The sequence below is a fragment of the Streptomyces fulvoviolaceus genome, from assembly GCF_000718165.1.
In the GTDB taxonomy this organism is placed as follows: domain Bacteria; phylum Actinomycetota; class Actinomycetes; order Streptomycetales; family Streptomycetaceae; genus Streptomyces; species Streptomyces fulvoviolaceus.
Genome location: NZ_JOEY01000043.1, coordinates 57443 through 113197 on the forward strand (window position 1 = coordinate 57443; position 55755 = coordinate 113197).

General features: G+C 71.0%; 54 protein-coding genes and 1 pseudogene (2 of these 55 only partly in view). 30 read left to right on the forward strand and 25 right to left on the reverse strand.

All coding sequences use genetic code 11. From position 1 onward, the window contains the following. Both IG08_RS0137590 and IG08_RS0137595 read left to right on the forward strand, forming a co-directional pair. Positions 1 to 306, forward strand: partial view of a threonine/serine dehydratase family protein gene (locus tag IG08_RS0137590; protein WP_030613606.1) — the end only. 654 nt of this gene lie to the left of the window's left edge; only the last 306 of its 960 coding nucleotides appear in the window; the start codon falls outside the window, past its left edge; it ends in the stop codon at positions 304 to 306. Positions 307 to 480: 174 nt separating this feature from the next. Next, positions 481 to 2103, forward strand: coding sequence for a serine/threonine protein kinase (locus tag IG08_RS0137595; protein ID WP_030613609.1), 1623 nt, complete (start codon positions 481 to 483; stop codon positions 2101 to 2103). Here the strand turns inward: IG08_RS0137595 and IG08_RS0137600 are convergent. Then, the gene (locus IG08_RS0137600) at positions 2095 to 3537 is read right to left on the reverse strand and encodes a serine hydrolase domain-containing protein (protein ID WP_030613612.1); all 1443 of its coding nucleotides are present in this window, start codon (positions 3535 to 3537) and stop codon (positions 2095 to 2097) included. The two genes, IG08_RS0137595 and IG08_RS0137600, sit on opposite strands and share 9 nt — an antisense overlap. Positions 3538 to 3727: 190 nt before the next feature. On the opposite strand from IG08_RS0137600, the gene IG08_RS0137605 reads away from it, so the two are divergent. The 3 genes from IG08_RS0137605 (at position 3728) to IG08_RS57720 (ending at position 6102) form a co-directional block, all read left to right on the forward strand. Continuing rightward, on the forward strand, positions 3728 to 4786 hold the full coding sequence (locus IG08_RS0137605; RefSeq protein ID WP_043456224.1) for a hypothetical protein: 1059 nt from the start codon (positions 3728 to 3730) through the stop codon (positions 4784 to 4786). A 61-nt stretch (positions 4787 to 4847) separates the two neighbouring features. Continuing rightward, a complete protein-coding gene (locus IG08_RS0137610) occupies positions 4848 to 5285 on the forward strand; it encodes an SsgA family sporulation/cell division regulator (RefSeq protein WP_030613618.1) in 438 nt (145 codons plus the stop codon). Positions 5286 to 5370: 85 nt separating this feature from the next. Next, positions 5371 to 6102, forward strand: a complete 732-nt coding sequence (locus IG08_RS57720; protein WP_199820975.1) for a DUF2238 domain-containing protein — start codon at positions 5371 to 5373, stop codon at positions 6100 to 6102. Here IG08_RS57720 and IG08_RS0137620 read toward each other — a convergent pair. Both IG08_RS0137620 and IG08_RS0137625 read right to left on the reverse strand, forming a co-directional pair. Next, on the reverse strand, positions 5984 to 6469 hold the full coding sequence (locus IG08_RS0137620; protein WP_030613624.1) for a DUF6328 family protein: 486 nt from the start codon (positions 6467 to 6469) through the stop codon (positions 5984 to 5986). The two genes, IG08_RS57720 and IG08_RS0137620, sit on opposite strands and share 119 nt — an antisense overlap. An 82-nt stretch (positions 6470 to 6551) precedes the next feature. Next, a complete protein-coding gene (locus IG08_RS0137625) occupies positions 6552 to 7535 on the reverse strand; it encodes an aldo/keto reductase (RefSeq protein ID WP_030613627.1) in 984 nt (327 codons plus the stop codon). Positions 7536 to 7671: 136 nt separating this feature from the next. Here IG08_RS0137625 and IG08_RS0137630 point away from each other — a divergent pair, with 136 nt between their 5' ends. Then, positions 7672 to 9396 carry a cholesterol oxidase substrate-binding domain-containing protein gene (locus IG08_RS0137630; protein ID WP_030613630.1) on the forward strand — a complete coding sequence of 575 codons (1725 nt, stop codon included), beginning with the start codon at positions 7672 to 7674 and terminating at the stop codon, positions 9394 to 9396. Here IG08_RS0137630 and IG08_RS0137635 read toward each other — a convergent pair. Further along, positions 9393 to 9989, reverse strand: coding sequence for a TetR/AcrR family transcriptional regulator (locus tag IG08_RS0137635; RefSeq protein WP_030613633.1), 597 nt, complete (start codon positions 9987 to 9989; stop codon positions 9393 to 9395). The genes IG08_RS0137630 and IG08_RS0137635 overlap by 4 nt on opposite strands. Further along, entirely contained in the window at positions 9986 to 11464 is a 1479-nt protein-coding gene (locus IG08_RS0137640; RefSeq protein ID WP_030613636.1) for an MFS transporter, read from the reverse strand. The genes IG08_RS0137635 and IG08_RS0137640 overlap by 4 nt, the downstream gene beginning before the upstream one ends. Before the next feature lie 194 nt (positions 11465 to 11658). On the opposite strand from IG08_RS0137640, the gene IG08_RS0137645 reads away from it, so the two are divergent. Continuing rightward, on the forward strand, positions 11659 to 12831 hold the full coding sequence (locus IG08_RS0137645; RefSeq protein ID WP_030613639.1) for an MFS transporter: 1173 nt from the start codon (positions 11659 to 11661) through the stop codon (positions 12829 to 12831). Positions 12832 to 12846: 15 nt separating this feature from the next. Here IG08_RS0137645 and IG08_RS0137650 read toward each other — a convergent pair whose 3' ends face one another. Further along, entirely contained in the window at positions 12847 to 14055 is a 1209-nt protein-coding gene (locus tag IG08_RS0137650; RefSeq protein ID WP_043456228.1) for an FAD-dependent monooxygenase, read from the reverse strand. 341 nt (positions 14056 to 14396) lie between these two features. Between IG08_RS0137650 and melC1 the strand changes: the two genes are divergently transcribed. The 3 genes from melC1 (at position 14397) to IG08_RS0137665 (ending at position 16146) form a co-directional block, all read left to right on the forward strand. Then, entirely contained in the window at positions 14397 to 14753 is a 357-nt protein-coding gene (gene melC1 / locus IG08_RS0137655) for an apotyrosinase chaperone MelC1 (RefSeq protein WP_030613646.1), read from the forward strand. A gap of 32 nt (positions 14754 to 14785) precedes the next feature. Further along, positions 14786 to 15610: a tyrosinase MelC2 gene (gene melC2 / locus IG08_RS0137660; protein ID WP_030613648.1), complete on the forward strand. Its 825-nt coding sequence runs from the start codon at positions 14786 to 14788 to the stop codon at positions 15608 to 15610. Between the two features lie 83 nt (positions 15611 to 15693). Next, positions 15694 to 16146, forward strand: a complete 453-nt coding sequence (locus tag IG08_RS0137665; RefSeq protein ID WP_030613651.1) for an SRPBCC family protein — start codon at positions 15694 to 15696, stop codon at positions 16144 to 16146. A gap of 24 nt (positions 16147 to 16170) precedes the next feature. Here the strand turns inward: IG08_RS0137665 and IG08_RS0137670 are convergent, their stop codons facing one another. After that, positions 16171 to 16875, reverse strand: coding sequence for a ribonuclease H family protein (locus tag IG08_RS0137670; protein WP_030613654.1), 705 nt, complete (start codon positions 16873 to 16875; stop codon positions 16171 to 16173). A gap of 31 nt (positions 16876 to 16906) precedes the next feature. Further along, complete coding sequence (locus tag IG08_RS0137675) at positions 16907 to 17707, reverse strand: VOC family protein (protein WP_078655888.1); 801 nt, start codon at positions 17705 to 17707, stop codon at positions 16907 to 16909. Positions 17708 to 17858: 151 nt separating this feature from the next. Between IG08_RS0137675 and IG08_RS0137680 the strand changes: the two genes are divergently transcribed. From IG08_RS0137680 to IG08_RS0137695, 4 genes are all read left to right on the forward strand, one after another. Beyond that, positions 17859 to 18866, forward strand: a complete 1008-nt coding sequence (locus tag IG08_RS0137680; protein WP_199820979.1) for a zinc-binding alcohol dehydrogenase family protein — start codon at positions 17859 to 17861, stop codon at positions 18864 to 18866. A 180-nt stretch (positions 18867 to 19046) separates the two neighbouring features. Further along, positions 19047 to 20489, forward strand: coding sequence for a family 2B encapsulin nanocompartment shell protein (locus tag IG08_RS0137685; RefSeq protein ID WP_030613663.1), 1443 nt, complete (start codon positions 19047 to 19049; stop codon positions 20487 to 20489). Between the two features lie 5 nt (positions 20490 to 20494). Beyond that, positions 20495 to 21532, forward strand: coding sequence for a family 2 encapsulin nanocompartment cargo protein terpene cyclase (locus IG08_RS0137690; protein ID WP_030613665.1), 1038 nt, complete (start codon positions 20495 to 20497; stop codon positions 21530 to 21532). 47 nt (positions 21533 to 21579) lie between these two features. After that, entirely contained in the window at positions 21580 to 22449 is an 870-nt protein-coding gene (locus tag IG08_RS0137695; RefSeq protein WP_030613669.1) for a geranyl diphosphate 2-C-methyltransferase, read from the forward strand. 7 nt (positions 22450 to 22456) lie between these two features. Here IG08_RS0137695 and IG08_RS0137700 read toward each other — a convergent pair whose 3' ends face one another. After that, positions 22457 to 22849 (reverse strand): STAS domain-containing protein, encoded by a 393-nt coding sequence (locus IG08_RS0137700; protein ID WP_043456231.1) that lies wholly within the window; start codon positions 22847 to 22849, stop codon positions 22457 to 22459. Positions 22850 to 23091: 242 nt separating this feature from the next. Here IG08_RS0137700 and IG08_RS0137705 point away from each other — a divergent pair, with 242 nt between their 5' ends. The 3 genes from IG08_RS0137705 to IG08_RS0137715 all read left to right on the forward strand — a co-directional run bounded on the left by IG08_RS0137705 (position 23092) and on the right by IG08_RS0137715 (position 26444). Further along, a complete protein-coding gene (locus IG08_RS0137705) occupies positions 23092 to 23766 on the forward strand; it encodes a response regulator transcription factor (protein WP_030613675.1) in 675 nt (224 codons plus the stop codon). Between the two features lie 21 nt (positions 23767 to 23787). Continuing rightward, positions 23788 to 25443: a hybrid sensor histidine kinase/response regulator gene (locus IG08_RS0137710; protein ID WP_030613680.1), complete on the forward strand. Its 1656-nt coding sequence runs from the start codon at positions 23788 to 23790 to the stop codon at positions 25441 to 25443. Positions 25444 to 25526: 83 nt separating this feature from the next. Beyond that, positions 25527 to 26444 (forward strand): hypothetical protein, encoded by a 918-nt coding sequence (locus IG08_RS0137715; RefSeq protein WP_030613682.1) that lies wholly within the window; start codon positions 25527 to 25529, stop codon positions 26442 to 26444. On the opposite strand, the gene IG08_RS0137720 is transcribed toward IG08_RS0137715, so the two are convergent. From IG08_RS0137720 to IG08_RS57725, 7 genes and pseudogenes are all read right to left on the reverse strand, one after another. Then, entirely contained in the window at positions 26407 to 27102 is a 696-nt protein-coding gene (locus IG08_RS0137720) for a TetR/AcrR family transcriptional regulator (RefSeq protein WP_030613684.1), read from the reverse strand. The genes IG08_RS0137715 and IG08_RS0137720 overlap by 38 nt on opposite strands. Then, entirely contained in the window at positions 27069 to 29093 is a 2025-nt protein-coding gene (locus tag IG08_RS0137725) for a CocE/NonD family hydrolase (RefSeq protein ID WP_030613686.1), read from the reverse strand. The genes IG08_RS0137720 and IG08_RS0137725 overlap by 34 nt, the downstream gene beginning before the upstream one ends. Next, the gene (locus IG08_RS0137730; protein WP_030613688.1) at positions 29090 to 30817 is read right to left on the reverse strand and encodes a dipeptide ABC transporter ATP-binding protein; all 1728 of its coding nucleotides are present in this window, start codon (positions 30815 to 30817) and stop codon (positions 29090 to 29092) included. The genes IG08_RS0137725 and IG08_RS0137730 overlap by 4 nt, the downstream gene beginning before the upstream one ends. Then, positions 30817 to 31704, reverse strand: coding sequence for an ABC transporter permease (locus tag IG08_RS0137735; RefSeq protein ID WP_030613690.1), 888 nt, complete (start codon positions 31702 to 31704; stop codon positions 30817 to 30819). The genes IG08_RS0137730 and IG08_RS0137735 overlap by 1 nt, the downstream gene beginning before the upstream one ends. Then, the gene (locus IG08_RS0137740) at positions 31701 to 32657 is read right to left on the reverse strand and encodes an ABC transporter permease (RefSeq protein ID WP_030613692.1); all 957 of its coding nucleotides are present in this window, start codon (positions 32655 to 32657) and stop codon (positions 31701 to 31703) included. The genes IG08_RS0137735 and IG08_RS0137740 overlap by 4 nt, the downstream gene beginning before the upstream one ends. Before the next feature lie 2 nt (positions 32658 to 32659). Continuing rightward, a complete protein-coding gene (locus tag IG08_RS0137745; protein ID WP_030613694.1) occupies positions 32660 to 34228 on the reverse strand; it encodes an ABC transporter substrate-binding protein in 1569 nt (522 codons plus the stop codon). A 227-nt stretch (positions 34229 to 34455) separates the two neighbouring features. After that, positions 34456 to 34815, reverse strand: a pseudogene (locus IG08_RS57725) (VOC family protein); the annotation flags it as partial. A 124-nt stretch (positions 34816 to 34939) separates the two neighbouring features. Between IG08_RS57725 and IG08_RS0137750 the strand changes: the two are divergent. From IG08_RS0137750 to IG08_RS0137760, 3 genes are all read left to right on the forward strand, one after another. After that, positions 34940 to 36151 (forward strand): epoxide hydrolase family protein, encoded by a 1212-nt coding sequence (locus IG08_RS0137750; protein WP_030613696.1) that lies wholly within the window; start codon positions 34940 to 34942, stop codon positions 36149 to 36151. 118 nt (positions 36152 to 36269) lie between these two features. Further along, the gene (locus IG08_RS0137755; RefSeq protein WP_030613699.1) at positions 36270 to 36908 is read left to right on the forward strand and encodes an ATP-dependent Clp protease proteolytic subunit; all 639 of its coding nucleotides are present in this window, start codon (positions 36270 to 36272) and stop codon (positions 36906 to 36908) included. Between the two features lies 1 nt (position 36909). Then, positions 36910 to 37512, forward strand: a complete 603-nt coding sequence (locus IG08_RS0137760) for a ClpP family protease (protein WP_030613702.1) — start codon at positions 36910 to 36912, stop codon at positions 37510 to 37512. A gap of 15 nt (positions 37513 to 37527) precedes the next feature. On the opposite strand, the gene IG08_RS62745 is transcribed toward IG08_RS0137760, so the two are convergent. Then, positions 37528 to 38007 carry a helix-turn-helix domain-containing protein gene (locus tag IG08_RS62745; protein WP_030613707.1) on the reverse strand — a complete coding sequence of 160 codons (480 nt, stop codon included), beginning with the start codon at positions 38005 to 38007 and terminating at the stop codon, positions 37528 to 37530. An 87-nt stretch (positions 38008 to 38094) separates the two neighbouring features. Here IG08_RS62745 and IG08_RS0137770 point away from each other — a divergent pair, with 87 nt between their 5' ends. Continuing rightward, positions 38095 to 38880: a class I SAM-dependent methyltransferase gene (locus IG08_RS0137770; protein ID WP_030613710.1), complete on the forward strand. Its 786-nt coding sequence runs from the start codon at positions 38095 to 38097 to the stop codon at positions 38878 to 38880. A gap of 213 nt (positions 38881 to 39093) precedes the next feature. Further along, the gene (locus tag IG08_RS0137775; protein WP_030613713.1) at positions 39094 to 39990 is read left to right on the forward strand and encodes an RNA polymerase sigma factor SigF; all 897 of its coding nucleotides are present in this window, start codon (positions 39094 to 39096) and stop codon (positions 39988 to 39990) included. 90 nt (positions 39991 to 40080) lie between these two features. Here IG08_RS0137775 and IG08_RS0137780 read toward each other — a convergent pair whose 3' ends face one another. Together IG08_RS0137780 and IG08_RS0137785 are read right to left on the reverse strand one after the other, a co-directional pair. Continuing rightward, positions 40081 to 40536 carry an ATP-binding protein gene (locus tag IG08_RS0137780; protein ID WP_030613716.1) on the reverse strand — a complete coding sequence of 152 codons (456 nt, stop codon included), beginning with the start codon at positions 40534 to 40536 and terminating at the stop codon, positions 40081 to 40083. A gap of 88 nt (positions 40537 to 40624) precedes the next feature. Further along, the gene (locus IG08_RS0137785) at positions 40625 to 41845 is read right to left on the reverse strand and encodes a DUF6777 domain-containing protein (protein ID WP_030613719.1); all 1221 of its coding nucleotides are present in this window, start codon (positions 41843 to 41845) and stop codon (positions 40625 to 40627) included. A gap of 184 nt (positions 41846 to 42029) precedes the next feature. On the opposite strand from IG08_RS0137785, the gene IG08_RS0137790 reads away from it, so the two are divergent. Both IG08_RS0137790 and IG08_RS0137795 read left to right on the forward strand, forming a co-directional pair. Then, the gene (locus IG08_RS0137790; RefSeq protein ID WP_030613722.1) at positions 42030 to 43301 is read left to right on the forward strand and encodes a streptophobe family protein; all 1272 of its coding nucleotides are present in this window, start codon (positions 42030 to 42032) and stop codon (positions 43299 to 43301) included. 51 nt (positions 43302 to 43352) lie between these two features. Next, positions 43353 to 43766, forward strand: coding sequence for a nuclear transport factor 2 family protein (locus tag IG08_RS0137795; RefSeq protein ID WP_030613725.1), 414 nt, complete (start codon positions 43353 to 43355; stop codon positions 43764 to 43766). Between the two features lie 137 nt (positions 43767 to 43903). Here the strand turns inward: IG08_RS0137795 and IG08_RS0137800 are convergent, their stop codons facing one another. The 4 genes from IG08_RS0137800 to IG08_RS0137815 are packed head-to-tail and all read right to left on the reverse strand — an operon-like array spanning position 43904 to position 48220. Next, positions 43904 to 44881: a serine/threonine-protein kinase gene (locus IG08_RS0137800; RefSeq protein WP_030613726.1), complete on the reverse strand. Its 978-nt coding sequence runs from the start codon at positions 44879 to 44881 to the stop codon at positions 43904 to 43906. Then, entirely contained in the window at positions 44871 to 45416 is a 546-nt protein-coding gene (locus IG08_RS0137805; protein WP_030613729.1) for a hypothetical protein, read from the reverse strand. Before IG08_RS0137805 ends, IG08_RS0137800 begins: the two co-directional genes overlap by 11 nt. 7 nt (positions 45417 to 45423) lie before the next feature. Next, positions 45424 to 47763 carry an ABC transporter ATP-binding protein/permease gene (locus IG08_RS0137810; RefSeq protein WP_030613732.1) on the reverse strand — a complete coding sequence of 780 codons (2340 nt, stop codon included), beginning with the start codon at positions 47761 to 47763 and terminating at the stop codon, positions 45424 to 45426. Positions 47764 to 47809: 46 nt separating this feature from the next. Beyond that, positions 47810 to 48220 carry a hypothetical protein gene (locus IG08_RS0137815; RefSeq protein WP_030613735.1) on the reverse strand — a complete coding sequence of 137 codons (411 nt, stop codon included), beginning with the start codon at positions 48218 to 48220 and terminating at the stop codon, positions 47810 to 47812. A gap of 354 nt (positions 48221 to 48574) precedes the next feature. Between IG08_RS0137815 and IG08_RS0137820 the strand changes: the two genes are divergently transcribed. Both IG08_RS0137820 and IG08_RS0137825 read left to right on the forward strand, forming a co-directional pair. After that, positions 48575 to 48976: a nuclear transport factor 2 family protein gene (locus IG08_RS0137820; RefSeq protein ID WP_030613738.1), complete on the forward strand. Its 402-nt coding sequence runs from the start codon at positions 48575 to 48577 to the stop codon at positions 48974 to 48976. Between the two features lie 76 nt (positions 48977 to 49052). Next, positions 49053 to 49337: a DUF1905 domain-containing protein gene (locus IG08_RS0137825; protein WP_030613742.1), complete on the forward strand. Its 285-nt coding sequence runs from the start codon at positions 49053 to 49055 to the stop codon at positions 49335 to 49337. Here IG08_RS0137825 and IG08_RS0137830 read toward each other — a convergent pair. Next, positions 49319 to 50311 carry a D-2-hydroxyacid dehydrogenase gene (locus tag IG08_RS0137830; RefSeq protein ID WP_030613747.1) on the reverse strand — a complete coding sequence of 331 codons (993 nt, stop codon included), beginning with the start codon at positions 50309 to 50311 and terminating at the stop codon, positions 49319 to 49321. The two genes, IG08_RS0137825 and IG08_RS0137830, sit on opposite strands and share 19 nt — an antisense overlap. After that, entirely contained in the window at positions 50304 to 51773 is a 1470-nt protein-coding gene (locus IG08_RS0137835) for an NAD-dependent succinate-semialdehyde dehydrogenase (RefSeq protein ID WP_030613750.1), read from the reverse strand. Before IG08_RS0137835 ends, IG08_RS0137830 begins: the two co-directional genes overlap by 8 nt. Positions 51774 to 52069: 296 nt before the next feature. Between IG08_RS0137835 and IG08_RS0137840 the strand changes: the two genes are divergently transcribed. The 4 genes from IG08_RS0137840 to IG08_RS0137855 all read left to right on the forward strand — a co-directional run. Next, the gene (locus IG08_RS0137840) at positions 52070 to 53428 is read left to right on the forward strand and encodes an MFS transporter (RefSeq protein ID WP_052425019.1); all 1359 of its coding nucleotides are present in this window, start codon (positions 52070 to 52072) and stop codon (positions 53426 to 53428) included. A 30-nt stretch (positions 53429 to 53458) separates the two neighbouring features. After that, positions 53459 to 54124, forward strand: a complete 666-nt coding sequence (locus IG08_RS0137845; RefSeq protein WP_030613757.1) for an HAD-IA family hydrolase — start codon at positions 53459 to 53461, stop codon at positions 54122 to 54124. A gap of 32 nt (positions 54125 to 54156) precedes the next feature. Then, on the forward strand, positions 54157 to 55551 hold the full coding sequence (locus IG08_RS0137850; protein ID WP_030613760.1) for an NAD(P)/FAD-dependent oxidoreductase: 1395 nt from the start codon (positions 54157 to 54159) through the stop codon (positions 55549 to 55551). Positions 55552 to 55714: 163 nt separating this feature from the next. Continuing rightward, on the forward strand, positions 55715 to 55755 hold the 5' portion of the coding sequence (locus IG08_RS0137855) for a PucR family transcriptional regulator (protein ID WP_030613763.1). Its footprint extends 1528 nt past the window's final position; 41 of the gene's 1569 nt are visible here — the first part of the coding sequence; its start codon is at positions 55715 to 55717; its stop codon lies off the right edge, out of view.

A 55755-nucleotide genomic window follows, 5' to 3' on the forward strand; every position in this document is an offset into this window, starting at 1 on the left:
GTCACGCTGTCCTCGATCGTGTCCACCCTCAGCGCCCCGTCCGTGTCCCGGCTGACGTACGACCATGTGACGGCACTGGTCACCGAGGTCCTGGTGGTGCCGGACCGGGAGGCGGTGCGGGGCTGTCTCGATCTCGCCGAGCACGCCAAGGTGTGGGCCGAGCCGGCCGCCGGCTGTCTTCTGCCCGCGGCCCGGCAGGTGCTCCAGCGGGTCGGCGACGGCGCCCGGCTGGGGCTCGTCCTGTGCGGGGGCAACGCGACCACCGCCGACGTCATGGCGTGGTCGGAGCGGTTCGGGCTGCGCTGAGGCTCCGAGGCAGGCGGCGCCCAACTCCGGTCAACGGCCGGACAGTTCTGCTGACCCGCCGTAAAGCAGCCGAACAAAAGGAAAGCGATGGCCATCGGTTGGGAATTCGTTGAACACACACCGCGGTACTCCCCGTACCTGTGTGAAAGGTGAGAGCCAGGGGTTCAGCGAGGGATGACCATGGTCAAGGCGCACGTCTCCACGCAGCAGTTGGTCGCCGGAAGGTATCGGCTCCTGGATGTCCTGCACCGCGAGACCAACCGTATCTGCTGGTACGGCGAAGACGCCACGACCGGATATCCCTGCCTTCTCACACAGATCGGGCTCCCGGCCGACCCGGACGGAGAGACCTCGCTGCGGGCCACCGCGCGGGTCATCCGCATGTCCGAGACCCTTGGCATGCTGTGCCCCGGCCGGGTCGCCACGGTCATCGACGCCGGGGAGGACGACGGCACCCTGTGGACCGTCACCGAGTGCATCGACGGGATCCCGCTCGGCGAACTCGTCGCCCGGCAGGGCACGTTCAACTACGCACGGGCGGCGCGCATCGGCCTGGAGCTGCTCGACATCCTGGAGGCGGCACACGGCGAGGGCATCACCCACGGCGAACTCAGCCCGGGACAGATCTTCGTCCGCAACCAGGGCTCCCTCGTGGTCACCGGCTTCGGGCTGGCCGGCGCGACCCTCGCCCCCCGGCTCACCGCACCGTCGTACGCCTCGCCGGAGCAGGCCCGCGACGAGCGCATCGGGCCGGCCGCCGACCTGTGGGCGCTCGGCGCGATCCTCTACACGTTGGTCGAGGGACGCCCGCCCTTCCGCGACCGTGACCAGCCGGAGGCCACCCTGAGGGGGGTGGACCGCCTGCCGCTGCGTTCGCCGGTGCGTGCCGGGCCGCTCACGCCGACCGTCCAGGGGCTGCTCCGCAAGAACTCCAGGGAACGGCTGACCCGTCCGGTGGTGCGCGAGGCGCTCACCCGGGTGCTGAACGAGGACCCCGACGGGACCCTGCAGGCGGTGTCCAGGCCCCGGCTGCGCGGGATGTACGCCGCGGCCCCGGGCTGGAGCAGGCGCACCCTGGTCGCCGGCACCGCACTCGCCGTCGTCACGGTCGCCGTATCCGTCCTCGTGGTGACCCGCCAGCTGACGGACGACGACTCCTCCGGGACGGGCGCGGCGACCCGCCCGTCCCCTTCCACCCCGACATCCGCCTCTGCCTCCGCTTCCGTGCCCGGAAGCAACACCGGCGGACAGAGCCCCAGTCCGTCCGGGACGCCGACACCCACACCGACGCCGACGCCGACCGCATCCCCGTCCCCATCGGGTACGGCACTGCCCGCCGGATACAGCCGGTACCACTCCCCCGAGGGCTTCACCGTCGCCCTCCCCAAGGGCTGGAAAGCGCTGCGCACCACACGCCAGTCCGATCTGGCGTACCGCGTCACCTTCGGTGCCACCGGCGACCCGCGCACGCTCGCCGTCACTTACAGCGAACGTGTGGGCGCCGATCCCGTCGCCGTCTGGCGCGACGACGTCGAGCCGGGGCTGAAGGAAGAGGGCGCGTACGAGCGCATCGGAGAGATCCGGGCGACGACGTATCAGGGCCGCGAGGCCGCCGACATGCAGTGGCTCTCCGAGGTCGATGGGACGCAGGTGCGCACCTTCGGCCGCGGCTTCCTCATCGGCGAGGGACGCGGCTACTCGCTGCGGTGGACCACCCCGGCCGCGGACTGGAACGACTCCGCGAACCGGGAGGCCCTGGACACCTTCCTGACAACCTTCCGGCTGCCCTCAGACTGAGCGGGGCGCCCGCAGCCGGCGCAGCGGACCGCCGTGCAGCGGCGTGGTGCGCCAGCGCGCGGTGAACGTCCGGTCCACGAGAGAGCACGTCACCACCAGGTGGTGCGGTGTCTCCAGGAACGCCACGTCGAGGGCGAGGGTGTCCGCGTCGGTCCAGCCCCCGCTCACCGCGGTGGGCACCGGCGTGTCTTCGACCCTCCACCCGCTCTCCCCGAGCCGCAGATCCAGCCGGTGACCGTCCTCGATGAGTGTCAGAGTCCAGCCGGCCGCGTCCGCCCCGACCCCGACGCCGGTCAGGGTCGGCTGGTCGGCGCAGGCACCGCCGTACGGCGTGAATTCGGCGGCGGACCAGGCCTCCGTACGGTCCGGGGGCGTCGGCTTGCCCGCGGCAGGCGGCAGGGCGAGCCGCGTGAGGCGGTCCGCCAGGGCGGCGTCCGCCGCCTCCCGGCCGGGCAGCGGGCCGGGCGCGAAGGCGGGCAGCAGGTGTTTCCACGCCAGGTTCAACAGCTCCGGCATGTCCTCGGTCGCCGCCGTGATCGCGATCACGGCGTCCTGCTCGGGCAGTACGACACAGAACTGTCCGTAGGCCCCGTCCCCGCGGTAGCCGTGCCGGGACATCCAGAACTGGAAGCCGTAGCCCTGCTGCCAGTCCGACAGCGCGCCCTGAGGGGTGCCGTCCGCGTTCGCGACATGCACGCGCGTGGCCTCGGCCACCCACTCCTCGGGCAGCAGCCGCTTGCCCTCCCACACACCGCCCTGCAGATACAGCAGGCCGAGCCGGGCGATCGCGTCGGTGGTGGCGTGCAGCCCGCTGAAGCCCAGCTCGCGGCCCGTCCGGTCGCTGATCCACGCCAACTCGCCGATGCCGAGCGGGTCCAGGAGCCGGGGCCGCAGGTATTCGGTGAGCGGCTGGCCCGTGACGCGCTGGAGGATCGCGGCAAGCGTGTACGTGGCCGGCTGGTTGTACGCGAAGACAGTGCCGGGATCGCGGTCCGGGGGCAGCAGGAGGAATCCGCGGACCAGTTCCTCGGGGTCCAGGGCGCGCGCCCGGTCGAAGGTCTCCTCCAGGTGCCCGCTGGACATCGACGCCACGTGCCGGACGAGTATCGCGCGGCTGCGCGGGTCGGTGATGTCGGCCTCGAACTCCGGGAAGTACGAGATCACCGGGTCGTCCAGCCGGATCAGCCCCTCGGCGACGGCGAATCCGGCGGCCGTCGCGGTGAAGCTCTTGCTGAGTGAGTAGAGAAGATGCAGGCGGTCGGGGGTGTACGGCGCCCACCAGCCGGACGCCACGACGTGACCGTGCCGCAGCACCATCAGACTGTGCGGCTCGATGTCCGGCGCGGCTTCGAGGGCGTCGAGGAAGTCCTGGACGCCAGAAGCGTCGACGCCCTGGGCGGCGGGGGTACTTGTGGGCAGGGAACGGACACTCATACGGGCATCCTCTCCCGATCGTCCGCCGTGATCGAGAGGGTTTTCGAAGAGCGACGCGCATCTCACGGACCTCAAGGACGGCAAGGATTCTCCGGTGGGCCCATTAGGCTTCCGAGCTGCACCTCGTGCAGTCGAAGTGCAGTCGAAGTGCACGAACAGACCAGCCCAGCCCAGCCCAGGAGAGTCACCCGTGACCCTTGCGATCGACCCGTCCGAGACGTCGTCCGAAACGTCGGTTGAGACGTCCCCCGCGCCCCTGTCCGACCTCGTCGCCCGGGACGCACGCGAGTTCGGGGTCTACGCGCGGACCGGAGGATGGGCCTTCGGCCTGATGGTGGCGCGCAGCGTACGGCCCGGCGGCCAGAGCGCGGACGAGACGCCGAAGGTGTCCGCGAAGGAGTTCGCCGAGCTGGCCGGGTGCTCGCCGGAGCGTGTCATGCGCTACTACAAGGCCTGGGACCGGGCCGCCGACGACGGCTTCGTCCCGCACTTCGAGGCCCTCGCGCCCGGCCAGGAGGTGGAGCTGCCGGACGCCGACGTCTGGCTCAGCTACTACGTCTCCCGCAACAGCGCCACCTCGGAGCGCGGCACGGCCATCGCCGAGGCCGCCGAGGCCGAGGGCATCCGCCCGACCAAGGCGCTGGAGGTGGCCGAGAACCCGACCGCCCTGCGCGCCGCGATCCTCGCTGACCCCTCCACCGCCCGGGCGGCCCGCAGCGCGCTGCTCGACCGGATCAAGGAGGACCCGGAGCTGCAGGCCGAGCTGGCCCGCGACGTCGTGCGCACCGACGACCTGAAGAAGGCGGTCGCCACCGAGAGCAGGACGTCCGACCGGATCGGCTACGTCCGCCAGATCGCGGAGTCGGGCCAGGTCAAGACGCCCGCCGGACAGACCATCGACGCGCCCGTCGACCTCCGCGAGGAGGCGGAGCGGCACCTGTCGCTCCTCGACGAGCTGGACGAGGGCGAGGACTCCGGCGAGTGGGCCACCGAGGCGTTCGACACCATGAAGTCCCTCGTCGCGGAGGCCGTGGAGGCCGACCCCGAACTCCGCGTCCAGGAAAAGCGGACGAAGTTCTACAGCAGCCTGCAGAAGGCGACCAAGGCGTTCGAGGAGCTCACCTTCGACGACGCCCAGGACTTCTACGAGGACGACATGGTGCAGCGCCTCGAGGAACTCCAGCAGGCCATCGCCACCTGCCTCACGGCGCTGCGCGGTGGTGGGCAGGAGAATCCGCCGCAGGACTGAGCATTGTGCGCGCGGGAGGGGTACTAGAGGGCTCTACGTCCTTCACCCCGGAGGCCCTCAGGTGAACTCCTTCGCGCACAAGACCGCGCTCAAGACCCTGGTCGTCCAGCTCCAGGCGAGCGACACGGACCGTTTCCCCGTGCTCGCCCACCTGAGCTACGACGCGGCGGACCCGTTCGCCGTCACCGCGGTGTTCAGTCATGACGGCCGGGTGCTGGCGCGGTGGCGGCTGGACCGGGAGATGCTCGCCGACGGCCTGCTGCGTCCGGTCGGGGTCGGGGACGTACGGCTGTGCCCCGTGTCGACCGGCATGTGGGAGGAGCTGCGCATGGACTTCTTCGGCGACGCCCGCCCCGATGGGGGCCGTCAGCACGCCGTCGTGTTCGCGTGGGCCCCGGCGCTCGCGGCCTTCCTGCGGGAGACCGAGGAGGCCGTGCCGCCGGGTCGGGAGGACGTCGGCGTCGAGGACTTCCTGGCGTCGGTCATCGCCGGGGGCTGATGCGGACGCCGGCTGAGTAGCCGTACTCATGCCGTCCTCGGCCCCCACCCCCGACGATGAGGACTCCACCGAGAAGGAGCCCCTCATGACCGCTGCACGACGGCCCCTGCCTCCTGCGCTCGCCGTGTTCGTGGTCGCCGCGCTGGCCCTGTCCGCCTGGGGTCCGCGCGATCGCACGACCTGGTTCCTGGAAACCGTGTGGGTGCTGGTCGGCCTGCCGCTGATCGTGCTGACCTGGCGGCGCTTTCCCCTGACCGACCTGTTGTGCTGCCTGCTGGCGGCGCACGCGCTCGTCCTGGTGGTGGGCGGTCACTACACCTATGCGGAGGTGCCGCTCGGCGACTGGGTGCGCGACACGTTCGGGCTGGAGCGCAATCCGTACGACCGCTTCGGCCACCTCATGCAGGGCTTCGTACCGGCCGTCCTGGTACGGGAGTTGCTCAGCCGCACCTCGCCGTTGCGCGGCAGCCGCTGGCTGGCGCCGCTGACCGTGTGCGCCTGTCTCGCCTTCAGCGCCGTCTTCGAGATGCTCGAGTGGGCGGCCGCGGTGATCGGCGGCCAGGCGGCGGACGCCTTCCTGGCCACCCAGGGCGATGTGTGGGACACCCAGTGGGACATGTTCTGCGCCCTGATCGGCGCCACCGTCTCGGTGCTGCTGCTCGGCCGCCTGCACGACCGGCAGCTGGCCGGCCTCCCTGTCAGCGCGTCGTATAGCGGTACCGGGTCCACGCCGGAAGCACGAACCAGCACAGCAGGTACCACCCGACGACTCCCGCGACCAGCCAGGGCACATAGTCGTCGTGGGTGGCGACCCTGAGGATCAGCAGGAGCGAGGCGGTCGTCGTGGCGAGCAGCAACAGGAGGCCGACGAAGGTCAGCCGGGAGGCCCAGTGCACGGCCTGGGGTTTGACCTTCCGCCCGGAGACCAGGCGGTGCAGGGACACCGGCCCGATCAGCGCGCCGGTCGCGCAGGCGCCCAGGACGACCGTGACGATGTAGATCGTCTGGTCCGTGTCCTCCAGGGTGGCGTACTTCGGGGTGAACACGACGGTGAGCAGGAAGCCGAACAGGATCTGCACGCCCATCTGGGCCACGCGGACCTCCTGGATGAGCTCGGCCCACCTGCGGTCGGCCCGCTCTTCCTCGGACTCGTCGCGCCCCGTCCGCGTGTCTTCCTCCACCATGCGGTCCGTGTAACCAGCCGCCGATCGGCCAAACAAGCGGCCCCGGGAGCAGCGGGGCGGCTGCTCCCGGGGCCGTGCGGGTTCACCAGCGGTTCTCGACCTGGTCCTTGATCCGCTTCTCGTACAGGTCCCGGATCGCGACGAGCGTCTCGTCGGACAGCTCCGGCAGCTTGGCGGCGGCCGCGTTGGCGCGGGCCTGCTCGGGCGAGCGGGCGCCGGGGATCACGCTGGTCACACCCGGCTGCTGGACGATCCAGCGCAGGGCGAGCTGGGCCGGGGTGTACCTCTCCGGGGCGAGGGCGGAGAACGCGGCGGCCGCCTCGACGCCCGTGGCGTAGTCCACGCCCGAGAAGGTCTCGCCCTGGTCGAAGGACTCGCCGTGCCGGTTGTAGGTGCGGTGGTCGTTCTCGGGGAAGACGGTGTCCTTGGTGTACTTCCCCGACAGCAGGCCGGAGGCCAGCGGGACGCGGGCGATGATGCCGACACCGGCCTCCTGGGCCGCCGGAAGGACCTCGATCAGGGGCTTCATACGGAAGGGGTTGAGGATGATCTGCACGCTCGCCACACCCGGCCGGGCGATCGCGGTCAGCGCCTCCTCGCAGGTCTCCACGCTGACGCCGTAGTGGGCGATGCGCTCCTCCTCGACCAGGGTGTCCAGAGCGTCGAACACCTCGTCCGACGAGTACACGGGCGTCGGAGGGCAGTGCAGCTGCACCAGGTCGATGCGGTCGACGCCGAGGTTGCGCCGCGAACGGTCGTTCCAGGCACGGAAGTTGTCGAGTACGTAGTTCTCCGGGATCTGGTCGACGCGGCGCCCCATCTTCGTCGCGACCAGCACGTGCAGGTCGGGGCGGCTGCCGAGGAACGTGGCGATGGTCTGCTCGCTGCGTCCGTCGCCGTACACGTCGGCCGTGTCGAAGAAGGTGACCCCCGACTCGGCCGCCGCCTCCAGCACGGTGAGTGCTTCCTTGTCGTCGACGTCTCCCCAGTCGGCACCCAGCTGCCAGGTGCCGAGACCTACGACGGATGCGTGCTGCTGCGACCTACCGAATGTGCGCTCGTCCATGACGCCAGTCTGTCATCCGTCACCGACCTGCACGGAACCAGATCCTCCGGCCGGTCACCTGTGAATCGTTCACTCACACGAGTGACACGACTCGACAGGAGGCATGAACGTGTCAACTGGGCCCTACCGTGTGCCCGTGACTGATCGTTCAGCGAACAACCACCGCCAGGAAGACCCGTCCTGGAGCCGCCGCGGCTTTCTCCTCAGCGCCGCCGCCCTGGCCGCCGTACCGGTCCTCATAGCAGCGGATCCAGCGGTCGCGGCCGAGCAGTTGCCGGACTTCCCGGCGGACGTGGCCCTCTATCGTTCGGCATACCGGAACTGGGTCGGCGAGATCACCGCCGACGGACTGTGGGCCTGTGCTCCGACCGACCCCGCCCAGGCGGTCGCCGTCGTCAACTGGGCCTGGCGGCACGGCTGGCGGGTGCGTGCCCGCGGCTCGTCACACGGCTGGTCGCCCCTGACGATCACGGAGGGTACGGCGTCGGACGCGCCGGTTCTCCTCGTCGACACCGCCTCCCACCTCACCGGCCTGTCCCTGGACTCCGACTCCGCCGTGCGGGCCGGCACCGGCGTCACGCTGGAGGCCTTGCTCACCTATCTGGAGGAGCACGGGCTCGGTGTCACCGCCGCCCCCGCTCCCGGCGACCTCACGCTGGGCGGCGCCCTGGCCATCGACGCGCACGGTTCCGCCGTACCGGCCGAGGGCGAGCAGCGGCTGCCCGGTCAGACGTACGGCTCACTCAGCAATCGCATCCTGTCGCTCACCGCCGTGGTGTGGGACGAGGACAGCGGCGCCTACGTGCTGCGCACCTACGACCGCGACGAGGCCGACGCCGCCGCGCTCCTGACCCACCTCGGACGGGCGCTGATCACCGAGGTCGTGCTGCGCGTGGGCGCGAACAGCAACCTGCGGTGCGTGAGCCGTACGGACATCCCGGCCGGCGAGCTCTTCGCGGCGCCCGGCAGCGACGGACGGACCCTCGCGAGCTACCTGGAACAGGCCGGACGGGTCGAGGCGATCTGGTTCGCCTTCACCGAGTTCCCGTGGCTGAAGGTGTGGAGCGTCGAACCCACCAAGCCGCTCACGTCGCGGCGCGTGACATCGCCGTACAACTATCCGTTCTCCGACAACGTCCCGACCCTGGTGGCGGACCTGGCCGGGCGGATGGTCTCGGACGCGGCCTGGTATCTGGCCCCGGTGCTGGGCAACGCCCAGCTCGACGCGGCCGCGCTGGGGCTCGTGGCGACGCTGTCCGCGGACATCTGGGGGCCGTCGAAGAACACGCTGCTGTACATCAAGCCGACCACACTCAGGGTGACCGCGAACGGGTACGCCGTGCTCACCACCCGGGATCAAGTGCAGCGGGTCGTCTCGGAGTTCACCGACCACTACCGGGAGCGGCTCACGGCGTACGCGGCGCTCGGCCGCTTCCCGGTCAACGGCACCGTCGAGATCCGGGTGACCGGCCTCGACGACCCGGCCGAGGCCGAACTGGACGGCGCCCGGGCCCCGTTGCTGTCGGCACTGCGGGCGAGCGACGCACACCCGGAGTGGGACACCGCCGTGTGGCTCGACATCCTGACGCTGCCCGGGACACCGTACGCCGAGGCGTTCCTGCGCGAGATCGAGCTGTTCCTGCTGGATTCCCACGACGGCACGGACGCCCTCACCCGCGTCGAGTGGTCCAAGGGCTGGGCCTACACGGACGCTGCCGTGTGGAGCGACGAGGAGGTGCTCGGTACGGCGGTGCCCGCGTCGTTCGGCGAGGCTGCCTGGGGGCAGGCGGCCGGTGTCCTGGACCGGCTAGATCCCCACGGCGTGTTCGGGAACGCCTTCCTGGACCGGCTGTTCGACTAGGGCGTGAGGTGCGCCTGGACCGTGGGTGCGTAGCGGTCCACGATGTCGTCGATCGCCGCGGCGCGCAGATGCGCGCCGCGGGCGATGCCGTACATCACGCCGAGGCCGAGCAGCGTGCCCACGGCGAGTTCCGCGCGCAGTCCTGCGTCGGGGCCGGGGAGGCGTTCGGCGAGGCGTTCGACCACCTGGGTGCGGAAGTTGACGCGCAGGACGTCACCCCCCTCGCCCTGCAGGGGAGCGAAGGCGATCCGCAGCAGCGGGTCGGCGCCGCGCTCGCTCTGGCTCACCAGGACGTGCCGGACCATGTGGCGGCCGAGCCCGTCCAGGGGTGCGTCCAGCAGGACGGCCGCGTCGGACTCGAAGGACATGACGCGAGTGAAGAGGGTGTCCTTGTTGCCGAAGTACTTCACGATCAACGGCGGGCTGACACCGGCGCGTTCGGCGACCGCCTTGAGCGTGATGTCGGCGTGGGCGGTCCGGGCCATGAGGTGCCGGGCCGCCCTCAGGATGGCCGCCTTCGTCGCCTCGGCGTCCCGGCGCACGGGTGCGGACTCGGTCGGGGACACGGTGGGTGGAGTGCTCACGACACTCATGCTCCCTCCATCGCCTCGTCCCGGGCGCCCCGGGTCCGCCCCCGGGCCCGGCGTGTCCCGTCCGGCACGGGGTCGCCCGGGATGGTCAGCGCCGCGGCACACGCCGCCAGGGCCACCGCGCCCGCCATGGCGAAGGCCAGCAGGTAGCCGTGCAGGGTGGGCAGCGGGGTCCCCTCGACCGGGCTGGTGTGGTGCACGAGTACGGCGGCCACGGCGGCGCTGGAGAGGGCCTGGCCGATGGTCCGCATCAGGACGTTGACGCCGTTGGCGGACGCGGTCTGTGTGACCGGGACGGCCCGCAGGATCAGCGTGGGCAGCGCCGAGTAGGCGAGGGTGGTGCCGGTGCCCACGACCGCGGCCCCCAGCATGATCATCCACAGGTCGCGACTGTCGACGATGCGCACCGCGTACCCCAGGGCGATGACCGCGGCCCCGATGGCGAGCGTGACGCGCGGGCCGCGGGCCGCCGAGATGCGGGCGGACACAGGTGAGAACAGCAGCATGATGAAGCCGCCGGGCAGCAGCACCAGACCGGTGTCGACGATGGACAGCCCGAGCCCGTATCCGGTGGCCTCGGGCGCCTGCACCAGCTGTGCGGTCACCAGGGAGTTGGCGTAGAAGGCGAACCCCGTGAGCAGCGCGGCCACATGGGACAGGCCGATCCTGGGCCGGGCCACCAACTTCAGGTCGACCAAGGGCCGTTCGGCCCGCAGCTGCTGCCACCACCACAGGCCCAGTACGACGACGGCGCCCACGAACAGCGCCACGATCGCAGGGCTGCCCCACCCCCACTGCCCGCCCTGCGACACACCCAGCAACAGGCACACCAGCCCGACGGCCAGTCCCAGCGCTCCGGTGACGTCGAAGCGGCCCAGTTCGCGGACCGGTGACTCGCGCACCGCCCACCACACGGACGTCACGCCGATGGCTCCGAGGGCCGACGTCACCCAGAACATGGTGTGCCAGTCGGCGTACTGCACGATCAGCGCCGCGAGGGGCACGCCCAGCGCGGCACCGATACCGAGGGTCGAGCTCATCAGCGCCACCGCACCGCCCGTGCGCTCCGGCGGCAGTTCGTCCCGCAGGATGCTGATGGACAGCGGTACGACGGCGGAGGCGGCGCCCGAGAGGGCGCGGGCCGCGATGAGCACGCCGATGTCGTCGGACAGCGCGCAGACGACCGAGCCGAGGGTCATCAGGCCGAGGGCCGTCATCAGGACCCGCCGCTTGCCGTACATGTCGCCGGCCCGGCCCAGCACGGGGGTGAGGACGGCTCCCGACAGCAGGGACGCCGTGACCATCCAGGAGACGGTGGCCGCGGAGGCTCCCGTCAGCCGGGGCAGGTCCGGCAGCAGGGGTACGACCACGGTCTGCATGACCGCCATGAGGGTGCCGCCGAACGCCAGCACCGGAACGGTGAGCCGGGCCCGCAGGCTCCCGCCGTGCGGGTGGGGTATCGGGCCGGTCTGATCCATCGGCACTCCGGCTTCGGGCGGAAAAGTAGACGTGAATGGCAATTCACCATAGCGATGAATTCCCATTCACCCAATACCGCGGCCCAGTTGGGCGTGCGGCCGCAGGGCGACGGACACCCGTACGAACGCCGCACCCGTGGTGGCATAGTGGTGCCCCGGTGCGACTCGTCGGGCGCGTGATCGGAGAGCGACGGATGCCGAGTGGACTCATCGCGCTGGCCCTCGGCGGCTTCGGCATCGGTCTGACCGAGTTCCTGATCGCCGGGCTGCTGCCGCAGGTCGCGTCGAGTTTCGCGGTGTCCGAGGCGGCCGCCGGCTGGCTGATCTCCGGGTACGCGTTGAGCGTCGCCATCGGTGCGATCGCGCTGACCGCGGCGACGGCACGACTGCCCCGCAAGGAGGTCCTGGTCGGCCTGGTGGCGTTGTTCGTCATCGGCAACCTGCTGTCCGCGATCGCGCCGAGTTATCCGGTGATGCTGCTCGGGCGGATCGTCGCGGCGCTGTGCCACGGTTCGTTCTTCGGCATCGGCTCGCTGGTCGCTCGTAGTCTCGTCGCGCCGGAGAGGAAGTCCCGCGCGGTGGCGGTCATGTTCGCCGGGCTGACGCTCGCGAACGTGCTGGGCGTGCCGTTCGGTGCGCTCGTCGGTGAACGCTGGGGCTGGCGAGCGGCCTTCTGGGCGGTCACCGCGATCGGTGTGCTCGCGCTGGCGGGGATCGTCGCCCTCGTCCCCCGCGACGCGGCAGAGACGGGCCCGCGCTCGGACCTACGGGACCAGTTCCGTGCGTTCCGGTCCTGGCAGGTCTGGCTGACCCTGACGGCCACCGCGCTCGGCTACGGCGGGATGTTCGGCGCGTTCAGCTACATCGCCTACACGTTCACCGAGGTCGGCGGCTTCTCCTCCGCGGATGTCGCCTGGTTGCTGATGGTGTACGGCGTCGGCCTGGTCGTCGGGAACCTGATCGGCGGGCGAGCGGCCGACCATGACCGTGACCGTGCCCTGGTTCTCGCCCTGCTCGGACTCACCGTCACCCTGACTGTGTTCGGCCTGGTGGCCGCCAGCGCCACCGCGTCGGTGATCCTGGTGTTCCTGATGGGACTGACCGGGTTCGCCAGTGTGCCCGGCATGATCACCCGCGTCACCGACTTCGCCCACGGGGCGGCACTGGCCGCCAGCGCCAACGTGTCCGCGTCCAACATCGGCAACGCGCTGGGCGCCTGGCTCGGCGGCCTGGCCATCACCGCGGGTCTCGGCTACACGGCGCCGCTCTACGTCGGCGCCGGTATCACCCTGGTCTCCGTCATCGTCATGGCCGTTGCCGCACACCTGGCCAGGTCACCCGCTCAGCAGACCGACCACTTCGTCTGAGGACGCCGATCGAGTTCAGTGCTTGCGGGAGGCCAGCGCCCGCGCGTGCACGGTCCGGGCGACCTTCGGCCCCAGCCAGCGCTTCAACCTGCGCAGCGCCTCCAACTGCCCGGCTGCCTGGTCGATCCGGTAGTACAGCTGGGGCGGGACGTAGGGCAGCAGGGGCGAGTGCCGCTGGCCCAGCAGGGCGAACATCTGCTCCGGGGGGAGGCCGATGTAGCGCGGCAGGTTCTCGTACCACTGGGCGCTGTAGCGGGCCGCGCTCTGGATGGAGAGCAGTTCCGCCTTGCGCTGCTGCTCGTAACGGGCAAGGGCCTGCGGGAGATCGGCGGTCTCGCCGAGGGCTCCGGCCAGCGCGATGACGTCCTCCAGGGCGAGGGTGGTGCCGGCTCCGATGGAGTAGTGCGTGGTGTGCGCGGCGTCGCCGACGAGGACGAGGTTGTCGCGGTGCCAGGTGCGGTTGGTGAGCGTGCGGAAGCCGAGCCACTGCGCGCCGTCCTGGCCGATCAGCGGGTGGCCGTCCAGAACATCGGCGAACAGCTTCTCCAGGAGGACCAGTCCCTCGGCCTCGTCGGCGCGGTCGAGGCCGAGGCCGACCCGGGTCTCCGGTGCGCACTCGACGACGACGGTGCTGCGCTCCGGGCCGAAGGGATAGCCGTAGCACCAGATCCAGCCGTGGTCGGTCTCGACGAACGCGAAGGTGAAGGAGTCGAAGACCTTGCTGGTGCCGAGCCAGATGTACTGGTTGCGGCCTTCCTTGAGCTCCGCGCCGAAGTGGCCGGCGTGGCGCGAGCGCAGGGTGCTGCGGACGCCGTCGCCCGCGACGACGAGGTCGGCCGCGGGCAGGTTCCCGTCGGTGATCTCGTGCTCGAACTCCAGCCGTACGCCCAGCGACCGGGCCCGTGCGGCGAGGATCTCCAGCAGACGGTGGCGGCCGATGCCGAAGCCCTCGTCGCTGCCGCGTCGTGTGGCGAGGTCCCGTACTCGGGCGACGCCCTCGTTCCAGCGGACCGAGTGCTCTTCGATCGCGCGGGCCGACTCGGGGTCGTGCGTGTGGAGCCTGTCGAGCAGTCCGCGCCAGTAGGTGACGCCCCAGCCGTAGGTGGAGCCCTCCGGGTTGCGCTCGTGGACAGTGATGTCGTGGGACGGGTCCTGCCGTTTCAGCAGGATCGAGAGATACAGGCCGGCGGGCCCGCCGCCGATGCAGGCGACCTTCACACGCACCCCCAGGAATTACCCAAAGCGGTCATTTGGCAACGCAGAGTAGCAGCCGAGGTGCCGAGCTCCCGCCTTCGCGATCACGTCACTTTCTCCGGGTGAGACAGGCCACCGCCAGCCGGTTCCCTCGCGAAGGATCACCGGAATCACCGCGCCCGCGAGAAGGAATTCCCTCTTCCGGGGGCCGGCGGACCCTCTCCACAGCAAGATCATCTTTGTTCAACTCTGTACGACATCTGAGTAATTGTCCGGATCCGGGCCAACCATGCTCGGGCGATTTCTCCCGCTCTCGGCCGGGCCGATAGGCATGCGGAGTCGTCAACCCGAACATCTTCAGGAGGTCCCGCATGCCCGAGCTCAGCCGTCGCCGCGCGCTCACCACCACAGTCGCCCTGGCCGCTACGGCCGGTGTCCGGACAGTCGTCCCCGCGCAGGCGTCCGCCGACCCTCACCACTCCCCCGGAACCTTCGACGAGGTCTACAAGGGTCGCCGGATACAAGGCCGTCCGGTCGGCGGTCACCACCACGGCACGGGATACACCGTCCTCGTCGACGGCGTGGAACTGCACGTGATGCGCAACGCCGACGGCACCTGGATCAGCGTGGTCAGCCACTACGCGCCGGTGCCGACACCGCGCGCCGCCGCACGCACCGCGGTCGACGAACTGCAGGGCGCCGAGCTTCTTCCCTTCTCCGCCAACTGACCAGCCCCGCACACCCGTTGGGAGACCCACACGTGACCGTCCGCAAGAACCAGGCGAGCCTGACCACCGACGAGAAGCGGCGCTTCGTGGCCGCCGTCCTGGAACTCAAGCGCAGCGGCCGCTACGACGAGTTCGTCACCACGCACAACGCCTTCATCGTCGGCGACACCGACAACGGCGAGCGCACCGGCCACCGTTCGCCGTCCTTCCTGCCCTGGCACCGCAGATTCCTGCTCGACTTCGAGCGCGCCCTGCGGTCGGTGGACGCCTCGGTAGCGCTGCCCTACTGGGACTGGAGCACCGACCGCTCGGCGGGGGCCTCGCTGTGGGCCCCCGACTTCCTCGGCGGCACCGGGCGCAGCCGCGACGGCCGGGTGATGGACGGCCCGTTCGCCGCGTCCACCGGCGACTGGCCGATCACCGTGCGCGTCGACGGGCGTACGTATCTGCGGCGCGCCCTCGGCGGCGGTGTACGGGAGTTGCCGACCCGGGGCGAGGTCGAGTCGGTCCTGACGATACCGACGTACGACATGGCTCCGTGGAACAGCGCCTCAGACGGCTTCCGCAACCACCTGGAGGGCTGGCGCGGCGCCAATCTGCACAACCGGGTCCATGTCTGGGTCGGCGGGCAGATGGCCACCGGTGTCTCGCCCAACGACCCGGTGTTCTGGCTGCATCACGCCTACGTCGACAAGCTGTGGGCCGAGTGGCAGCGGCGGCACCCGGACTCCGGCTATGTGCCGGCCGCCGGGACACCGGACGTGGTCGACCTCGGCGAGACGATGAAGCCGTGGAACGACACGCGCCCCGCCGACCTGCTGGACCACACCGTCCACTACACGTTCGACACCGACTGACGGGTGCCGGTCGGCGGTTTGCTCCACAGGTCACGCGGTACCCGCGCCGGACACACCCGACAGGACAAAGGAGTGATTCACCCGTGTCGCAGGTCGAGGAATCCATCGAGGTCGGCGTCCCGGTGCACACCGCCTACAACCAGTGGACGCAGTTCGAGACGTTCCCCGCGTTCATGGACGGGGTGGACCGCATCGAACAGCGCACCGACACGCTCACGCACTGGGTGACCAACGTCCACGGAGTACACCGGGAGTTCGACGCGGAGATCACCGAGCAGATCCCGGACGAGCGGGTCGCCTGGACCACGGTCGCCGGTGCGGCCCGGCAGGCGGGTGCGGTGACCTTCCACCGGCTCGACGACGGGCACACCAAGGTGATGCTGCAGCTGGACTTCCATCCGGACAGCATCACCGAGAAGGTCGGCGACAAGCTCGGGTTCGTGAAGCGGCAGACCAAGGGCGACCTGGAGCGCTTCAAGAGGTTCATCGAGGAGCGCGGTCAGGAGACCGGAGGCTGGCGCGGCGTCGTGAGCTGAGCACCGTCCGACGACAACCGCGCGCTACCCGGCCGCCTCTGCAAGGCACTCCGGGTGGCCCCAGCCCTGGGCGAGTTTCGTGATCGGCTCGCCGGCCGCGTACGAGCGGCCGCACGCGCAGCGACCGGGGAACTTCGCCTTGATCGTGCGCGCGGAACCGCCGTTCTGCCGGGCCGACTTGGCCCCGGCGGGCCGGCGGCGCGGGGCGCTCTTCGTCGGCGTGTCCGGCGAGGGCGGCGGCTGCGGCGAGCCGAGGGCGCTGCCCGCGGGCTCCTGGACCACCGCCGCCTGACTGGCCGCGCGGTCCGCGAAGTCGTTGAGCGGGTCGCCGTCGACCTGGTGGGCGGGGACGTAGCGGAACTCGACGGCGCGCCCGTCCAGGAGTTCGTCGATGCGGACGACCAGGTCCTGGTTGGCGACCGGCTTGCCGGCGGACGTCTTCCAGCCGTTGCGCTTCCAGCCGGGCAGCCAGGTGGTGACGGCCTTCATGGCGTACTGCGAGTCCATCCGGACCTCGAGCGGTACGTCCGGATCGGTCGCCGCCAACAGCTGCTCCAGGGCAGTGAGTTCGGCAACGTTGTTGGTGGCCTTGCCGAGCGGCCCCGCCTCCCAGCGGGTCGGGGTCTGGGTCTCGTCGGCGACGACCCAGGCCCAGCCCGCCGGTCCGGGGTTCCCCTTCGACGCTCCGTCGCACGCGGCCACAACACGTTCACGCATGGGCCCGATCATGCCACGGACGGGCGAGGCGCTCGGACAGGGTTCAGGAGACGTCCGTGGACTGCGGCATCTCTCCCGCGGTCGTCGTGACGTCGATCACCGAGAAGCTCGCGCCTTGCGGGTCGCTGAGCGCCGCGAACCGGCCGAACGGGCTGTCCATCGGCCCGAACCTGAGGATGCCGCCGAGCTTGGTGGCCTTGGCGACGGCGTCGTCGCAGTTGTCGACGGTGAAGTAGACGTTGATGTACGGCGGCACCTCGGGCGGGAACTCGTCCGTCATCTTCATGCGGCCGAGGACCGTGTTGTCGCCGAGGTTGAACATACGGAAGTCGATCGCGTCGTCCTGCATCTGCTTGGCGGTGTAGCCGAAGACGGCGGGGAAGAACGCGTCCGACTTCTCGGGCTCGCGGGTGAAGACCTCGGCCCAGCAGAACGCGCCGGGCTGCTCGGGCGGCGCCTCGAAGCCCTCGTGGACACCCGCCTGCCACACGCCGAAGACGACACCGCTGGGGTCGCGGCCCAGGCACATCGTGCCGAAGTCGCCGACCTGCATCGGCTCCATCAGCAGCTCACCGCCGTTGTCACGGATCTTGGCGCCGGTGGCGGCTGCGTCCGGGGACGCGAAGTACAGGCACCACTGTGACTGCCCCTCCTGGCCCGGCATCGGCGGGACGACGGCGGCGACGGCCTTGCCGTCCGAGTAGGCCTGCGTGTAGTTGCCGTACTCCGACGACGCCTCGCCGAAGGTCCAGCCGAGGACGTCGCCGTAGAAGCTCTTGGCTCCCTCGACGTCGCTGAACATCGCATCGGCCCAACAGGGGGTTCCCTCAGGTTGTACGGCCATGACTGCGGCCCTCTCCGAATCGGTGGATGGTCCGTTTCCTCACGCTAGTCACGGGGACGCCGGACCGCGCGTCGAACGGGCGAGTCCGCTTCAGACTGGGAGGGACGGGACGGTCTTCGGTGGGACGGGGAACGGTATGACGGGCGAAACAATGCGTGCGTGGTCCGTGGTGACTCCGGGGCCGGTCGAGGAAGGAGCCCTCCGGTTCGTGGCGAAACCGGTCCCGGTGCCGGGCGCGGACGAGCTCCTCGTGCACGTGCGGGCGTGCGGGGTCTGCCGTACCGACCTGCACGTCACCGAGGGCGACCTGCCGGTGCGCCGGGCGGGGGTGACGCCCGGGCACGAGGTCGTCGGCGTGGTGGCGGGCCTCGGGGCGGCGGTGAGCGGCTTCGCGGTCGGCGACCGGGTGGGGGTGGCCTGGCTGCGCCGTACGGACGGCACCTGCGCCTACTGCGTGCGCGGGGCCGAGAACCTGTGCCCGGACTCGCGGTACACGGGCTGGGACGCCGACGGCGGTTACGCGCAGTACACGACCGTACCCGCGGACTTCGCGTATCGGCTGCCGGACGGTGTCGACGACGTGGCCCTGGCACCGCTCCTGTGCGCGGGGATCATCGGCTACCGCGCGCTGCGCCGGGCGACCCTGCCACCGGGCGGACGGCTCGGGCTGTACGGGTTCGGGGGCAGCGCCCACCTGTGTGCGCAGGTCGCGCTGGCCGAGGGGGCCACCGTGCACGTCCTGACCCGGGGGAAGGCCGCGCGGCGGCTGGCGCTCGACTTGGGCGCGGCTTCCGCGCAGGACGCGTACGCGATGCCGCCGGAGCCGCTGGACAGCGCGATCCTGTTCGCCCCGGTCGGCGACCTGGTCCCGGTCGCACTGCGGGCCCTGGACCGGGGCGGGATCCTGGCGGTCGCCGGCATCCACCTCAGCGACACCCCGCCGCTGCACTACGAGAGCGAGCTGTTCTACGAGAAGGAGCTGCGCAGCGTCACCTCCAACACCCGCGAGGACGGCCGCGAGTTCCTGGCGCTGGTCGCCCGGTACGGCGTGCGCGCCACCACGCACGCGTACCCGCTGTCGGAAGCCGACCGGGCGCTCGCGGACTTGAAGGCCGGGCGCTTCGACGGGGCGGCGGTGCTGGTCAACGACCTGGTCTGAACGGCGTGTTGGGGCACCCGAGAGGTGCGGCGGCCCACGGGATGCGCCGTCTGCCCCAAGGACGAGGTTTGGGATCTCCGGTACGTGAAGCCGCCCCCTTCACGCCCTGACCCGCCCGCCCCGGTGGCTGTTTGGCTTGTACACGCGCATGGCCAGCCCGCTCGCTTCCCAGGAGGGAATGTGTCCACTCCGGACAGCGCCACCGGTCCCGCCGTCGACGAATCCGCCCCCGAACCGAACTCCGACGCCCAGCTCACCAGTCTCAGCACCCAGGCGGCCCGGCAGCTCGCCACCACCACCAAGTCCGAACCCCAGATGCAGGCCATCAGCTCGCGCTGGCTGCTGCGGATGCTGCCCTGGGTGGACGTCAAGGGCGGCACCTACCGGGTCAACCGGCGCCTCCAGCTCCGCGTCGGCCGGGGACGGGTGCAGTTCGAGCAGAACGGCGCCGACGACATCAAGGTCATCCCCGGGACGCTCACCGAACTGCCGGTCCTGCGCGGGTACTCCGACCTCGACGTGCTCAAGGAGGTCGCGACCCGCTTCCGGGTCCGCGAGGTCCGCGCCGGGCAGGTGCTCCACGAGGCCGGGCAGCCGGTCACGGAGACGTACCTCGTGGTGCACGGCCGGTTCACCCGCTTCACCGAGGGCAAGTACGGCGAGGAGGAGATCGTCGGGGTCGTCACCGACGGCGACCAGATGGGCGACGAGGCCATCGGCCAGCCCGACCCGCTGTGGCTGAGCTCGGTGCGGGCCGAGACCGCGGGCGTGCTGCTGGTGCTCCCGTGGAGCGTGGTCACGGAGTTCACCGACCGGGTGCCGTCCCTCGCGGCACATCTCCAGGCCTACGCCGAGCAGCAGAAGCTGCCCATGAACCGCAAGGGCGAGGCCGACGTCCCGGTGCAGGCGGGCCACGTCGGCGAGCCGACCCTCACCGGTGGCTACGTCGACTACGACCTCGCCCCGCGCGAGTACGAACTGTCCCTCACCCAGACCGTGCTGCGGGTCCACACCAGGGTCGCCGACCTCTACAACAACCCGATGGACCAGACCGAGCAGCAACTCCGCCTGACCGTCGAGGAGATCCGCGAACGCCAGGAGTGGGAGCTGGTCAACAACCGGGAGTTCGGACTGCTGCACAACGCCGACTACGGGCAGCGCGTCAGCACCTTCACCGGGCCGCCCACTCCGGACGACCTGGACGAGCTGCTGGCGATGCGCCGCAAGACCAAGCTGTTCCTCGCCCACCCGAAGGCGATCGCGGCGTTCTTCCGACAGTGCAACCGGCGCGGTCTGGTGCCCGGCACGGCGAGCGTCGAGGGACACGAGATCCCCGCCTGGCGCGGGGTCCCGATCTTCCCCTGCAACAAGATCCCGGTCAGCCCGCAGCACACCAGCAGCATCATCGCGCTGCGCACCGGGGAGGGCGACCAGGGTGCCATCGGGCTGTACCAGACCGGCATCCCGGAGGAGTTCCAGCCGGGTCTGAACGTGCGGTTCATGGGCATCGACGGCAACTCGATCATCCGCTACCTCGTGACCGCCTACTACTCCCTGGCCATCCTCGTGCCCGACGCCGTCGGGATCCTGGAGAACGCCCAGGTCGGCCGGACCGCCGAGTGACCGCGATGAGCACACAGTCCCTTCCGGGGCCACCGGACATCGCCAGAACCCTGCGGACCCGGCGCGGTGGGGCGATCCCCGGGCTCCGGTACCGGCAGGTCGCACCCGCCGACCCCGTGAAGGCCCAGGAGGTCGACCGCGGGCTGGAGGCCTGGGCCCATCGCCTCGACCTGTTCCCCAAGGCGTGGAGCGGGGACTTCTCGGGGTTCCAGTTCGGGCGGGCGGTAGTGCTCCAGCATCCCCGGGCGGCCGATCTGGAGCGCCTCACCGTCGCCGGCAAGCTGCTGCTCGCGGAGAACCTCGTCGACAACGTCTACTGCGAGGAGGACGAGGACAGGGGCGGTTCCCGCAGCGGCCTCGGTGGGCGGCTGATCCTGGCCCAGTCCGCGCTCGACCCGTTCCACGGCCCGCCCGGGCTGCAGGAGCAGTGGCTGAGCGGTATGCAGAGCGACGGACCACTGCGCTCGTACCACTGGGCCCTCAAGGACTACGCCGTCGTCGCCACACCCAGCCAGACCGACCGGTTCCTGCACGACATCGCCCGGCTGCACCTGGGGTACCTGGGAGAGGCCGCCTGGGGCGAGAGCCGGTACATGCCCCAGGTGTGGGAGTACCTGGTGATGCGGCAGTTCAACAACTTCCGCCCCTGTCTGTCGGTCGTCGACGCGGTGGACGGCTACGAACTGCCCGAGGCGGTGTACGCCCGCCCCGAGATCCAGCGCATCACCGCGCTCGCCGGCAACGCCACCACGCTCGTCAACGACCTCTACTCCTTCACCAAGGAACTGGCGAGCGACCCGACCCACCTCAACCTGCCGATGGTCATCGCCGCGAACGAGCGCCGCGGGCTCAAGGCCGCCTATCTGAAGGCCGTCGAGATCCACAACCGGATCATGGAGACGTTCGAGGAGGAATCCGCCCTGCTGTCCGCCACATCACCCCTGGTCGAGCGCTACGTCCAGGGCCTCTCCGACTGGGTGGCCGGGAACCACGAGTGGCACGCCACCAACAGTCACCGCTATCACCTGCCCAACTACTGGTAGGGGCAGGCACTTTGACTCACCGTCACACCCAGCACGAGGAGCCATCGTTGACGACCGCCGAAGCCGCAACCGCACCGGTGCCCATCCAGTCCACGTACCAGACCCACGTCGCGGACTACTGGAACGCCGAGGAGAACCCGGTCAACCTCGAACTCGGAAAGCTCGACGACCTCTACCACCACCACTACGGCGTCGGGGCCGTCGATCTGTCGGTGCTCGACGAGCCCGACCCCGTCCGGCGGCGCGAGCGGATCACCGCCGAACTGCACCGTCTGGAACACGGCCAGGCCGAACTCCTGGCCGCCCATCTGGGTCCACTCTCCCCCGAGGACCGTGTCTTCGACGCCGGCTGCGGACGCGGCGGCGGCAGCGTCGTGGCGCATCTGCGGTACGGCTGCCACTCCGACGGGGTCACGATCTCCGCCAAGCAGGCCGAGTTCGCGAACGCGCAGGCCCGCAAGCGGGGCATCGCGGATCGGGTGCGCTACCACCACCGCAACATGCTGGACACCGGTCTACGGTCCGGGGCGTACGCGGCGTCCTGGAACAACGAGTCCTCCATGTACGTCGAGTTGGACCTGCTGTTCGCCGAGCACGCCCGGCTGCTGCGCCGCGGGGGACGCTATGTGGTGGTCACCGGCTGCTACAACGACACCTACGGGCGGGCCTCCCGCGAGGTCTCCCTCATCAACGCCCACTACATCTGCGACATCCATCCCCGGTCCGCGTACTTCCGGGCCCTGGCCCGCCACCGGCTCGTGCCGGTGCACGTGGAGGACCTGACCGAGGCGACCATGCCGTACTGGGAACTGCGCCGGCAGGCCGACCATCTGGTCACCGGCATCGAGGACACCTTCCTCACGGCATACCGGAACGGCAGCTTCCAGTACCTGCTGATCGCGGCCGACCGCGTGTGAGGCGCGGTCAGTCCGCGGACAACCGAGCGGCCGCCTGGGCCGGTGTGGTCGCCGGATCCAGGACGGCCAGGGTGCCGTGCGCGCCCATCAGCCGCCGGGTGTTCGCCGTGCACAGCACGGCGAACGCTCCGTCCTCCTTCAGAACCCTGCGGCGCAGGCGGAGCAGCAGGTTCAGTCCGGCGGAGTCGATGAAGTCGACCGCACGCAGGTCGACGAGGTAAGCCGGTGCCCTCAGGGACACGACGGAGTCCAGCCAGCAGCGCAGTTGAGTGACGGTCGCGAGATCGATCTCGCCGCGCAGTTCGGCGACCAGCAGGCCGTCGGCGGCACGCCGGAGTGCGTGGTCACCGGGCGGTGGCCAGGACGCGGTGGTGACGGGCTCCAGGTAGTTCTCGTACACGCTGTTCCGTCTCCCGCTCCCACTCTCGTGCCCCGCGCTCGCGCCGGGGCGCGCGCTCCGGCGCGGGCTCGTGCGGCGGTGTGAACCTCCCCGCGCCGCACGGGCCCGCGCCGGAACTCCCCCTGCGCGGCTCCCCTTGAACCGTGGCATTCACTGTTCTACCTTCACGACATGGTCGGGGCATCAACGCCCGCTCATCAGCGACACAACGAGCGGACGCCAGTCGGGCCAGGTGATGCGGCATGCGCCCACACCTCGCTCTGATCGAGGACGACCGCGACTTCGCACTGATGTGCAGTTCCTATCTCGAGCGCGCGGGTTTCACCGTCACCTGGGCCATGGACGCTCGCGCCGGTAAGTCCGCGCTCTACGAGGGTCGCGTCGATCTGGCCGTCCTGGACCTCGGTCTGCCGGACGGCAGCGGGCTGGAGCTGCTGCGGGCGCTGCGTTCCACCAGCCGCCTTCCGGTCATCGTGGTCACGGGGCGCGGGGCGGAGACCGACCGGGTCGCGGGCCTGGAGATCGGCGCGGACGACTACCTGGTCAAGCCGTTCTCGCAGCGGGAGTTGGTGGCCCGGATCCACGCCGTGCTGCGCCGCTCGCAGCCGCCGGAGATGCCGACCGTGCTCCAGGCCGGTTCCCTGCGCATCGACACCGCGGCGCGCCAGGCCTCCGTGGACGGCGTCCTGCTGACCCTGCGCCCCAAGGAGTACGCCCTGCTGGAGATGCTGGCCGCCGCGCCCGGCCGGGTCTTCTCTGCGGAGCAGTTGCTCGACCGGATCTGGGGTTCGTCCTGGCAGCAGCCCGCGACCGTGGTCGAGCACGTGTACCGGTTGCGCGGCAAGCTCGCGGAGCTGCCCGCTCCCGCCCCGAGGATCACCACCGTCCGCGGTTACGGCTACCGCCTCGACCCCTGAGCCCGACCGAGAGGTCCGCCCATGCCCGACGCCCCGGATTTCCGGCGCCTGTTCGACGCAGTGCTGTCCCCCCTGCTGATCCTCACCCCCGACTTCACCATCGTCGAGGTCAACCGCGCCTACCTCACGGCCACCCGCACCGAGCGGAGCATCGTCGGACGCCTCATCTTCGACGTGTTCCCCGACAATCCGGAGGACCCGTCGGCGGACGGTGTCGCCAATCTGCGCCGCTCGCTGGAGACGGTGGCGACGAGCGGCCGTACGGACACGATGGCACTGCAGCGCTACGACATCCCGGCGAGCGAGGAGGGCGCCTTCGACGAGCGGTACTGGAGCCCGGTCAACTCGCCGGTCCTGGATGCCCACGGGCGGGTGATGTACATCATCCACCGGGTCGAGGACGTCACGGAGTTCGTGCATCTGCGCCGGGTGGAGCGCGAGCAGCACCGGGCCGCCGCCGAGGCGCAGATGCGCGCGGAGGGCATGGAGATCGACCTGTTCGTGCGGGCGCGGGAGATCCGCGAGGTCAACGAGCAGCTGAGCCGGGCCAACGCCGACCTGGACGCGGCGGGCCGCAGGCTCAGGGAGGAGCAGCGGGCCAAGGACCGGTTCATCGCCACGCTCTCGCACGAGCTGCGCAACCCGCTGGCCGCCGCCACCGCGGCCACCGAACTGCTGGCCCTCGACATGCCGGACGGTCATCCGGCGCTGTCCGTCCTGGAGCGGCAGCTGGGCACGCTGGCCCGGATGAGCAACGACCTGCTGGACGGCACCCGGGCGGTGACCGGTCGGCTGGAGCTGGTGTGCGAGCCGGTCGACGTACGGTCCGTCGTCGACGGGGCGTGTGCCGACATCCATGGCCTGTTCCGGCACTCGGGCCGCAGCCTCGACGTGCGGCTGCCGGCCGAGCCGTTGGTCGTGGACGGCGACCGGCTGCGGCTGGCCCAGGTGCTGACCAACCTGCTGTCGAACGCGCTCAAGTACACCCGGCCCGGCGGGCACACCGAGGTGGATCTCGTGGCCGAGGACGGCCGGGCCCGGCTGACGGTGCGGGACGACGGCATCGGCTTCGACCCCGGCCAAACCGAGGAGCTGTTCGGCGTGTTCATGCGCGCGGCGCCGGCGGGGCCCGACACGCCCGAAGGTCTGGGGCTGGGGCTCTCGGTGGTACGGACGGTGGTGGAACTGCACGACGGCACGATCACGGCGTACAGCGACGGGCCGGGCAAGGGCGCGTCGTTCACGGTGGCACTGCCGACGACCGATTCCGAGATCCCGCCTCCGCCCCGGCCCGTGGCCGCCCGGCCCGCCCCTCACCACATGTCCGTGCTGATCGTGGAGGACAACGCGGACCTGGCCGCGACCTACCGCACCCTTCTGGAGCGGCAGGGCCATCACGTCACGGCGGTGCACACCGGCGGGGACGCCCTCGCCGCCGCCCACCCCTTCGACGTCGTCCTGTGCGATCTGGGTCTGCCGGACATCGACGGCTACGCGGTCGCCCGCGCCCTGCGCGCCCGGCCGGACGGCGAGCGGCTCCGGCTGATCGCGGTCTCCGGCTTCAGCCAGGGCACCGACCGTGCCCTGTCCCGGGCGGCCGGGTTCGACGCCCATCTGACCAAGCCGCTGCCGCTGACCGACCTGCTGGATCTCCTGGAGCGGCCGGACGGCGCCTGAACTCCGCCGTACGTCTTCCCCCTTCTGCCGGGCTGTGCTTGCCTGGGGAACCGTTTTTCGGTGTCCGGGGCGGGAGTTGCTGCATGCGGAAACCGTGGATCGTGGGGGTGCTGCTGACCGGAGTGCTGCTGCTCGGCGCTTGCACGGACCCCTCGTCCGGGCCGGAAACGGCGCCACCCTCCCCCGACGTGCCCGGCACCTCGGCCGCCGCGACACACCAGCGGGCCCCCGCCTCCGCGAGCGCCCCCGCCGCCACCGCGCCCCGGGTGCTGTATCTCGGCGACTCGCTCGCGATGGAGGCGCAGAAGGTGGTCGGGCAGGAACTGCGCCGGGACCTGCGGGCGACGTACACGAGCGCGCCGTACTCGGGAACCACGCTGTGCGACTACCTGGAGGGCACCGGGGAGCGCTCGCTGGTGCCGGACCGCGACAAGGCGGCCGCGCTGGTCCGCTCGCTGCACCCGGACTTCGTGGTGCTGCAGTTCTGGGGCAACGCCTGGGGTTACACGTGGTGCATGGACGGGATCAGCCACGCTGCTTCCCCGGCTAAGTACTTCAGCAGGTACAAGGCCGACCTGAGGAGGCTCACCGAGCAGATCGCCGCGGCGGGCGGTGAGCGCCGCCCGCGGATCGTGTGGGTGCTGCAGGGGCCGGATCCGATCACCCCGGACCGAGTCCGGCGCGTGAACGAGCTCTACGAGGAGCAGGCCGCCGCTTCCGGCGACCTGGCCGCCGACGGGGGCGCCGAGGTGAGCGCCGCCGGGGCCCGCTACAACTGGGTCCAGTACCTGCCGTGCACCGACTACGAGCACGAGCATCCCGCCTACTGCACCCAGCCGGACCGCGACCGGACGGCCCTCCACCTCGACAAGGACTACCTGCACTTCTGTCTGGCGCCCACGACGTCCACGCCGAAGCCCTGCCCGGTCCGCTCCCCCGGCATCCTGCGCGTCGCGCGGGAGATCACCCGGGTGATCGGCGAAGGAGCTCGGTCTCGATGAGCCGGTTCAGGTGCCGGCGGGCGTCCTGAGTGCTCAACGGGGGTGCCTGGCGCAGGCGTTGGAGAGCGAGGCCGTCGGCGAGGGCGGCAAAACGGACCGTGAAGCCGTCGAGGTCCTCGCCGGCGAACTCCCCGTCGTCTACGCCCCGTTCGGCCAGCGCGCGGATCTGCCGGTGCCACGCCTCGTAGCGCTGGGCCTGCCCACGGGCGAAGGCCTCGTCGGTGGCCTGGTCACCCACGTTCCAGTAGTCGAACCACATGCGCCAGTGCCGGTCGGTGTCCTCGGTGAACAGCGCGTCCACCAGCATCCTGAGCGCCTCGGCCCCATTGGTCGCCCGCTCGGCGGTCTCGCTCAGCGCCGCGTAGTACCGCTCGATGTGCAGCACCATCGCCTCGGAGAGGATCTCCTGCACGCTGCCGAAGTGGTAGGTGACGGTGCCGACGGAGACACCGGCCGCGGCGGCCACGTCCCGCACGCCGACGGAGGCGTATCCGCGTTCGGCGATGAGCGGCACGGCCGCCTCGACGATGAGGCGGCGGCGCACCTCGGTGGGCTGGCGGGTGCGGTCGGCGGCGGGGACGGCACGGCGGGGGCCTTTCGCGGGCTGCTGGGGCTTCGCGGCCTTCATCCGGAAGTCCTCGGGGTGGTGCGGTGCCATGCGCGCTTGGCCACTGTCTCTCCGTTCGCCCGTGCCTCGATGCGACTGTCCATGATGAAGTCCGCGGCGGTCGCCCGCAGCTCCGTCCGCGCCATGATCTCAGCGTCCCACCCGTCCCCGTCTCCCCCGCGCTGCAGCCGGATGTGCCACTCGGAGACCGCCTGCGCGGACAGCGGGTCGTCGCTGCGGATGCGGTACGTCTCCCGTGCGCTCTCCGCGTAGCGCAGACCGTCCGGATACGTCCGCGATCCCCCGTAGTTGGGGTCGACCTCCAGCGTCCACTCCCCCTTCGCCACGTCGTGCGTGACGAGCCGCTCGGGAGCCGGGTCCGTGGGCCGGTCGTAGGTCACGGCGAGCGGCGGGGCCTGCTCCGGCTCCTCGAAGCGGATCGGCGGCTCGGCGGCGTCTTCAACGGTCTCCCGCACGGGCAGGAGTACGGCGCTGTCGGACGGCACGACGCGCAGCTCACCGCGTTCGCCGTGCGGCCACACCCACGGCCAGTACGTGTCGGAGACGGCGACGCGGATGCGGTGGCCGGGCGGGACGGCGTACCCGATGGCGTTGAGCTCGAACTCGACGTCCTCGTACGTCCCCGGCGTCCACTCGACGGCCCGGTCGCGCCCGTGCCGGCTCAACAGGTTCAGCACACCGCGTGTGACGAGCGTGGACGAGCCGTCCGGAGCGACGTCGCAGACACGGGCGATCACATGGGCGCGGGGCGCTGTGCTGTCGAGACGGAGCCGGACTCGGGGGCGGCCGAGGATCTCGACGCGCCCGGTCAACGGCTCGGAGTCGAAGCAGACGGAGCGTCCGTCCTCCTCGCGCTGGTCGGGAGGCAGGTCGCTCGCGTTGCCGAAGGGGAAGAAGCGGCCGGCGTCGAGGCCGGTGTGCTGCGGTGAACGTACGACGACCGGGGTGGACCCTGTTCCCAGCGGCCGCTCGTACCAACTGACCTTCGTCGAGGGCCAGTTCGTGTCGGCCACCCAACGGCCGGGCAGCACGTCGTACGAAGTGGCCGGCGGGACCGGGTCGGTGATCCAGGCGCGCAGGAGTGGCTCCCCCATGACTCCCGTGTCGATGCCCTTGAGGTGCTGGTCCCACCAGCGCAGGGTCTCCTGGAGGAAGCCGATCGCGGGACCCGGCGGGAGTCCGCGGTCGGGGTACTGGTGGGACCAGGGGCCGACGAGTCCCCGTACGCGGTCCGCGGGCAGGTGCTCCACCAGCCGCAGCACGGTGTCCCGGTACGGGTCGTTCCAGCCGCCGACCGCGAGGACCGCCGCGTCGATCGCGGTGTAGTCCTCGCAGACGCTCCCGTGCTTCCAGTAGTCGTCGCGCTGCTGGTGGGCCAGCCAGGTGTGCAGGAAGGGTTCCAGCGCGTCGAGGCGTTCGCGCCACATGGGCAGCCAGCGGTCCTGGCCGACGTTCGCCGGGTCCGGCGGGCGGGCGGCGAAGGCGAGCATGGTGCCGGCCCAGGCGAGCATGTCGATGCCGAGGACGGCTCCGCCCGTGTAGTGGACGTCGTTGTCGTAGCGGTCGTCGGTCGAGCAGACGGTGACGATCGCCTTCAGCGGTTCGGGGGCGAGGGCGGCGATCTGGAGGGAGTTGAAGCCACCCCAGGAGATGCCGAACATGCCGACCTTGCCCGTGCACCAGGACCGTGCGGCCAGCCAGTTGACGACGTCGACGCCGTCCGCGAGTTCCTGTGCGTCGTATTCGTCGCCGGGGGTTCCCTCGCTGTCGCCGTGGCCGCGGATGTCGACGCGGACGGAGGCGTAGCCGTGACCGGCGTACCAGGGGTGGCGCTGGGCGTCGCGGGGAGCGGTCCAGTCGCTCTTGCGGTACGGGAGGTATTCGAGCAGCGCGGGCACCGGGTCGCTCTCGGCGTCGGCCGGGCGCCAGACGCGGGCGTGCAGCCGGGTGCTTCCGTCCCGGGTGGGGATCCAGACGTCCTCGCGGACGACCCGGCGCTCGAACTGCTCGCGGTACTTCACGAAACTCCTTCCGCCACAGGGGCGTTGAGGGGACGCCAGCGTCGGACGCGATGACTGTCGCCCTGGTCGGTCCAGAGGTCGTCCTCGTCCGCCGCATCGACCCAGTCGAGGGTGTCGTCGACATAGGGCTGTGCGTCGGGGTCGGGTTCGAGGGCCGCCGCCATCAGCTGCCGGGTGTACGGGTGCCCGGGCGCGGCGAACACGGCCTCGGTCGGGCCCTCCTCGACGACGACGCCGTGGCGCAGGACGACGACGCGGTCCGCGATGCCTCGTACGACGGCGAGGTCGTGGCTGATGAACAGGCAGGCCAGGTCGCGTTCGCGGCGCAGGTCGTCGAGGAGGCGCAGGACGTCGGCCTGCACGGAGACGTCCAGCGCGGTGGTGATCTCGTCGGCGATCAGGACGTCCGGCTCGCCCGCGAGGGCCCGGGCGATGCCGATGCGCTGCCGCTGGCCGCCGGACAGCTGCGCGGGCAGGCGGTCGGCGAGGGCCGGGTCGAGGCGTACGTCGGCGATGAGCCGGCGGGCGCGCTCGGCTGCCTCGGTACGGTCGGCCGCGGTGCCGAAGAACCGCAGGGGGCGCCGGACGGCGTCGCCCACCGAGCGGCGGGGGTTCAGCGAGGTGTCCGCGTTCTGGAAGACCGGCTGCACCCGGCGCCGCAGGGACAGCGGCCGCCTGTGCGCGGGCCCGGCCAGGTCGCCCGCCTCGTGGGTCAGCGTGCCGCCGGACGGTGGGCGCAGGCCCGCCAGGGTCCAGGCGAGGGTGGACTTGCCGCTGCCCGACTCGCCGACGAGGGCGAGGACTTCACCGCGCCGGACGTCGAAGGAGACGCCGTGCACGGTGCGCGACTTGCCGTAGTCGATGGTGACGTCCTGGGCACGGACGGCCACGGGGGCGTCGTCGGGCACGTCGGCCCTGGGCCTGACCTCCCGCTCCCCCGTCTCGCCGACGAGAGCGAGCCCGGTGTCGTCGAGGCGCGGCACGCTCGCCAACAGGCGTCTGGTGTACGGGTCTTGGGGGCGGGCGAACAGCTGCCGCGTGGGCGCCGCCTCGACCACCCGGCCCGACCGCAGGACCGTCACCTCGTCGGCCATGTGGGCGACGACCCCGAGGTCATGGCTCACCAGGACGGCTGCGAGGCCGAGTTCGTCGCGCAGGGCGGCGATCAGGTCGAGGACGCTGCGCTGGGTGACCACGTCGAGGCCGGTCGTCGGCTCGTCGAGGACCAGCACGTCGGGGCGGGCCGCGATGGCCATGGCGATGGCGACGCGCTGCTGCTGGCCGCCGGACAGCTCGTGCGGGTAGCGGCGGGCCAGCTCGGCAGGGCGCGGCAGCCGGACCTGTTCGAGCAGCTCGACGACGGGCACGGTACCGCCCGCCTCCGCGATCTGCCGTCCGATCCGCATGGACGGCGTGAGCGCGTGGCCGGCGTTCTGGCCGACCATCGCGACCGTATTGCCGCGCAGCCGCCTCAACTCCCGTGCGGGAAGGGCGAAGACGTCGGAGCCGGCCACCTGGACCGAGCCGCCGGTGATCCGGGAGCCGTGCCGCAGATGCCCGAGGAGCGTCGCGGCGATGGTCGACTTGCCACTGCCGGACTCGCCGACGAGCGCGAGCGTCCGCCCCTTGGCGACCTCCAGCGACACCTCGTGCACGACGGACACGTCCTGGCCGCCGGAACGGTAGGCCACGGACAGGGAATTGACGGAAACGATCGAGGCCATCAGGAGCCCTCCCTGAGCCGGTCCACGCCCCACGCCTTGGACAGGCCGTCGGCCGCGAGGTTGAGCCCGACCACGAGCGTGGCCAGAGCGATGATGGGCGCGAGGCTCGCCATCGGGACGACGGTGATGGCGGTGCGGTTCTCGGCGACCATCAACCCCCAGTCCGGGGTCGGCGGGTCGGCGCCGAAGCCGAGGAAGGACAGCGAGGAGATCAGCAGCACCACCCAGGAGGCGCGCATCGCGAACTCGACACACACGACGTCCGTGATGTTCGGCAGGATCTCCCGGCGCAGGATCGCCCAGGTGCCCTCCCCGCGGGCGCGGGCCGCGGTCACATAGTCGGCGGGGACGACGGCTAGGGCGGCGCCGCGCACGACACGGACGACCTGAGGCACGTAGACGACGGCGATCGCGAGCACGATGACCAGCGGGCCGGTGCCGAGCGCCGTGACGACGACAAGCAGAGTGAGGATCGCGGGTACGGACAGCACCGCGTCCAGCACTCTCCCCAACACGTCGTCGAACCAGCCGCCGCGCAGCGCGGCCGCGCACCCGAGCACCGTGCCGAGCCCGACGGTCAGCACGGTGGCGGTGACCGAGACGCCGAGCGCGTACCGGCCGCCGTACAGCACCCGGGCGAGGACATCGCGGCCGTACTGGTCGGTGCCCGCCCAGTGCGACCAGCTCGGGCCGAGGAGTGCGTGCGAGGCGTCGTTGGCGATGGGGTCGTAGGAGGTGAGCAGCGGGGCCAGCAGCGCGATGACGACGTGGACGGCGACGATCGCGAGACCGACGAGGGCGGTGCGCGAGGAGCGCAGGGTGCGCCAGGCACGGGCGGCGCGTCCCGGTGCCACCACCGTCAGCGGTGGGGTGTCGAGGGTGGTCATCGGGTCCTCCCGCGGGTGCGGAGCCGGGGGTTGAGTGCCATGGCGCCGAGGTCGGCGGCGAGGTTGCAGGCGACGTAGACGACCGCGCTGATCAGGGCGATGGCCTGGATGACGGGCAGGTCCCGGTTCTGTACCGAGGAGAGCATCAGCTTGCCGATGCCGGGGTAGTTGAAGACGTTCTCGACGACGGCGACTCCGCCCGCGAGCCAGGCGACGTTGAGCGCGATCACGTGCAGGGTGGGCAGGAGTGCGCTCGGCAGGGCGTGCCGGGTGACGACCCGCCAGGTCGACAGGCCCTTGAGGCGGGCGGTGGTGACGTACTCGCTCGCCATCACGTCGATGACCGAGGTGCGGGCCATGCGGACGATGTAGGCGGCCATCACGATGGCGAGTGCGAGGGCCGGGAGCCAGACGGCGGGCAGGAGCTGTCCGACGCTCGCCTCCGGGCCGTACAGGACGACCGCGGGGAACCACGGCAGCGCCACCGAGAAGCACAGCACCAGCACGGTCGCGACGACGAACTCGGGGATGCTCATGCCGACGAGGCCGGCGGTCGAGATGACGTGGTCGGGCCAGCGGTCGCGGTAGAGGCCGGCGATAACGCCGAGGACGATCGATCCGGTGACCGCGAAGAGGACGGTGATCAGGGCGATGAGCGCGGAGTTGCCGAGGTACATGGCGACTTCGCCACCGACGGGCTTGGCGGAGACCAGCGAGGTGCCGAAGTCGCCGTGCAGTGCGCCCCTGATCCAGTCGACGTAGCGCTCCCAGGCGGGCTGGTCGAGTCCGAGTTGCCCCCGCAGAGCGGAGACCGCGTCCGGGGTGGCGTCCTTGCCGAGGACCTGGGTGGCGACGTCGCCGGGCAGGGCCTGCACGGCGAGGAAGACCAGGACGGAGGAGAGGAGGAGGGTGCCGAGGCCGGCCGCGGTGCGGCGGGCTATGAAGGAGAACATGCTCAGGCCCCCTTCAGGCCGATGCCGAGGTAGTCGAACTCGAAGCCGTGCTCGGCGTATCCGCGGACCTTGCGCGAGATCCCGACGAGCCGGTCGGCGAACATCGGGGTCATCGCCCCGCCCTTCTCGATCACCATGGTCTGCGCCTCGCCGTACAGATCGCGGCGCCGGGTGTCGTCGGTCTCCGCGCGGGCGCGGTCGAGGAGCGCGTCGAAGTCCTTGTCGGACCAGGCCGTTTCGTTGTACGAGGAGCCGCTGCGGAAGATCTCGGTGAAGAGCTGGTCGACAGGTCTGCCGGTGAACCAGTAGGTCGCCATCAGCGGCTTCTTCATCCAGATCTGTGTGTAGTACGAGTCCGCGGAGGCGGTCTTGACTCGGATGCGGATCCCGGCCCGCTTGGCGGAGTCCTGGTAGGCGAGGGCCATGGGCGTGAACAGCGGGTCGTAGGAGGAGGTGTAGAGGTCGACGGCGAGTCCCTCGTGGCCGGCCTTCTTCAGCAGGTACCGCGCCTGTTCCGGGTCGTGCTTGGGGTGGGCGGAGATGTATGCCGGGTCGCTCGGCGGCACCGGGTTGTCCCAGCCGGCGGTGCCCGCGCCCTGGAGTGCGACCTGCACGACGTGCTCGGGGTCGTAGGCGAGCTTCATCGCCTGCCGTACGCGGACGTCGGTGAAGGGCTTCTCGGTGGTGAGCATCGGGAGCACGTACCACTGGGCGTTCTTCACGCGCGCGATGGTGGCCCGGTCGGAGGCGGCGACCACCCGGGCGGTCGCGAAGTCGAGGTTGGTCTGGGAGAGCAGGTCGACCTGGCCCGCGAGCAGGGCGTTGGAGCGCGCGGACATGTCGGCGACCGAGTAGAAGGCGATGGCGTCGAGGACCGGGCGGCCCGCCCAGTGGTCCGGGTACGCGGTGACCCGGCCGGGGCCGGCCGGTGCGAACGACTCGAGCTTGAAGGGGCCGGTGCCGATGCCGGTGCGGCCGATCGACTTGGCGCTCCCGTCCGGGACGACGTAGCAGTTGTAGTGCGTCAGCAGGCTCGGGAACTCCGCGTTGGGGGTCTTCAGCGGGACGACGAGGGTGTGGGCGTCGGGGGTGCGCAGCTTCTGCGGGTCGATGAGCGGGGTGAGCACGGCCGCCTGCGGCGAGGCCGTCGCCTTGTCGAGGATGTGGCGGAGCGTGTAGGCCGCGTCGGCGGAGGTGAAGGGGCGGCCGTCGTGGAAGGTGACGCCCTTGCGGAGCCGGAAGGTCCAGGTGCGCGCCTTGCCGTCGGACTCCCAGGACTCGGCGAGGTCGGGGGCGAGATCGCCGTTCGCGGCGACGCGGACGAGCCGGTTGTAGAGCGCTCCCAGGTACTCGTACGCGGACAGGGCGCTCGCCGGGTCCAGGGTCTCGGCGTCGGAGGCGGGCGGCCGGGCGATGCGCAGGGTCCCGCCGCGGTCGGGGGTGCCCTGCCCGGCGGCGGCCGGCAGGACGGGGGTGGCCGCGGCCCCCGTACAGCCGGACAGCAGCGCGGCCGCCGAGGCCGCGCCCGCGGCGAGTACCGACCGCCGTCCCGGATGGTGGAAGTCGGACATGTACCGACCGCCCCTCTCGCTATTCGTTCAGCGGAACGATTGAGTGAAGTGCGTGAACGATAACGAGCGGGCGGTCGGTCGCCAACCCTTTGGGGGCGGAAATTAACCTCGGGAAACCGAGTGGTTACGCGGGCCATGGCGAAGCGGCCGCCACCCTCGAGGGGGGCGGCCGCTTCGCCCTGGCCCGCGGATGCGGGGGTGTCACTCGCCCGCGTAGGCCTTGTCCAAGGCATCACCTGCCAGGACACGCCGTACTTGTCCTTGAGCCAGCCGCACGGGCCGGGCTCGCCGCCGCCCTCGGTGAGCTTGGACCAGTAGTAGTCGATCTCCTCCTGGTTCTCGCAGAAGATCATGAAGGAGACCGCCTCGGTGAACTTGAACTCAGGGCCGCCGTTGAGCGCGAGGAACTTGTGGCCGTTGGCCGTGAACTCGACGGTCAGCACGCTGCCGGCGGGCTGGGGCGCTCCCTCGGGGTAACGCGCGAGCTTGCCGATGCTGGAGTTCTTGAAGACCGAGACGTAGTAGTGGGCGGCCTCCTCCGCCTGGCCGTCGAACCAGAGACACGTGGTGAAACCGTCGGTTGCCATGAGTACCTCCTGGGCGTGCGGAACGCTGTCACCTGTATCGACCGATCCTCGCCCCGGAACTCATCGGTCGCGTGGCCGGTTAATCCAGGTGGCCGCTACACGGTTCGGAACTAGCATCGCGAGCATGACGTCTTCGCCCGCGGCCAGTGACATCCAGCCCTTCCGCATCGACATACCGCAGAGCGACCTGGACGACCTGCACGACCGCCTCGACCGGACCCGGTGGCCGGACGAGCTGCCGGGGGTGGGGTGGGCGTACGGCGTTCCGTCGGGCTACCTGCGTGACCTGGTGCGGTACTGGCGCCACGAGTACGACTGGCGGGCGGCCGAGGCGCGGCTCAACGAATGGGCGCATTTCACGACCGAGATCGACGGCGCGCACGTGCACTTCGCGCACATCCGCTCCCCCGAGCCCGACGCCACCCCGCTGATCATCACGCACGGCTGGCCGGGCTCGATCGTCGAGTTCCTCGACATCGTGGGGCCGTTGACGGACCCTGCCGCGCACGGCGGTGACCCAGCCGACGCCTTCCACGTCGTGCTGCCCAGCATTCCCGGCTTCGGGTTCTCCGGGCCGACCCGGGAGACCGGCTGGGAGGCGCGCCGGATCGCCGACGCGTGGGTCGAGCTGATGACCCGCCTCGGCTACGACCGGTTCGGCGCCCAGGGCGGCGACTGGGGCGCCGGGATCTCCCGCGAGCTGGGCCGTGTCCACCCCGACCGGGTCATCGGCATCCACCTCAATCTGCTGCCCGGCGCGCAGGCGGCCACCGAGCCGACCCCCGAGGAGCTGGAGGCACTGAGCCCGGAGGAGCGGGAGCGGACGCTCACCTCGTGGCGCCGGTGGGCCCAGTGGTTCGGGGACGGGACGGGCTATTTCCATGTGCAGTCCACTCGCCCGCAGACCCTGTCGTACGCGCTCACGGACTCGCCGGTCGGCCAACTCGCCTGGATCGTCGAGAAGTTCCAGGAGTGGACGGACTCCGAGGAACTGCCCGAGGAGGCCGTCGACCGGGACCTGATGCTGACGAACGTGATGCTGTACTGGCTGACGGGCACGGCGGGTTCGTCCGCCCGCGTCTACTACGAGCGCGCCCACGCCAAGGGCGATCGGATCGCGGCACCGCACGAGCCCTCGACCGCCCCGACCGCGGTGGCCTCCTTCCCCGGCGACCCCCAGATCCCCCTCCGCCACAAGGCGGAGCGGACGGAGAACATCGTGCGCTGGACGGAGCTCGACCGGGGCGGGCACTTCGCGGCGATGGAGGAGCCGGACCTGCTGGTGGGCGATGTGCAGGCGTTCTTCCGGCAATTGCGCGAGAAGGGCGTCGGCTGACGCGGTAGCGGCCCGCTCTGCCCTCGGCGAATCTGCCGCGGGCAGAGAAAGCACTGAGGGGCGTCGTCCGAGGTCAAGAGTGGAGTCAACGGCATCCCCGCCACCACGAGGAGAACCGATGACTCCACTCACCACGCTCGCTCCCCGGGCCGAGGAGGGCGACACCCCGCCCACCCGCTTCGACGACCACCTGGCCGCCCAGCTGCTCGCCCAGCGCATCGTCCTGCTCGGCACCCAGGTCGACGAGGTCTCCGCGAACCGGATCTGCACCCAACTGCTGATCCTGTCCGCGGAGGACCCGCGCACCGACATCAGCCTGTACATCAACAGTCCGGGCGGCTCGGTCCACGCGGGCCTCGCCATCTACGACACGATGCGGCTGATCCCGAACGACGTCTCGACGCTCGCGATGGGATTCGCAGCCAGCATGGGGCAGTTCCTGCTCTGCGGCGGCACGCCCGGCAAGCGGTACGCCCTGCCGAACGCGCGGATCATGATGCACCAGGGGTCGGCGGGCGTCGGCGGCACCACCGCCGACATCGAGATCCAGGCGGAGAACCTGGAGCACACCAAGGTGACCATGGAGCGGCTCATCGCCGAGAACACCGGCCATAGCCCGGAGGCCATCGCCCGGGACGGTGACCGCGACCGCTGGTTCACGGCCGAGGAGGCCAGGGAGTACGGCATGGTGGACCGGGTCCTGGAGTCGCTCGCCGACGTCCGCCCGGCCGTCTCGAAGCGACGGATGGGACTGTGACATGGCGAACTACACGATTCCTTACGTCGTCGAGCGGACCGCGAACGGCGAGCGGTCCTCCGACGTGTTCAGCCGGCTGCTGTCGGAGCGGATCATCTTCCTCGGCACCGAGATCGACGACGGGGTGGCCAACGTCGTGATCGCCCAGCTCCTGCACCTGGAGTCGTCGGCGCCGGAGAACGAGATCGCGATCTACATCAACTCGCCCGGCGGCTCGTTCACCTCACTCATGGCGATCTACGACACCATGACCTACGTGCAGGCGCCGATCTCCACGTTCTGTGTGGGACAGGCGGCCTCCACGGCGGCCGTGCTGCTGGCCGGAGGCGATCCGGGGCGGCGGTTCGTGCTGGAGCACGCGCGTGTGCTGCTCGGCCAGCCGGCCAGCGGCGGCAGCCGGGGCATGATCTCCGATCTCGCCCTCCACGCCAAGGAGATGGTGCGGATCCGCTCCCAGGTCGAGGAGGTGCTGTCCCGACACACGCACCAGGACATCACGACGCTGCGCGCGGACATGGACCGGGACAAGGTGTTCACCGCGCAGGAAGCCGTGACGTACGGGCTCGCCGACGAGGTGGTGAGCCGGCGCCTCGTCGGAGTCTGAGGCGCCGGTAGTCGGTCAGGCGGCCAGGCAGAGCCCGTTGTACGGCGTGTTCGACGCCCTGCGACCGGTGTGCCGCTGTCGGTCCAGCTCCCCGTGGGCCAGCGACAGCAGGTCACCGAGGCCCAGGCCGAGGGCTTGGGCGGCGGCCGCGAGGACCTCCGACGAGGCCTCCTTGCGGCCGCGCTCGACCTCGGAGAGGTAGGGCATCGAGATCCGCGCCGCGTCGGCCACGTCCTTGAGCGTGCGCTCCTGGGCGAGGCGCTCGCGACGCAGGACGTCACCGACCAGGTCGCGCCACAGGGGTTCCTTGGAGGCAGGAGCCGGGGGCAGCGGGTGGGGTGGGGTCGTGGCGGGGCGTGCGGACACTGGGCGTTCGGACACGGTGGGGGTCCCCCCGCTCGAGCGAAGCCGAGAGTGGGGGAGGGCGGTCCCGGGGCGCGCGGCAGGCGGGCGCAGGGGGATGACGCGGGCTTGGTTCGGCGCTTGGTTGCTCACCTCTCCAGCCTAAATTTGCTGGCCGTCAGGGGAAGACTTCGGCATTCTGCCCTGGGTGGAATCGCGGATGCGAAGGGTGTGGACACGGTGCTGCGTGAGACGTTCAACGAGGATGCGGAGCTGTACGACCGGGCTCGGCCCGGCTATCCCCGCGCCCTGATCGAGGACCTGGCTCGCACGGCATCCCTCGACCCCGGCAGCCGTGTTCTGGAGGTTGCTCCCGGCACCGGCAAACTCACGGTCCCGCTGGCGGAGTTGGGCTGTCGTGTCACCGCCGTGGAGTTGGGCGACGCGATGGCGGCCGTGGCCCGGCGGCAGCTCGGCATGTTCCCCGACGTGGACGTACAGGTGGCCGAGTTCGAGCGCTGGCCGCTGCCGCGTGAGCCGTTCGACCTGGTGGTGTGCGCCACCGCCTTCCACTGGCTCGACCCGGCCGTGCGGGTGGAGAAGGCGGCGGACGCGCTGGCCCCCGGGGGACATCTCGCGGTCGTCACCACGGAACATGTGGCGGGCGGCAACAGCACCACGGACTTCTTCAACCGGGCCCAGGCCTGCTACGAACGTTGGGATCCGGCCACACCGCCGGGGCTGCGGCTCCAGGAGGCATCCGAAATCCCCACGGACACCGCCGAGTTCGAGCGCTGCCCGCGCTTCGGGAACGTCACGGTGACCCGGTACGCCCAGGACATCACCTACACCGCCGACCAGTACATCGACGTACTGCTCACCTACTCCGGTCACCGCGCCCTCGACAGCACGCTCCGCGAGGGCCTGCTGACCTGCATCCGCGAACTGATCGAGACCCACTACGACGGCCGCGTCACCAAGCGCCACCTCCACGAGCTGATCACCGCGCCCCGGGTGGAGGCCTGAGCGATTTCCCGCCACGGGGACACGCGACGGGCATGTGCGGTCACTCACCGGGTACGCGCAAGGTGAGGGACCTGCGGGAGTTCGTCGTCCGGTGGCCCGAACGCGCATACGTTGTCGTGATGCGGGTACTTACCAGCCTCGAACGCCGAGCAGGACCCGAGACAACCCAGGCCGAAGAGGCAGACGTCGAGCCGTGAACTCGTGGGAGAGGTAATGGACACCGCTGTCAGCGCCGTGGTCCGGCCGGAGACACAGGTCACCGAGAAGACCGCCGGGGCCAGGACGGGTGAGGGACCACTGCCGGGAGTCGAGGAACCACGGGCCGTTGCTCCGCGCGACGCGCGGGAGCTGTCCCGCCAGTTCTTCCAGCGCCTGTCGGAACTCGAGGAAGGCACACACGAGTACCAGTACGCGCGCAACACACTCATCGAGATGAACATGTCGTTGGTGCGGTTCGCGGCCGGCCGGTTCCGGGGCCGCGGCGACGACATGGAGGACATCGTCCAGACCGGCATGATCGGCCTGATCAAGGCCATCGACCGGTTCGAGGTCTCGCGGGAGGTCGAGTTCACGTCATTCGCGCTGCCCTACATCGTCGGCGAGATCAAGCGGTTCTTCCGTGACACGACCTGGGCCGTGCACGTACCGCGGCGGCTTCAGGAACTGCGGGTCGAACTGGCCAAGGCGCGCGAGGAGCTCGCGAGCCGGCTGGACCGCGAGCCGACGGTCGCCGAACTCGCCACGCTGATGAACATCGCCGACAGCGAGGTGATCGAGGCCCAGATCGCCTCCAACGGCTACAACTCCTCGTCCCTGGACGCCGCGCTCACCGGCGACGGGCCCGAGGGCGGCGAAGCGGTCCTCGCCGACTTCATCGGCGTGGAGGAGAACGGGCTGCGGCTCGTCGAGGACTTCCAGTCACTCGCGCCGCTGATGGCCGAGCTCAGCGAGCGCGACCGGCAGATCATCCACATGCGGTTCGTGGAGGAGGCCACCCAGTCTGAGATCGGCGAGCGCCTCGGCTGCTCGCAGATGCATGTGTCCCGGCTGATCAAGCGGATCATCGCGCGGCTGCGCGAGGGCATGCTGGGCGAGCTGGGCTGCGCCTGACCCGGGCATCCGGAAGCGGGTGCCGCCTCCCTGTGCAGGTCCTCCCTGTGCAGGTCCGGGACGGCACCCGCGCCCGACGGCCCGTCGGGCTCACTCCTTGCTGAAGCCCAGAACGGCGCGCACGCGCTTGCCGACCGGCACACGCTCCACGGCGACGTCCGCCGCCAGCGCGTGGACTATCTCCAGGCCGTGCCGGCCGACGCGTTCGGGATCCCTGGGGAAGCGCCGGGGCAGTGCGGCGCTGCTGTCGTAGACCACCACCGCCACTCCGGCGTCGGTGCCTTCCAGCTCCAGGATGTACGGGCCTCTGCTGTGCCGGTCCGCGTTGGTGACGAGTTCACTCACCACGAGCAGGACCTCGTCGTGGGCGCGGTCGTCGATGGCCGCGCACCACTCGGTTCTGAGCTGCCCGAGGAAGTGCGCGGCGAAGGACCGCGCCTCGGCGATGCATCCGGGCTCGCCGGTGTAGTGTGCCGCCCGCCGTAGCGGTTCCACGGGCACGTCGAAACCAGTCGGTATCACTGCCCCGCCCAGGTGCTCGATCATGCGTTTCTCTCTCGAAAAGCCGGACTGGCCGGACGCTGCTGCACCAGTGCTCGTACCCCGAGCGGCGCGCGGCAGTCTTCGGGCTGCGTCACACCCCCGGGGACACCGCCGTCGACCCGGCTGTGCTGTACATGTTCGCCGACTGTGTCGTGTCGGATGCGAGCGGGGCCGGTGACTCCGGCTCGGCCGTCGGAGGTTCGCTCGTCGGGGGCTCGGTGGAGGGCGTCTCGGAGCCCGGCGCCGACGAGGACGGGGCGGTCGAGGTCGGCGGGCACGGGGTCGTCGAGCCGCTGGGGGTTCCGGTGGCCGTGGTGGGCGACGAGACGCAGGGCGACGGGGAGGACGGTGACGTCGGCGGCGTCGTCGGAGTGGACATGCTCACCGACGGGGAGGGCTGGTGCGCCGGCGGGTCGGTCTTCTGGTCCTTGTCGCCGGTGTCGCCGGGGTGGCGGGAGAACCAGTCGTCGCGGTCGGGGTCGTAGACCACGAAGATGTTGATGACCGTCACGGAAGGCGCGACCACGACGACGTTCGAGGGGCGGTACGACGACCAGGAGTCGCCGGTGTGCCGGGGGGTCGTCTGCTGGGCGACGGGCGGGCCGAGCGGGTTGCCGCAGGCGCAGCGCACCCGGGGTACCCCGTGGTCGTCCACGAGAACTGCCGTGCCCGCCTGCAGGACGGCCTGGTAGCTGGTGGCGGCGCCGTCGCGGTAGCCGTGGTTGGTGACGCGGGTGTCCATGCGCAGTTGCAGGGGCGTGAGCGAGCGCAGGTAGGCCGGGACTCCGGACGGGGCGACGCCGGCGACCGAGGCGAACGCCTTGTTCTTCGCCGGGGCCGCCTGGAGGGCCTTGATCTGCTTCTCCACATCGCAGCTGGAGACGTTGCGGGTGCCGCCGTAGAGGCCGGGCGCCCCGCCGTCGACGCCGCGTACCGCGTTCGCGGGCGCGGACTCGGTGGTCGGGGAGGCGGAGACCGGTGGGGCGGAGCTGTCCGTCGCGGTCGACTCGGTGAAGGGGTCGGGGCCGGTCTTGGCTGCGGCCTGCAGGAAGACCTCGCCGCTCGCCTGGTTCGAGCCGCCGTCGGAGCGGGTGAGGACGACCGCCAGGACCACGGCGGCCACCACGGCGGTGGCGAGCACCGCGACGCGGGGCACGGATCTCCACCAGGGCCGGTGGGGTTCCGGCTCGGGCGCTCCGCCGCTGCTGCCCGGGGGCTGCGAGGGCGGGCCCGAGGGCGGCTGCGAGGGGCCCGACAGCGGGCCGGAGGGCGGTCCTGTGGGGCGGCCCGAGGACGGAGGTTCGACGCTCACGAGGTCTTCTTCCCGACGTGGGATTCCTGCGGCGTTCAATCGGCGTCCGATGAGCTTTCGCCATGTTTGTACCGCTTTGTTCCACGACGAACCCATTGTGTGCTCCAGTCCGGTACGGCTCGCAAGCCGACGCGGACGGCCCTCCCGGCGGGCGCGGCGCGCGGGCGCTGCTTAGCGTGGCAGGGTGAGCTCGCGAACCCTCTCCGACCAGGCAGTCGTCGCCCGCCACGGCTGGGTCCAGGCCGTGGCCACGGTTCTGGGCGCGCTGGTGGCCATGGGGGTCACGGCCGGGCTCGGACTGTGGGCGGCCGGTGCGTCGGACCTTCCGGACAACGCGTTCCCGCGGGTCGTCGCGGCGACCGTGGTCACGGCCGTCGGCGGCACGATCGAGCTGTCGGGCAACGCGGGAGCGCTCGCCGACACCCAGGCCGGGCTCACCGTGATCCCGCTGTCGGTCACGCTGGTCGGCGCGCTGGTTCTCGGCGCGGGTTTCCTGCGCCCGCTGCGGCACCGGGCGGTCGCGGGAGCCGCGGAACTGGCCGGCTGGGCCGCTCGGATCGCAGTCCTGTGGCTGCTCACGCTCCTCGGACTGGCCTACGGAGCCCGCCAGACCTTCGAGCTGTCCCTCGGGGGCGACACACTCGCCGATCTCGGCGACCTGTTCGGTGTCTCGCCGAAGGTCGGCTTCAAGACCGACGTGCCGCTGACCGTGCTGTTCGGCCTGCTGTGGCTGGCGGGTGTGCTGGTGCTGGCCCTGCTGGTGTCGCGCGGGGCCGCGTTGCCTGCCCGGCTGCTGCGTTTCCAGGAGTCGGTGCGGCCGGCGGCGTACGCCATGGTCGTGCTGCTGCTCGCCTACGTCGTCCTCGGGACCGTCATCGCCCTCGTGGTGGCGGTGACGCGCGGGCATGCGGCCGAGACGCTCGCCGTGGTCCTGTTGGGCATGCCCAACCTGGTCTGGCTCACGCTCACGATCGGGCTCGGCGCCACCTGGAACGGCCGGGTGGAAGGCCCGTTCGGGCTGCCGATGCCGCATGTGCTGGACGAGGTGCTGCGTTCCTCGGACACCGCCGCGCTCAACCTGCGCACGCTCGCCGAGCACGACGGCCGGGTGTGGTGGCTGGTGGTCGTCGACGCCGTGCTGCTGCTGGCCGCCGCGTTCCTGATGGCGGCGCGCTCCCCCGCCCGGATGCGGGCCTGGCAGCACGCCGTGCACATGGCGGTCGCGGTCGCGCTCACAGTGCTGATGATCTGCCTCGTCGGCCGGATCTCCGCGCAGTACGGCCTGTCGGTGCTCGGCATCGGCGACCTCGGCGGCGACCTGGGCGGAGATCTCTTCCTGAAGCCCGAGTTGTGGGCCGCGGTCGGGCTCGGCCTGTTGTGGGGGCTGGTCACCGGGTTCCTCGGCGCGCTGCTGGCGCGGCCGGTGCGGCGTAAAGGTGAGCTCAAAACCGGCTGACGCGTACCGCCGGGCGTGACAGGGTGCGCTCAGCCGAGGAAAGGGCAGGACATGACGCTGGCTCTCGAAGACCGCCTGGCCGTCACCGAGTTGATCGCAGTGCACGGCCACCTGGTGGACGCCGGGGAGCTCGACCGGGCGGTCGAGGTCTTCACCACGGACGTCGTCTACGACCTGTCCGACTTCGGCCAAGGTGAGGTCACCGGGCTTGCCGCGCTCAAGGACACGGCGTTGGCGTCGGGTGCGGGGAACCCTGTCGCGCATCACGTCACCAACGTGGTGGTCGAGGAGGTGTCCGAGGGCAGGGTCCGCGCCCGCTCCAAGGGCCTGGGGGTCATGGCGGACGGCTCGTGCGGGTCGGTGACGTACGAGGATGTGGTGGTCCGGGTCGACGCGGGCTGGCGGATCAGCCACCGCACGGTGCGGGCGCGGCGCGTGCCGTTGAACGGCCTGGGGCAGGATTGAGGGGCTGAGCGAGGCCAGAAGTCCGGTGCGGCAGCGCCCTGAAGGGGCGCGGGGCTGTGTCGATATGCGGCTCCGCCGAGGGGCGCGACCAGCCACAACGGACCCGCGGTCGACGCACCGGCCATCCGGCGGAGCGCTCAGTGCTCACGGAAGACCGGTTCGGCCCACCGGGGCGGCGGCTGCGGCGCGGCCACATCCGGTTCCACGGCTCTCAGGGCGACCTCCGTCGGCAGGTGACCGCCCTCCGCGGCTGCTCGCAGGGCGGCGACGAAGGCGAGGCAAGAATCGTGGCGGTCGTCGGGGGCCTTGGCGAGGGCCTTCGCGAACGCGGCATCGAGCGGTGCCGGGAGGTCGGGCCGGGATTCGGTCAGCGCGGGCGGCGCGTCGTACTGGTGGGCCCACAGCAGGGCCATGTCGTCGTCGCGGCGGAAGGGCGGGCGGCCCGCCAGGGTCTCGTAGACGACGCAGGCGAGGCCGTAGACGTCGCAGCGTCCGTCGACCGGGCGGCCCGAGATCTGCTCGGGGGCCACGTAGTCGAGCGTGCCGACGAACTGGCCGACCGTCGTGAACCCGGTCAGGGACAGCGACTTCTTCGTGAGGCCGAAGTCGGTGAGGTAGACGTGCTCGGGGTGGTCGCTGTCGGTGCCGCGGGCGACCAGGATGTTGCCGGGCTTCACGTCCCGGTGGACCAGCCCGTGCTCGTGGGCCGCGTCGAGCGCGGAGGCGACCTGGGCGGCGATCCGCAGGGCGGTCGCGAGGGGCAACGGCCCCTGTCTGTCGAGCAGATGGCGCAGGTCGCTGCCGGCGACGAACCGCATCGCGATGTACAGGACGCCGTCCGTCTCGCCTGCCTCGAAGACCGGCACGATATTGGGGTGGTCGATCGCGGCGGCCACCCGGGACTCGTGGCTGAAGCGCTTGCGGAAGGTGTCGTTGCGGGCGAGTTCGGGGGCGAGCAGCTTGAGCGCGACGGTCCGGTCCAGGCGCAGGTCCCGGGCCCGGTAGACGACGGCCATGCCGCCGCGGCCGATCTCGCGCTCGATGCGGTAGCCCGCCACCTGCCGGCCGATCAGTTCGGAGGGACGGCCCGAGAACAGGCTCGTCTCACGTGCCATCGGGGATCACGACCTGGGTGGGGGCGTGGCCGGGATCCTCGGCTGCGGCACGGGGTCCGTCGTCGGTCGCGTAGGTGCTCAGCCGGGTCCCGTCCGCGTACACCCACCGCGCGTGCGCGGCGTCGTACAGCCACACGGACTCCCCGTCGACGACCACGCCGATCCGCAGTCCTCGCGTACGGCCCTGGAAGGCCTCGCCGTCGAGGCCGCCGGCGGCGAGCTCGTCGACGGCGACCCGGTAGCGGGAGAGCGTCTCGTCGGCGCGGGCCAGCAGGGGGCGCGGGTCGGCGGTGCGGGTCAGGGGGCTTTCGGCCGCGGGCGGGTCCTGCGGCACGGCGAGCAGGAAGCGGGCGTCGACCCAGGCCGACCAGCCGTTGGCGCACAGGACGTGTCCCCAGTCGCCGCGCCGCTCTACGAGCCGGACCGGCAGCAGCGGGTCGAGGGGCAGTGTGGGCCGGGCGGGGTCGGGGGCCTCCCAGGCGGGCATGCCGATGCCGGGGACGACGTGGGTGGGACGGAAGCCGGGGGTCGTCATCACGCTCCTACTTCCGCATCACGGCAGGTTCGTGCCGGCGCAGCAGCCGGGCGACCACGAAGCCGAAGGCTCCCGACAGCACGATCAGCATGGCGATGTTGAGCAGCCACACCCCGGCCGAGTGCCGGAACAGGGGATCGCCGGTCAGCTCGCCCGGCACGATCCGGGCCAGCCCGACGGTGCCGGCCATCGCGCCGAGCGCCCACCGCGAGGGCACCAGCCAGGACAGCTGCTCGATCCCGGGCACGCCGTCGAGCTTCAACAGGGCGCCGCAGAAGACCACTTGGACGATGGCGAGGAGCACGAGCAGCGGCATCGTCACCTCCTCCTTGCGCACCATCGCGGAGACCAGCAGGCCGAGCATCATCGCTGTGAACGCCAGCAGGGCGACGGCGACGGTGATCTCGACAAGGGGTGGCATCAACACGCCTTCGCCGCCGGGAGCGTTGAGGTCCACGCCGAGCAGGGCGACCAGGGTCAGCACCACGGCCTGCAGCACGGTGATCGTCCCGAGGACCACCACCTTCGACATCAGGTACGCCGATCTGGACAGCCCGACCGCCCGCTCGCGCTGGTAGATGGTGCGCTCCTTGACGAGTTCGCGCACCGCGTTCGCCGCACCGGTGAGCACTCCGCCGACGCACAGGATGAGCAGCGCGTTCATCGCGGTCTCCTGCGTCAGCTTGCTGCCCGCGAGGGCCCGGGCCATCGCGCCCATCACGAACGGCAGCGCGATCATGATGACGAGGAAGGTCCGGTCGGCGCCGAGTGCGGCCGTGTAGCGGCGGACGAGCGTGCCGAGCTGGGCGGACCGGCTGCGTGGCCTCGGCGGGGGCGCGATGATGACCGGCTCCGAGCGGGGCAGCCGGGGCTGTGCGCTCGCGTCGGTGACGTACCGCCGCTGGAGGGGCGAGGTGCGGAAGTCGGTCGCCCAGTCCCGGTCCCGGTCCCGCTCGAAGGCCTCGAAGGCCTCCGGCCACTGCTCGAAGCCGAAGTAGGCGAGGGCGTCCTCGGGCGGGCCGTAGTAGGCGATCTTCCCGCCAGGCGCGAGGACGAGGAGGCGGTCGCAGACGTCGAGACTCAGGACGCTGTGGGTGACCACGATGACGGTACGCCCGTCGTCGGCGAGGCCGCGCAGCATGTGCATCACGGAGCGGTCCATGCCGGGGTCGAGGCCGGAGGTCGGTTCGTCGAGGAAGAGCAGGGACGGCTTGGTGAGCAGCTCGAGGGCCACACTGACCCGCTTGCGCTGTCCGCCCGAGAGACTGTGCACGGGCTGGGCGGCGCGCTGTTCCAGGCCGAGTTCCCGGATGACCTCGTCGACCCGGGCCCGGCGCTCGGCCTTCGCGGTGTCCTGGGGGAAGCGCAGTTCGGCGGCGTAGGACAGGGCGCTGCGGACGGTCAGCTGGGCGTGCAGGATGTCGTCCTGCGGGACGAGGCCGATGCGCTGGCGCAGTTCCGCGTAGTCGCGATAGAGGTCGCGGCCGTCGTAGAGGACGGTGCCGTGGTCGGCGGGCCGCTGACCGGTCAGGGCGTTCAGGAGCGTGGACTTTCCGGCGCCGCTCGGGCCGACGACCGCGAGCAGGCACTTCTCCCCCACCGGGAAGGACACGTCGTCGAGCAGCGTCTTGCGGCCGTGGTCGACGGCGACCGTGAGGTCCTGGACGTCCAGGGAGACCTCGCCGGTGTCGACGAACTCCTGGAGCTGGTCGCCGACGAGGCAGAACGCCGAGTGGCCGATGCCGACGATGTCACCGGGACCGAGCGGGGCGCGGACGACGGGTCCGCCGTTGAGGAACGTGCCGTTGTGGCTGCCGAGGTCGGCGATCTCGTACGTCCCGTCGGGCAGGGCGCGCAGTTCGGCATGGTGGCGGGAGACGACCAGATCGTCGATGACGAGGTCGTTGTCGTCGGCGCGGCCGATGCGGACGGTACGGGTGGGCAGGGGCCGTACGGCGGTGGGCTGCCGGAAGGTGCCGGTCAGGCCTGGCATCGAGACGGCCGACGGGCGCTCCGGGGCCGGGGCGGGGCGCCCGACCAGGACCGCGCACGGGCCGTCGGAGGCGCTGCCGAAACGGATCACGCTGCCCGGCCCCACGCCCCACTCGTGGATGCGGCGGCCGTCGGCGAAGGTGCCGTTGGTGCTGTTCTCGTCCTCGATGGTCCAGTGGTCGTCCTCGGGCCGCAGCACCGCGTGGTGCCACGAGACCCGGGCATCGTCGATCACGACGTCGCTCAACGGGTCGCGCCCGACGTGATAGTCGTGGCTCGGACTCATCACCGTGGAGCCGGTGTCCGTCTCCAGGACGAGTTCGGGCGCCGTCGGTGCCATCGACCGATCCACCATGCCTGAATTCTACCGATTCACCCGGATCGGCGCCCGGCGTCAAACGTCAGGCGACGGGCGTGAACAGCATGGAGGCGGTCCGCTGCATGCGCAGGGCGTCCACGGACTCGGCCAGCAGCTCGTACTCGGTGGTGTCGTCGGTGGCGGCGATCCGCACCAGCCGCCCCGCCGCCAACTCCTCGGCACACAGCTCCTGTTGGGACATGTCGCCGCACCAGGTGCGCAGTACGGCAGGTACGTCGAGCACGGTGTCGGCGACCGGGGCGAGCGCGCCGGACGGAAAGTGCTCGGCCTCGGGCTGAGGGTCTAAACGATCCGCGATCCAACAGGCACGGTCCCGTAACCACCACAGGGCGAGGGCGAGGGTGGGAGCCCGGTAGGTTCCCAGTGGTACGCCGATCCGCCGGCCGTCGCAGGTGCCGTATCCCGTGACATGGCACAGGAACTCGTCGTGCACGATCCACTCCCCCGCTGCTTCGCTAGCCTTGTGGGCTGGGCCTCGCTTTCCGTGCGGCTCAGGTACTGCGCGGCTCATGCGCTGTGCGTGACGGACCCTTCGCTGGATGTGAGGGTCCTGTCAGTTGAGTATGTTCACTACCGAAACACTGTCACCACGAATTTCCGGCCAGTCTCCTGGCATATTCAGCGCCACCTCTTGGCCGAAAAATGACGCGTACACGTCGGCGGCGTCATTACCCGAGGGGTAATCGACCTTCCCGGCCGGTGCGGGCATGGTTGCGGTACCGGGTCGCCGTGAGCGGGGATCCCGGTTCCTACCAGCAGAAACGACCTCGACGGAGGCTGATTCCCCATGTCTGCGAACACCGACCGTTACGAGAGTGCCGTCGCCCGTTACTTCGAGGCTTGGAACGCGCGTGAACCCCAGGCGCGGGTGAAAGCGGTGGCCGTCGCCTGGGCCGCGGACGGCAGTTACACCGATCCACTGGCCGATGTCCGCGGCCACGAGCAGATCGCGGCCGTGATCGCTGCGGCCCACGACCAGTTCCCGGGGTTCGCCTTCCGGCTCACCGGGGCCGTCGACGGGCACCACGACACGGCGCGCTTCTCCTGGGAGCTGGTGAGCGAGGCTGGGGGTACCCCCTCTGAGGGAGGCTCGGCACCCGTGGCCGGCTCCGACGTGGTCACGCTGAACGCCGAGGGCCGGATCAAGGACGTGCTCGGGTTCCTGGACCGGGTGCCGGCGGGGGCGTGAGGGGTCGAGAGTCGCGATGAGTTTTCCGGCTTCCGGTGGTCTCTTGAAGAGGAGAGCACCGGAAGCGGAGGACACCATGAGTACGACCGGAAAAGTGGACGCGGAATTCGCCGCGGTCCTGAGCAGGAGCCCGGAGAAAGGCAGCTGGACGTGTGTCCGCTGGCCCGCCTCCGTCGAGTTCTTCGGCACCCGAGGGCTGGTCAAGGTTCGCGGGACGATCGACGGGCACCCCTTCCAGAGCTCCTTCATGGCTCTCGGGGACGGCACCCACATGCTGCCTGTGAAGGCCGAGGTGCGGCGGGCGATCGGGAAGGAGGCCGGTGAGTCGGTCACCGTCCGGATTCAGGAGCGGCTGAGCTGAGGCGCCGTGTCCATGACGTAGCCCTTGTGCTTGTCGACCACGTTCAGCAGCCCGTGCCCCTCGCTCCTGCGTCTGAGGTTGTCCAGGAAGAGGTCCGCCAGGTCGGCCCGCCAGCCGGTCACCTCGCCCGCCGTGTGCGGAGAGACGATCACGCCGGGCATGTCCCACAGCGGTGAGGCGGCGGGCAGCGGTTCCTGCGCGAAGACGTCCAGGGCCGCTCCGGCGAGCCGACCGTCCGCGAGGTGACGCACCAGCGCCTCCTCGTCGACGAGGGCGCCGCGTCCGACGTTGACCAGACGGGCGCCGGGCTTCATCGCGGCGAGGACGGAGGCGTCGACCATGCAGCGGGTGGCCGGGGTGAGCGGGGCCGCGAGGACGACGTAGTCCGCTTCGGCCAGCGCGGCCGCGAGGCTCGTCCTGTCGTGCACCGTGCCGAAGTCCGGGTCGTCGGCTCTCGCGGTGCGCCCGGCGCCCACCACCCGCATACCGACGGCACGCAGCATGCGGGCGACGGCCCGGCCGATCGGGCCCGTGCCCCACACCAGCGCCGACCGGCCGCCGATGCGTTCGCTGTCGCGCGGCCGCCACTCGCGGCGCCGCTGATGCTCCCAGGTGCCGGGGAAGTCCTTGGCGAGGGCGAGGACCAGGCCGAGGACGTACTCGGCGATGGCGCCGTCGTACACGCCGCGCGAGTTGGTCAGCGTCACCTCCGGGTTGTCGACCAGCGCCGGGAAGAGCAGCGGGTCCACGCCGGCGGCGGCCACGTGCACCCAGTCGGGGGCCAGGGCCGGGTCCGCCGGCCAGGCCTCGGCCACCACCGTGGTGATCGAGTGCCAGCAGAAGACGACGTCCGCGCCGGGCAGGAGGAGCGGCAGCTCCTCCTCGGTGGCGTACACCGTGTCCGCGAGGCGTTCGATGTCCTCCGCGTTCGGCGGCAGGATGCCGTGGTGCAGGACGACGAGCCGGTCAGCCACGGCCGTCCACCACGGGGATGGCGAGGTACTTGTACTCCAGGAACTCGTCGATGCCGATACGCCCGCCCTCGCGGCCCAGCCCGGACTGTTTGACTCCGCCGAAGGGTGCTGCGGGGTTGGAGACCAGGCCGGTGTTGATGCCGACCATGCCGGTCTCCAGGCGCTCGCCCACGCGCAGGGCGCGGTCGATGTCGCGGGTGAACAGGTAGCCGACCAGGCCCCATTCGGTGTCGTTGGCGGCGCGTACGACCTCGTCCTCCTCGTCGAAGGTGAGGATCGCGGCCACCGGTCCGAAGATCTCCGCGGCCATCAGCTCCGAGTCCGGGCGAACCTCGGTGATCACCGTCGGCGGGTAGAAGTGGCCCGGCCCGTCCGGGACTTCGCCTCCGGTGAGCACCTTGGCGCCGCGCGTCACCGCGTCCTGGACGAGACCGTCGGCCTTGGCCCGGCCGGCGGCGTCGATCAACGGGCCCACCTGGGAGCCGGTTTCGGTGCCGGGGCCGACGGAGAGAGCGGCCATGCGCTCGGCGAGCCGGGCGGCGAACGCGTCCACGACCGACCGGTGGACGAAGAAGCGGTTGGCGGCGGTGCACGCCTCGCCCATGTTCCGCATCTTCGCGACCATGGCGCCGTCTACGGCCCGGTCGAGGTCGGCGTCCTCGAAGACGATGAAGGGCGCGTTGCCGCCGAGCTCCATGGACGTCCGTACGACGGTGTCGGCGCACTGGGCCAGGAGCAGCCGTCCGACCTGCGTCGAGCCGGTGAAGGACAGTTTGCGCACGCCGCCGCCGCGCAGCAGGGGTTCGACCACGTCGGCGGCGTCCGTGGTGGTCACGACGTTGAGCACACCGGCCGGGAGTCCGGCCTCGGTGAGGATCTGAGCGAGTGCCAGAGTGGAGAGCGGGGTCTGTGGGGCGGGCTTGAGGACCATGGTGCAGCCCGCCGCGATCGCGGGGCCGATCTTGCGGGTGCCCATGGCGAGCGGGAAGTTCCACGGGGTGATCAGCAGGCAGGGGCCGACCGGCTGGCGCATGACCAGGACGCGGTTGGCTCCGTCAGGGGTCCGGGTGAGTCCGCCGTCGATGCGTACGGCCTCCTCGGAGAACCAGCGGAAGAACTCGGCCGCGTAGCCGACCTCGCCGCGCGCCTCGGTCAGCGGCTTGCCCATCTCCAGGGTCATCAGGAGGGCGAGGTCCTCGCGCCGGTCGAGGAGGATCTCGTAGGCGCGGCGCAGGATCTCGCTGCGCTCGCGGGGTGCGGTGGCGGCCCAGGCCTCCTGCGCCGCGACCGCCGCGTCGAGGGCACGTCGCCCGTCGGCGGGCGAGGCGTCGGCGACCTCGCACAGCTGCTCGCCGGTCGCCGGGTTGTCGACGGCGAAACGGCCGCCCTCGGCCGCGTCCTGCCAACTCCCCCCGATGAACAGCTGCTTGGGGACGGTGTCGACGACGTGGGTGGTGGTCATCAGCGGGTGCCTCCGGGCGGGTTCGGGGGGACATCCATCACCCTGTGGGTGATGGGGTGCGAGGGTCAAGGAACAGAGTGTCCACTCGGGGTTCGCCGAGGGAACACGGTGTTCATTGACGGTGGCCGTCCGCTGAACCAGGGTGATGGCCAACCCCGGATCGCCTCATCAGCGCTGATCCGCCCCGCGTACAGCGGCGTACGCATTCGAATGCTTGACGCACGACCTCCTCCGCTCCGGTCCCCCTGCCGGCGCGCGTCCCCTCGCAGCCTCCGCGTCCCCCAGGAGCCTCAAGCATGTCCGTGACCTCATCAGCAACCACAGGCGGAGCCTCGTCGCTCGACGACGGGCCCATCACCTCCTTCCACCGCCGGATCATGCTCGTCGCGATGGGCGGCCCGTTCTGCGACGGCTATCTGCTCGGCGTGATGGGTGTCGCCCTCGGCCTCATCACCCCGGCACTCGCCCTCGACACCCTGTGGACCGGCCTGATCGCCGCGTCCGTCCTGGTCGGGGTGTTCCTCGGCGGTGCGGTCTTCGGCCCGATCACCGACCGGGTGGGCCGCCATCTCATGTACGTCCTCAACCTGGCCGCGTTCGTGGTCTTCTCGGCGCTCCAGTTCTTCGTCACCGAGGCGTGGCAGCTCATGGTGCTGCGGCTGCTGATCGGCATCGCGATCGGCGCCGACTACCCCATCGCCTCCGCCCTGACGACCGAGTTGGTCCCCCGGCGGATGCGCGGCCCGGCCCTGTCCGGTCTGGTGCTGGCCTGGTGGGTGGGGTACGGCGTGAGCTACTGGGCGGGCTGGGCGCTGACCGGTCTCGGCGACGACTCGTGGCGCTGGATGCTGGCCTCGGGTGTCGTGCCGGCGCTGATCTTCCTCGTCTTCCGGGCGGGCATCCCCGAGTCGCCGCGCTGGCTGGCCTCGCGCGGCCGGATCGAGGAGGCGCGAGCGGTCGTACGCAAGCACCTGGGCCAGGACGTCGACACCGACGAACTCGTCTCCGAGACGCGACAGGAGCAGCGCAGCGGTTCCGGTCTCGGCAACCTCGTCGAGATCTTCAAACGCGGCTACACGGTCCCGGTCGTCTTCTGTTCCGTCTTCTGGATCTGTCAGGTCGCGCCCGCCTTCGCGGTCCGCTCCTTCCAGCCGCAGATGCTGTCCGCGTTCGGCGTGGAGAGCACGTACGGCGCCAGCGCGCTGATCACCACGATCGCGGTGGCGGGCATCGCGCTCGGCCTGGTGGTCGTCAACCGGATCGGCCGCCGCTCGCTGCTGATCAGCACGTTCATCTGCATCAACGTCTCGCTCATCGCCCTGGCCGTGCTGCCGCTGCACTGGGCGTTCCTGGTGGTGGCGCTGTTCGCCGCCTTCCAGTTCTTCGAGGCGGCCGGCAGCGGCCTGCAGTTCGTCTACCCGAGCGAGCTGTTCCCGACCGACCTCAGGGCCACGGGCGTCGGCATCGCCACCGCGATGAGCCGGGTCGGATCCGCCACCTCCACCTTCCTGCTCCCCATCGCCGCCGAGGACCTGGGCGTGCGCGGCACGCTGGGCGTCGCGGTGGTGATCACCCTGGCGGGACTCGTCGTGTCGTACTTCCTCGCCCCCGAGACCAAGGACCTGGGGCTGGCCGAGGCCAGCAGCCGTTCCTGAACACCCCTTCCGTACATAGGAGTTCATCACATGCGCAAGGTCGTCAGCTTCGACTGCTACCGCACCCTCATCAACTTCGACACCCAGGCCGCCACCCACGAGATCGTCAAGGACCGGCTGGCGGAGTTCGGCGTCGACCCCAAGCAGTTCCACCACGACGCGTACGTCATGCGCTTCCAGGGCGTCGTCGACGAGTACCGGCCCTACCGCGAGATCGTCCGCCGCACCCTGCGCAACGTCATGCTGCTGCACGGTCTGGAGTACCGGGACGAGGACGGCGACGCGCTGATCGAGGCCATCAAGAAGTTCAAGCCGTTCCGCGAGGTCCCGGACGCGCTGCGCCGCCTCAAGAGCGAGTACGACATCGCGATCCTCTCCAACAGCGAGGACGACCTCATCCAGTACGCGGTCGACGAGCTCGGCGTGGAGTGGGACTACGTCCTGACCGCCGAGCAGGCGGGTGCGTACAAGCCGCTGCCGCAGGCCTTCGAGTACCTGATGAAGGCGACCGGCCGGGGCCCGGAGGACATCATCCACACGGCTCAGGGCTGGGAGTACGACATCATGCCGACCAAGCGGTACGCGGGCATGCGGCGGATCTGGGTCAACCGGTACGGCTTCTCGGGCTCCGCCGCGTATCAGCCGTACGAGGAGATCAAGGACCTGTCCGAGCTGCCCGGCCTGCTCGGGGTCTGACCCTCCCGGCACCCGCTCCGAAAGGACACCTCTTGAGCGCGACCACGCTCGGCCGTCCCGGCCCCGTCAACGGCCGGATCTCCCACTGGTTCACCGAACTGCCCACCCCCCGCCCGGCGTTGCCCGGCGACCGCGACGCCGATGTGTGCATCGTGGGCGCGGGGCTCACCGGACTGTGGACCGCGTACTACCTGAAACTGGCCGACCCCTCGCTGCGGATCACCGTCCTGGAAGCCGAGTTCGCCGGCTTCGGCGCCTCCGGCCGCAACGGCGGCTGGGCCTCCGGACTGGTCCCCGGCGCCCGCGACCGGCTCGCGAAGCAGTACGGCCGGGACGCCGTCCTCGACTACCAGCGGGCGATGAACGAGGCCGTCGACGAGATCATCGCCGTCGCCGAACGCGAGGGCATCGACGCCGACATCGTCAAGGGCGGCACCCTGCGCGTGGCCCGCACCCCCGCCCAGGCCACCCGGCTGCGCCACAAGACCGAGGCCGACCACGAGTGGGGCGTCACGGACTCGGTGATGCTCACGCCCGAGGAGGCCGCCGACCGCATCGACATCGCCGGGATGACGGCGGCCGCCTGGACGCCGCACTGCGCCCGGCTGCAACCCGCCGCGCTGGTCCGGGGGCTGGCCGAGACGGTCGAGCGGCTGGGCGTGACGCTTTACGAAAAGTCCCCGGTCACCGTCATCGAGCCGGGGCAGGCCGTCACCCCGTACGGCACGGTCCGGGCGCCCTTCGTCCTGCGTGCGACGGAGGGGTTCACCGCCTCCCTCAAGGGGCTGCGGCGCGCCTGGCTGCCGATGAACAGCTCGATGATCGTCACCGAGCAGCTGCCGAAGGAGGTCTGGGAGGAGATCGGCTGGGCCGGCCGGGAGACCCTGGGCGACACCGCGCACGGACACCTGTACGCCCAGCGGACCCCGGACGACCGGATCGCCATCGGCGGTCGCGGGGTGCCGTACCGGTTCGGCTCGCGCACCGACTCGGACGGGCGGGTGGCCGACCGTACGATCGCCGAGCTCACGTCGACGCTGTACGGGGTGCTGCCGCAGACCGAGGGCGCGCGGGTCGAGCACGCCTGGTGCGGGGTACTGGCGGTGCCGCGTGACTGGTCGGCGACGGTGGGGGTGGACCGGGCGACGGGGCTCGGATGGGCCGGGGGTTATGTGGGACATGGCGTGACCTCGACGAACCTTGCCGCCCGTACGCTCACTGACCTGGTGCTCGGTCGCGAGTCGCGGCTGACCCGGCTGCCGTGGACCGGGCATCGGCCCGGTACGTGGGAGCCGGAGCCGTTGCGGTGGTTGGGGGTGCGTGGACTGTACGTGGCGTACCGGCTGGCGGACCTTCACGAGGCGCGGGGTCGTACGCGGACGTCTCCCATTGCGACGGTCGCTGATCTTATTGCTCGGCGGCCCTGATTCGCCTTTTCGCCGTAGGGCGCCTGGTGCGTTGGCGGCTGGGGGTTCGTCGTGGTTGCTCGCGCCCACGCGGCGGAGCCGCACATGTCACAGCCCCGCGCCCCTTCGGGGGGTACCGTCTCTCCACCAGCACCGTTGCTCATCTTTCCGGGAGTCAGCGCCCATGCCCTTTCTCACGGTCGCTGATGTGCTGCGACTGCCCGT

Excerpts from the sequence above, each read along its gene's own strand:
- IG08_RS0137600 (WP_030613612.1), bottom strand. The coding sequence starts at position 3,537 with ATGAGTGTCCGTTCCCTGCCCACAAGTACCCCCGCCGCCCAGGGCGTC.
- IG08_RS0137680 (WP_199820979.1), top strand. The coding sequence starts at position 17,859 with ATGCGTGCGTGGTCCGTGGTGACTCCGGGGCCGGTCGAGGAAGGAGCC.
- IG08_RS57720 (WP_199820975.1), top strand. The coding sequence starts at position 5,371 with ATGACCGCTGCACGACGGCCCCTGCCTCCTGCGCTCGCCGTGTTCGTG.
- IG08_RS0137715 (WP_030613682.1), top strand. The coding sequence starts at position 25,527 with ATGCGGAAACCGTGGATCGTGGGGGTGCTGCTGACCGGAGTGCTGCTG.
- IG08_RS0137740 (WP_030613692.1), bottom strand. The coding sequence starts at position 32,657 with ATGTTCTCCTTCATAGCCCGCCGCACCGCGGCCGGCCTCGGCACCCTC.
- IG08_RS0137720 (WP_030613684.1), bottom strand. The coding sequence starts at position 27,102 with ATGGCACCGCACCACCCCGAGGACTTCCGGATGAAGGCCGCGAAGCCC.
- IG08_RS0137635 (WP_030613633.1), bottom strand. The coding sequence starts at position 9,989 with ATGAGTGTCGTGAGCACTCCACCCACCGTGTCCCCGACCGAGTCCGCA.
- IG08_RS0137595 (WP_030613609.1), top strand. The coding sequence starts at position 481 with ATGACCATGGTCAAGGCGCACGTCTCCACGCAGCAGTTGGTCGCCGGA.
- IG08_RS0137620 (WP_030613624.1), bottom strand. The coding sequence starts at position 6,469 with ATGGTGGAGGAAGACACGCGGACGGGGCGCGACGAGTCCGAGGAAGAG.
- IG08_RS0137845 (WP_030613757.1), top strand. The coding sequence starts at position 53,459 with ATGCGCAAGGTCGTCAGCTTCGACTGCTACCGCACCCTCATCAACTTC.
- IG08_RS0137805 (WP_030613729.1), bottom strand. The coding sequence starts at position 45,416 with ATGACGACCCCCGGCTTCCGTCCCACCCACGTCGTCCCCGGCATCGGC.
- IG08_RS0137705 (WP_030613675.1), top strand. The coding sequence starts at position 23,092 with ATGCGCCCACACCTCGCTCTGATCGAGGACGACCGCGACTTCGCACTG.
- IG08_RS0137750 (WP_030613696.1), top strand. The coding sequence starts at position 34,940 with ATGACGTCTTCGCCCGCGGCCAGTGACATCCAGCCCTTCCGCATCGAC.
- IG08_RS0137735 (WP_030613690.1), bottom strand. The coding sequence starts at position 31,704 with ATGACCACCCTCGACACCCCACCGCTGACGGTGGTGGCACCGGGACGC.
- IG08_RS0137755 (WP_030613699.1), top strand. The coding sequence starts at position 36,270 with ATGACTCCACTCACCACGCTCGCTCCCCGGGCCGAGGAGGGCGACACC.
- IG08_RS0137645 (WP_030613639.1), top strand. The coding sequence starts at position 11,659 with ATGCCGAGTGGACTCATCGCGCTGGCCCTCGGCGGCTTCGGCATCGGT.
- melC1 (WP_030613646.1), top strand. The coding sequence starts at position 14,397 with ATGCCCGAGCTCAGCCGTCGCCGCGCGCTCACCACCACAGTCGCCCTG.
- IG08_RS0137745 (WP_030613694.1), bottom strand. The coding sequence starts at position 34,228 with ATGTCCGACTTCCACCATCCGGGACGGCGGTCGGTACTCGCCGCGGGC.
- IG08_RS0137640 (WP_030613636.1), bottom strand. The coding sequence starts at position 11,464 with ATGGATCAGACCGGCCCGATACCCCACCCGCACGGCGGGAGCCTGCGG.
- IG08_RS0137810 (WP_030613732.1), bottom strand. The coding sequence starts at position 47,763 with ATGGTGGATCGGTCGATGGCACCGACGGCGCCCGAACTCGTCCTGGAG.
- IG08_RS0137780 (WP_030613716.1), bottom strand. The coding sequence starts at position 40,536 with ATGATCGAGCACCTGGGCGGGGCAGTGATACCGACTGGTTTCGACGTG.
- IG08_RS0137730 (WP_030613688.1), bottom strand. The coding sequence starts at position 30,817 with ATGGCCTCGATCGTTTCCGTCAATTCCCTGTCCGTGGCCTACCGTTCC.
- IG08_RS0137710 (WP_030613680.1), top strand. The coding sequence starts at position 23,788 with ATGCCCGACGCCCCGGATTTCCGGCGCCTGTTCGACGCAGTGCTGTCC.
- IG08_RS0137690 (WP_030613665.1), top strand. The coding sequence starts at position 20,495 with ATGAGCACACAGTCCCTTCCGGGGCCACCGGACATCGCCAGAACCCTG.
- IG08_RS0137760 (WP_030613702.1), top strand. The coding sequence starts at position 36,910 with ATGGCGAACTACACGATTCCTTACGTCGTCGAGCGGACCGCGAACGGC.
- IG08_RS0137840 (WP_052425019.1), top strand. The coding sequence starts at position 52,070 with ATGTCCGTGACCTCATCAGCAACCACAGGCGGAGCCTCGTCGCTCGAC.
- IG08_RS0137835 (WP_030613750.1), bottom strand. The coding sequence starts at position 51,773 with ATGACCACCACCCACGTCGTCGACACCGTCCCCAAGCAGCTGTTCATC.
- IG08_RS0137795 (WP_030613725.1), top strand. The coding sequence starts at position 43,353 with ATGACGCTGGCTCTCGAAGACCGCCTGGCCGTCACCGAGTTGATCGCA.
- IG08_RS0137800 (WP_030613726.1), bottom strand. The coding sequence starts at position 44,881 with ATGGCACGTGAGACGAGCCTGTTCTCGGGCCGTCCCTCCGAACTGATC.
- IG08_RS0137670 (WP_030613654.1), bottom strand. The coding sequence starts at position 16,875 with ATGATCGGGCCCATGCGTGAACGTGTTGTGGCCGCGTGCGACGGAGCG.
- IG08_RS0137775 (WP_030613713.1), top strand. The coding sequence starts at position 39,094 with ATGGACACCGCTGTCAGCGCCGTGGTCCGGCCGGAGACACAGGTCACC.
- IG08_RS0137820 (WP_030613738.1), top strand. The coding sequence starts at position 48,575 with ATGTCTGCGAACACCGACCGTTACGAGAGTGCCGTCGCCCGTTACTTC.
- IG08_RS0137675 (WP_078655888.1), bottom strand. The coding sequence starts at position 17,707 with ATGGCCGTACAACCTGAGGGAACCCCCTGTTGGGCCGATGCGATGTTC.
- IG08_RS0137625 (WP_030613627.1), bottom strand. The coding sequence starts at position 7,535 with ATGGACGAGCGCACATTCGGTAGGTCGCAGCAGCACGCATCCGTCGTA.
- IG08_RS0137825 (WP_030613742.1), top strand. The coding sequence starts at position 49,053 with ATGAGTACGACCGGAAAAGTGGACGCGGAATTCGCCGCGGTCCTGAGC.